The sequence below is a fragment of the Sporosarcina sp. P2 genome, assembly GCF_002743255.1.
Lineage (GTDB): Bacteria > Bacillota > Bacilli > Bacillales_A > Planococcaceae > Sporosarcina.
Genome location: NZ_PDYY01000011.1, coordinates 57,672 through 115,342 on the forward strand (window position 1 = coordinate 57,672; position 57,671 = coordinate 115,342).

Here is a 57,671-nt window from a genome sequence, read left to right on the forward strand (position 1 = left end):
CGAAAGGTGATTTCGGCAAAATGAATTTACTAATCGAAAATGAGCCAATGCCAAACAACCCTAAAACAAGCTATCTTGCGGCATTAAGTATAGTATCTACTTTACAAAATAAAGGAAATGCGATTACCATAGGAAGCTAATTAAAGAGAAGATATTTTATATGTATTAAGAAAAAAGAAGAAGTTCTATGTAAAGTCAACAGGTGACAACCTGTCGCATGGTAGAATAACTGTTTTAGTTGATTGCAACATTGAGCTAATTAAACGTATTTTTCTAGTTCAATTAAAGTGGCAAGTTAGTTGAATAAGGTCAATTAAAATTTAGAAAGCAGGAAAACGTTTTGATTTGGGGATGGGGAGAAATTCTTGCAGGATCTATAGCAATATTGACACTGGCATTTGGAATTCTTTACTCAAAGGAATACCATGAAAAGAATAGTAAAAAATCAAGTTCAGGGGATGGAACTATAATAGGTGAGCTACTTGCTGCTACCTTAACAAATAGTCCCTACTACGTTTTGAAAGCATTCTTTATTTTGATAGCAATCTTTATTTTGGTTTGTATTGTCATATCAAAAATGTAAAAAGCAGTTAGTGGAAGTATATTATATTGAATTTGGAAATTAGCGGGAGTGTTACTATTGAAAGCAAAAATGAATTTAAAGGTTTGTGAAAAAGGACATACTTATTACAAAAGTAGTGACTGCACAAGTTGCCCTACTTGTGATAAAAAGAATAAACCAAAAAGTGGATTCCTATCGAAATTAAGCTCACCTGCCAGAAATGCCTTAGTTCATAATGGTATTGATACTTTGCAAAAACTATCAAAATACACCGAAAAAGAAATTCTGAAAATTCATGGCATTGGACCCGCTTCCTTACCAATTATGAGAACTTTTTTAGAAGAAGAGGGTTTGTCATTTAAAGAATAATACTGTAATTTCTTATAAATTATACTTGGTTGGATAGATGATGCTGGATGTCAACGTTGAATTGATCCATCATCCAGCGGGAGGACTCTATCTATGAATTCTAAATGGAATGAGAAACTTGGTTAAGTCATTGAAAACATATTAGTCATGGATCGCTAAGAGCATCTGTAACTAATGAGTTGTCGATGGAAGAGGACATATTTTCCACAATGCCTTTGCTGTACATCAATCTAAAGAAGGCTTTGAAGCATTTTATCAAAGAATTCAATGTGATAAATCTTACTAAAAATTAACACCCCTTAAGCTAGACTTTTACAAAGAGTCTAGCTTAAGGGGTGTTTTTTATACAGCGTGTGGAGCGTTGTTATGATTTTAGATGTTTGCTGTGTTTATCGCTCCTAAAGAATAAGCTTGCCATCAGTAATAATCCATTAAGGAATTATGGATTGAGCGGTTAAAATCCTCCTATTACAGTCACACTGTTACATAAAGAAAACAATGACTGGTTATTATGAATTGAGGGGATGTCTATATGGATACTACTATAAAGAAGTTACATGAAATAAAAAAGGCATTGAATGCAAAGTTCTTTGAACGTGAAAACGAGGTAGAAGGGATCTTAATAGCTCTCCTATCCAAACAACATATGTTAATGATTGGGCCAGCTGGTACAGCGAAATCTGCACTATCAGTAGAACTAGCAAAAATCGTGAACGGCACGTCCTATTTTCAATGGTTACTGACAAGATTCAGTACCCCGGAGGAAGTATTTGGACCACTGTCGTTAAAAGATTTAGAAGAAGGCGTATATAAGCGCAATACGGCAACAAAAATGCCAGAAGCACATTTGGTATTTTTAGATGAAATCTTTAAAGCAAACTCTGCTATATTAAACAGTTTATTGACCTTAATCAACGAAAGACTATTTTATAATGATGGACAACCTATCAAAGCACCCTTAATGTCAATCATTGGCGCTTCCAACGAATATCCCGAGGAAGGCGAAGGTCTAGAAGCTTTATTTGACCGCTTCCTATTACGATTTGAAATTAATTTCATTGCAGATGAATCGAACTTTGTATCCATGATGAAAGATGAAGGCGAACATGTCGAAATTCCGACTATGCATTTGGATGAGTTAGTGCAACTTCAAAGTATGACCAATAAAGTGCATATTTCAGATGAAGTATATGATACATTGTCTACAATTCGAAGAGAACTCCAGGACGAAGGAATACAGCCGTCGGATCGTCGATTCAAACAATCTTTAAGTATCTTGCAAGCGAGAGCTTTGATCAATCAAAGAGAATCTGTACAGCCGGATGATATGGTGATTCTTCAGAATGCTCTCTGGGAGACTTTGGATCAAAAAGAGACGGTTTGCCGTATTGTCCGTAGACATTCACAGGATAGTTTAGCACAAAGACTTTCAGCAATTGAAAATGAAGCGAATGAGATCTATGATTGCGCGGTACGTGACCAGTCAACAGAAGCAGGTATGGAAGCGGTCCAGAAAATTTCTGCTTTATCAACCGAATTAAATAATTTAAAAGAGCAATATGGAAGCCGTATTACTGAAGTGGATCATTTACAAAAACAAATTACTATCTTGAAAAATGAAGTAGAAAGCAGCCGAATGGATACTGCTTACTACGGTGAAATGAACGAAAGGAAAGTTGTAAATGGTGAGCGGCGTGGTGTCTTCTTCAGAAAGTAAAAGGAGTGATATTCTATGAAAAGAAGTAAAATAATTAGAGATCATCGCTCCGTACTGAATACAGACGCATTTGATAAAAGACGCTTTAAAGAACTGTTCGGGATGTCAGACGGTTTGCAAAAGGTCAGGGAAGAAGGACAATTACCTACTACAGAAGCGTTGCTTGGCGATGTTTGGGCATCGTTATATAAAATGAAACCACGAATTTCACCTGAGCTAATGGATCCAGCACTGAAAACGAATAAGACCATTATGGAAAAGCTAATGAAAGATGAAAAGTTTGAGGAATATAGAAATTTTACTCGATTGGACGATCTGGCTGCAACTGTCTGTACCGTAAAGTTGGTTGAGAAAATCAATCTATGGCTCGCAGAAGCAAAAGCTATGGATGAAGAATTACTAAAGAAAATGGAAGCTGTAGAAGCGCTACAAGATGACGTGCCGATTGAACATTCGGATCGACAACAGGACGTAGAAGACGGATCTGTCCAAGAACTGGCCGATGCTACTGATAAGTTAAATGATCAGCTGGAATTTACACTCGAAACAAATGGCGAACGATTTTTGCAAGCAATCGATGAAGCGGTTGAAGAATCGATTAAAGTAAAAGACAGCCTGATATCTCTGATAGGCGGGTGCAGTGCCGGTAAAGGGGACGCAGAGTTAAAAAAAGTGCCGTTACGTGAACAACTGGCAGTAGCGGATCAACTAGCGATGGATCCAAAAATGCAGGAAATTGCAGAGTGGGCTGGTCGTTTTCAAGAAGTGGCGCGGGAAAAGCAGAAGACGACCTATGTGGAGGCGATAGAGAGACGTGGCGTAACTATTGGAAATGAAATAGAACGTCTCTTGCCGATGGAATTAGGACTATATTCAAATGAGTCGATGAGAAAAGATTTTCTGCGGCGTTTTGCGGAAGGAAATACTATGCAGTTTGAACAGAAGAAGCGAGAAAATCTTGGCAAAGGTCCAATTGTTTTTTGTCTTGACCAATCGGGAAGTATGAAGTTGCTTGATACTCAGTCAAAAGGGTTCATCTTGGCACTTCTATCCATCGCCAAGAAACAACGCCGGGATTTATGCGTTCTATTATTTTCTACAACCATTCAAAAAGAAGTATTCACTAAAGGTAAGATTACGTCAAATGAAATTGCACGACTGGCCAGAACATTTTTGGGCGGGGGAACAGATTTTACACTATCACTGCAAGGCGCCCTTGAAGTAATAGATGACAGTACATTTAAACATGCAGATGTCATTTTTGTTAGTGATGGAGAAGACGAGATTAGCGAAAGTTTTCTAACGGAATTCAATGATAAGAAAAAACAAAAGGAGTTCAAAGTACTTACATTAGCAATAGGAAAAGATACAGCCGTCGCAGAATCATTCTCAGACCGTGTCTTTCATATCACCGATTTTGATGACAAAAGAAGCTTTATCGCTTTTGAAATCTAATTGATGCAAGTCCTAAAACCCTTCAGTATGCGGAGGGTCTTTTTTGTTTATCATAATATTAAATTTTTGGGGTATTCTAATCAAAACATACAAGCTAGTTGAGGTGATTGGAATGCTAATTGAAAGATCGTCTTCTTGGAAAGAAGGATTTATTCAACGACTTGAAAACCATGAACCATGGAATAATGCGGTGCTGTATAACATGAGCTATGAGATCACGAAAAACAACTTAATTACTGATTTTACTGGATTGCAATCACTTGCTTATTTACCTAATGTAAAACCGTTACCTCATCAAATAAAAGCGGCTGAACGAGTGATTGAACAGATGAACGGTAAAGCGATTTTGGCGGACGAAGTCGGGCTTGGTAAAACCATTGAAGCAGGTCTGATTATCAAGGAATATTTGCTGCGAGGTCTCGTGAAAAAAGTGCTGATACTAGTACCAGCTTCTCTAGTTAATCAATGGGTGGAAGAGCTATATACGAAATTCCACATCCCTGCGCTGTTGTACAAAAAGAATTATGAGCTCGATTATGTAGATGTAGTCGTCATGAGTATGGACACAGCCAAACGCAGTCCGCATAAGGAGAAAATTTTTGCGCAAGATTATGATTTGATTATTGTAGATGAAGCGCATAAATTAAAAAATCATCAGACGATCAGTTATGAATTTGTACAAAGTTTGAAGAAGAAATTTTGTTTATTGCTTACAGCAACACCGATCCAAAATGATACGTTTGAATTGTTTTATCTAGTGACGTTACTTAAACAAGGCCATTTAGGAAACTATGAGGAGTTTTCCTCAGTATTTTCTGCTAAAAACCGTGATGAAGAGCGAGATAGTTATTTAAAAGAGCTAGTCAGCCAAGTCATGGTACGTAATAGGCGGCAGGACACGGGTGTGGAATGGTCCACACGAAAGATTCATACAGTTCCTATTACATTCACGGACAATGAAAGACAGGCCTATATCGCTATATCCAATCTGAAACAAATATCTCCGCTGTTTTCCGATGCATTTTCCACGATGACTTTACAAAGGGAAATGTGTAGTAGCCCCGACGCCACAATGGTTACATTGAAGAAGAAACTCCAGGAATGTAAGCAGGTGGAAGAAATCTCCTATGTGGAAGACGTCATCAATCAATTGGAAAAATTGCCGATTCATTCTAAAGCTAAAAAGGCGGCCGAATTGATTGCACAAGCGAACGAAAAAGTGATTATTTTCACTGAATATCGTATGACGCAATTATATTTGAGTGACTATCTGTATGCGAATGGGATTTCGAATGTTATTTTCAACGGTAAGTTAAGCAAAAGCAGCCGGGAGTGGATTAAGCATTTATTTAAGCAGCAAGCGCAAGTATTAATCGCGACAGAGTCTGGAGCAGAGGGGATTAACCTGCAATTTTGCCATCACGTCATCAATTATGATCTTCCTTGGAATCCAATGAAATTGGAACAGCGGATTGGTCGGGTACATCGACTAGGACAAGAACACGATGTACAGATTTATAATTTGGCTGTAAAAGAAACGATTGATGACCATGTGGTGAAAGTGCTACAAGGAAAAATTGAGACGTTCGAACAAGTTGTAGGCGAACTAGATGATATTTTGGAAATGAAAGAACAGTCTGTGTGAAGGAGGAGAATGTATGCATTCGACAGAAATCCATACGTATCTTCACAGATTCTTCACGGAAAATAACTGTGAAATACTTCATGAAAATGAACATTATCTAACTGTGCAACTAACCATCGATATGGATAAACGAATTATGAACCGCCCTTTTTATTGGAGGTATATTGAAAGCGTCAATGAAATACCGAATCCGGCACAGCTCACGCTAATTACAAACATGCAGCAGTTGCAAAACGGGATGAAAGGAGAAGTAATTCATCTAGGATCTCCGCGGCTACATCAATTATTTCGATTGACCAAAGAGATGGGGCAGTATGTGAAAATGTACGAGCGCATAGCAGACACTAACGAACGGCGGATTTTAACTCCGTGGGTGGGTGTAAATTATAAAGTGTCATTCACCAGCCATCAAACGAAGGAAATACTGTATTCAGTAGGCATCAATTTGATGACGGGTACTGTCGTAAAAGAGTTCCAGGAGACTATTGGTATGCGAGATTTGTCCGAGCAATCGTCTGAACAAGTATTTCACTTACCTTATATCATCACGCCTATTCGCGCACTTGATCGATTGGATACTGTGATCACTCAAGTAATTGAAGGGGAAGATCTAACGTGGGTGGAGGAAGCGGAAAAGAGATGGAGGAAAGACCAAGCAGTATTAGATTATTTCTATGAGGGGCAGGAACCGAAACCTGAGTGCTATGAGATGGAGAAGCAAGCGATGGAAGAGCGTTTTAAACCGCGCATTACGGTAGATGTGGTGAATGGTGGGATATTTTATTTGAAATAAGAAATGCGCTGTTGAAAGTGTAAATAACTTTCAACAGCGCGTTATTCTGTTTATTCATAAATAAGGGATGTAAACAATCACCAAAATCACGATCCAAACAAGATCCACAAAGTGCCAGTAGTAAGAGAAAATCTTTTGCTTCTCTAAAAACAAGGTATATGGAATCTTTCTTTTGAAATGAATAAGTATGATCGTGAGCCAACCGCAACCGAATGCCACATGGGCTGCGTGGAGACCAACTAATACATAAAAAGCACCCATAAAAACGTTAGTTCTTGTGGTATAGCCTGCCTGAATATAAGACGCAAACTCATTGATTTCAACCCCAAGGAAAGCGAGGCCTAACAAAAGTGTGATGAGCAACCAAATGATTGTAGCTTTCCCATTGTCCTTCTTTAAATAACGATCCGCCATGAAAATCGTTCCACTACTCGAAAGTAAGAAGACTGAAGCCAATACAACAGTTTTCCAATTGAAAATATCGGAAGGTTGTGGGCCACTTGAAGCAGGGGTATAAATGAAATAGGTGATAAACAATACCATGAACATGATTGCTTCCACTCCTAGATAGATAAGGAAGCCTAACTGTTTATCTTTAAATAAAGCTGTCTCTGCATTATTCATTTTACATCCCCCCTTCCGTAAACCGATTCCCGTTCATCATTGAATGAGCGGACGATGAATAGAACGAATATGGTAGCGCCACTAATGGCGGCAATCCAATAAGATTGATAGATCAAACCGAATCCTGTTACGAATATCGCCAAAGCCATTAGGAATGGTAATAACGTATCTTTCGCAATCGGAGCGTGACGAGGATTTTCTGCTACTTTCATGTTTTCGTTATGTTTCTTTGCATACCAATAAGCATCTGTTCTTTCAACCAACGGCATAGGTGTGAAGGAGTCTTCAGGCGATGGAGAGGCGACACTCCACTCTAGGGTCCTACCATTCCATGGATCGTTTCCTGCCGGCTGGGCGTGGCGAGTGGTTCTTACGATATTGATTATGAAAACGATGATGCTGATCCCCATCAGGAATGCACCAACCGTACTTGTAAAGTTTAAAGCGGTGATACCTTCATCTGAACCATATGTGTAGACCCGACGAGGCATTCCTTGTAAACCCGTGATGTGCATTGGCAAGAATGTCATGTGATAACCTGCGAGGAATAACCAAAAATGCCATTTCCCTAATGTTTCGTTCAGCTTGAAGCCGGTGATTTTGGGATACCAATAATATAGCCCTGCAAAAATCCCTAAGATTGTAGAAGCCAAAATGACGTAATGAAAATGTGCTACAACGAAATGCGTGTCATGGAATTGAAAATCCGCTGCGGTCAGTGAGAGCATTACGCCTGTCACTCCACCCATAACGAACGATGGAATAAAACCAATGGCAAATAGCATGGGAACAGTAAACACAATTTTTCCACCACGCATAGTAAATAGCCAGTTGAATACTTTCAGACCTGTAGGAATCGCAATGACCATTGTAGTCACAGCGAAAAACGTATTGATGATTGGCCCGAGACCGACAGTAAACATATGGTGTACCCAGACCATGAATCCTAACACACCAATCATCAGTAAAGAGACAACCATTGCTGGATAACCAAATACTTTCTTTCTTGAGAAGGTCGAGATAATATCCGAGAACAGTCCGAATGCCGGCAATGCCAGAATATAAACTTCGGGGTGTCCGAAGAACCAAAATAAATGTTGCCAGTAGACAGGATCACCATCTTCGCCTGAGAAGAATGTCGTCCCGAAAAGTCGGTCGAACATTAGTAAATACAGTGCAATTGCAAGTACTGTAAATGCGATCAAGATCAAGAAAGAAGTGATTAAAGCAGCCCAAGGAAATAAAGGCATGCGCATTAATTTCATGCCGGGCGCACGGTTCCTAATGATAGTGACAATCATATTCAGCGCGGTTAATAAAGTACCGAAGCCTGCAATCTGGATACCAAAAACATAGAAGTTGGTGGCGGCTCCTGGTGTATACTGAACTGTTGAATAAGGTGCATAGCCTGTCCAGCCAACAGCAGGTGAGCTGTCGAGGAAAAAGGCTGAACCGAACATAACGCCACCTGCGACAAACAGCCATAGGGACAATGCATTCAAGAATGGAAATGCTAGATCACGTGCCCCGATTTGTAATGGTACGGCTATGTTCATTAATCCGAGCAATAAAGGCATTGCTGCGAAAAAGATCATCATAGTACCGTGTGACGTGAAGGTTTCATTATATTTCTCTAACTGATAGACCATAAAGTTATTATTCGGTAAGGCTAGTTGCATTCTGATGAGTAAGGCGTCAAGACCTGCCCTCAGGAAAAATAGAAAACCGAATATCATATACAATGTACCGATTTTCCGATGATTGGTTGTTCGTATGTACTCCCAAATGACGGGATACTTATGTTTTCTGACTACATAAATGATAGCAGTAGAAAGCAAGATAATGAGCAGGCTCCAAGCGATGACCAGATCGATCGTCAGAAAGATCGTTTTTCCGAAAAGTGGGATGTGCATAATAGTTTTCACTCCTAACAGTATGCGTAAATGGCAACATCGGGATGCTACCATTTACTTAATTATTAATATAGTTTTCATATTCTTCTTTGGAAACAACCTTAACAGTAAATGTCATATTTGCGTGCTGAATACCACAATACTCGGCGCATTTACCTTTGTAGACACCTTTTTCAGGCTCTTTAATCTCATAGACAATAGGCTTGTTAGGGATTAAATCAACTTTTCCTGCAAGTTCCGGTACCCAGAATGAGTGAATCACATCTTCTGTGGACAGATGGAGAATGATTGATTCACCTTCAGGTAATATGAGTAAGTTTTCTTCTGTTTTATCCGTATCATAAGTGAATGTCCATTGAAATTGTTTGGCGGAAACATGAATATGTACACCTTCATGGCGGGATTCAGCTTCAGCCACTGGGGATTGATGATATGAAATCCAGAGAGCAGGAATAGCTAATATGACGAGTAGTATAATGGGAATGATTGTCCAAGCTAGTTGAAGATGTCTTTTTTGCTTATCATTCAAATAGTGAGTGGGATCATGTTCCCGTTCTTTCTTATAACGATATGTAATGATGATCTTGACGAGTAAAAAAAATACAACTGCAAGCACTAGAAACATAATACCGAAACCGAGCCAAATTAGAAAAGCCTGATCTTTACCTGTAGTACTTTTAGGATTTAGTACAGTGATATTTGAACAGCCGGAAAGTAGTAGAAGCGGAAACAATAAACGGATTTTTTTCACTCACATAACTTCCTTCCTATATGTAATACTATTTACTTAAATGCCCTTCCCTGTCTACTTGGAATAAAACATAGAATTACTAAATTTATAAAGAGAAAAGGATATTTCATGGAAAATAAGGCTTAATAGAAGGCTTGGTGATACATAACTAAAGAAAAATATTTATATTTTGAATAAAGTTGTTATATCAAATGTAGAAACGGGTACGTGATTACTAGAGCATGTAATATAAGGGGGGATATATTGGTGTATATACGCAAATCAGTCGGCACAATGCTATTATTGTTACTGATAATCTTAAGTGCATGTGGCCAAGACAAAGGATATAGCGAAGCAGATATCCGCGAAAACTTACAAAACCTAGACCCTGATGATCCAAAAACTACAAAAATCGAACGAGGGAAAGAACTTTTTGATAATACGAATGCATTACTTCCTGAAAACGTGGGTAATAGTCTGTCTTGTATCAGCTGTCATGGAGATGGCGGACTGTCAGCAAATTCACCGATGGTCGGAGTGACTTTGAAATATCCGCAAGAGCATCATGGAAAATGGACGACGATTGAAGATCGTGTCAATGGGTGTTTTATCCGCAGTATGAATGGAGCGGAACTTGAGCAAGGCAGTGAGGAAATGAAGGCGATGGTTGAATATTTGACGTTCATCTCAAAAGATGTAAAGACGGATGAGGATATTACATGGAGAATGAATAACAATAAAGATTCAATTCCTGAACCAGATGTCGAAAACGGTCAGCAACTGTTTACAGCTAAAAACTGTATTTCTTGTCATGCAGGAGATGGTTCAGGTACAAGTGACCATACAGGTCCGGCACTTTGGGGGGATGGTTCATTTAATGAAGCAGCAGGTATTAACCGTATCAATAAAGCAACAGGTTACATTCAAAACAATATGCCTAAAGGTCAGGCAGGTACGCTGACTGATCAAGAGGCTGCCGATTTAGCTGCGTTTGTGTTATCACATGATCGCCCCGAAGGTGATCCTAAAAAGGTTGGAGATTACCATAAAGATCCCGAGCGTGATTATATTACAAAGGAACGTCGTCAAAAGATTCGAAACGGTGAATTTGATTGGACGGAACTTGATGTCGTTGAAAAGAATTAATCAGAGTTTACTAGTAGCCCAGTTGAACAGATGTAGTATCTGTTCAACTGGGTTATTTTCATTATGTGTGAATATAAGATAAACTAATAGCACATAAGAAACTATATGATTGCTTCACAATCTCTGCCATGACGGAAAGGTAGCACGTCCAATATAATGAAGATAGGTAATACAAATCCGTACGTTTAATGGGTTTTGCCGAACCTGTATAAAAACTGGATGAGCTTCTTATCACGAGCGATCAGCCGATTATGTCTGAGAACGTGGAAATAAAATTTCTATAGCTCCGTTTCATATTACACTTGCCAATCCTCAACATATTAAGAATGTTCCTGGACGAAAAACAGATATGAAAGACGCCGAATGGATTGCCCAGTTGGGTCGTTGTGGTCTCATTCAGGCTTCGTATATTCCCGACTTCAAAGTGATGGAATTGCGATTACTGACGAGGCGCAGACAGTCCTACATGCAAAAACGAACGCAGGCCAAAAACGAACTACACAATGTGCTTCAACGATCCAATATTAAACTCACTGGCTACTTGTCGAATATTTTTTCAAAGACAGGACAAGCCTTACTCCGACTATTTATTGACCGCGATGGATGGGAAACTAAGTAGGATCAATCGTCGATTATTGGAAGATTCTTTCGAGGAATATCATTTTTATTCACGAAAGATCAAGCAGATAGAGGAAGACATTGAACGCTTTATTTTGGAGTACTTTCCGGAAGAGTACGCGCTGCTGATGGAAATCCCTGGTGTGAAACTACAGAGTGCCGCTGTTATTTTAGGAGAAATTGACCCAAATATAGAGGCCTTTCTAACAGTTGGACATTTAGCTCCTTGGGCAGGGGTTTCTCCAGGGTCTAATGAAAGCGCAGGGAAGAAAAAAGTTTACGCACCATCCAAGGGAATAAATATTTAAAAACAGCACTGTATGCAAGTGGTGGGATGGCCGGTCGATCGAAGGATCCAGCCTTTAGTTCACTCTATTATCGTATTTCCGCTCGGGGATCGAAGATGAAAGCCGTGGTCGCCTGCGGTCATAAATTATTGAGGGTTATTTATAAAGTATTATCGGAACGAATGCATTACAACAAAGAAAAAGCCCTAGGATTGCGGCAACAATCAAAGGACTTTCTCCCAAATTAAAAAATTTTCGCATGTCTATTATAACACAGATAGTGCTTTTTTGCTTTTTTCAACTTATTCTTTCAAATAAAAGTGTGGTGAGTTCATTGTTTACAATTATGCTAATAGAAGATGATCAGACATTATTCGAGGAAATAAAAGAACGTTTAACGCAGTGGTCTTACTCTGTGGCGGGAATCGAGGATTTTGGAAATGTACTGCAAGAATTCACAGAAATCAAACCGGACCTTGTCATCATCGATATCCAATTACCAAAGTTCGATGGATTTCATTGGTGTAGGATGATCCGAACGCATTCGAATGTCCCAATTATTTTCTTGTCTTCACGGGATCATCCAACTGATATGGTGATGTCGATGCAACTCGGGGCCGACGATTTCGTTCAAAAACCATTTCATTTTGATGTATTGATTGCAAAAATACAAGCAATCCTACGCCGTGTGTATAGCTATAGTGCCGATCAGACATTGGAAGTGAAAACGTGGTGTGATGCCGCTGTGGATTTTGTGAAAGGTACGCTCACCAATGAAAAAGGAACTATTGAGTTGACGAAAAATGAAATATACATCTTGAAAATATTAATAGAAAGAAAGAATGAAATTGTATCAAGGGAGGAAATCATTACGAGCCTTTGGGATGATGAACGATTTGTTAGCGATAATACGCTGACAGTCAACGTTAACCGTTTGCGTAAACGGATCGCGGAAATCGGCTTAGTAGATATGATAGAAACAAAAGTGGGGCAAGGGTATATGGCGAAGGAAGAACAATTATGATCCAAATATTTCTTAAAGAACGTGCTAGTTGGATACTGTTCTTCATCTTCTCTCAACTGCTCGTTATGGCAATGGGCTATTTGGACACGAGCATTCCATTTTTGTCTACTGTCTATATAACATTCATTTCCTGTTTATCTTTCGTTATATTTATGACCATACGTTATGAAAGAGAAACAAGGTTCTTTAAACACTTACATGCGTTAGAATCGTCTTTCGATCTAACTGCAATACCTGAAGCTAACAGTCCTTTCGAAGCCATTACTTCTGAAAGGATGTCCGAACAAATTCAAGTGTTTAAACACCAGTTGAATGGATTGCAAATTAGTTTGGAACAAGAGAAAGATGACATGTTGAATTGGATACATGAAGTAAAAACACCGCTGACCACGTTACAATTAATGATCGAACGTACGGATCCTACGCACCGATCACAGTTGATGTACGAGTGGCTTCGGATCCATCTACTACTTGACCAGCAACTACATCTAAAGCGCATCCCCTTCATCCAGAATGATTTATATATCGAAAAGACAGATCTGCAGAAGTTGCTATTTCAGGAGATAAAATCTTTAAGACAATGGTGTATGCAAAAGCGCATTGGTTTTGATATATCATTGGAAACTGAAGAAGTATTGACTGATGCTAAATGGCTTGGCTTCATGATCAGGCAATTGCTGACGAATGCGGTGAAATACAGTGAGGATTCGGACATCAGTATCCGAAGCACTAGTAAGGATGGAGTCACCACGCTATCGATCGAAGATGTTGGGCAGGGGATTGCATCAAAGGACTTGCCTCGCATATTCGATAAAGGCTTTACTGGAACAGCAAACCATCAACATCATGCTGCCACAGGAATGGGGCTGTACTTAGCAAAACAAGTAGCAGAATCCCTCCTTATTACGACTGAAGTAGAGTCAACAGTAGGGGAAGGTACGCGGTTCTCTTTGATCTTTGCGAAAGAAAATGAATTGATCCGTATAGCGCGTATGTAGGGGCATGTGACATAATCGTCACATGCTTTTTCTAATTGTCATATTAAAGGCAGGAGAAAAATCTATACATTGATTAAGATAGAATGAACAAGGAGTGATAGACATGGTGATTTTACAAGCAACAAAAATCTATAAAACATACGGCAATAAATTCAATAAACAAGAAGTATTGAGTGCGCTAGATCTCAAAGTACAAAAAGGTGAATTCGTCAGCATCATGGGGGCATCAGGCTCGGGGAAAACGACTCTATTGAACGTGCTTTCATCTATTGATCGTGTTAGCCAGGGAACGATCAGTATAGAAGGGCAGAATCTCAACGACATGAAAGAAAAGCAAATGGCGGAATTTCGAAAACGTCATCTGGGCTTCATCTTTCAAGACTATAACCTACTCGATACGTTAACAGTAAAAGAAAACATACTACTTCCACTATCCGTGCAAAAAGTGTCTAGAAAATTAGCCAATGAAAAGTTTCATGCAGTGGCGGAGGAATTGGGTATTTCGGAAATCGCTACTAAATATCCAAATGAAATATCAGGGGGACAAAAGCAAAGGACATCTGCCGCACGAGCATTCATCCATGATCCGAGCATCATTTTTGCGGATGAACCGACAGGCGCTCTTGACTCAAAAGCGGCATCCGATTTGTTGAATAAACTAAGTGATCTTAATACGAAGCGAAATGCCTCTATCGTCATGGTCACCCATGATCCTCTCGCCGCAAGTTTTAGTGAGCGTGTCGTGTTCATCAAAGACGGACAAATTTATACGCAACTGAATAAAGGAGACCAAACACGTAATGAATTTTTTAATGACATAATCAAAACGCAAGGTGTGCTGGGTGGTGTGCAACATGACGCTTAATCAGCTAATCTTTCGGAATATCAAGAAAAACCTCAAGCATTATTATGTGTATATCTTTGCACTGATTTTTAGCGTAGGCTTATACTTTTCATTCGTGACTTTGCAGTTCGATCCAGCATTGGACGATGCAACAGAAGGGAGGAAAGGTGCTGCAGCTATTAAATCAGGTTCAGTTTTTCTGATTGTTATTGTGTCTGTATTCTTGCTATATGCTAACAATCTATTCATTAAACGACGCAGTAAGGAGATTGGATTATTCCAATTGATCGGGATGACGAAAGGAACTGTTTTCCGTATTTTAAGTGTGGAGAATTTCGTTTTATATGTCGGTTCTCTCAATGTAGGGATATTCTTAGGGTTTTCGATGTCACGATTACTCATGCTGATTCTATTTAGGGTCACTGGTGTAACGGATGTTGCGACTTTGCGTTTCTCTTCGGAGGCATTACTTCAGACGCTGATCGTATTTGCAGCAATCTTTGTATTAATTTTGATCATGAATGCACTATTCATTAAACGTCAAAGTATATTGTCGTTGTTCCGTGTGACTAACGTGACACAACAGCGGGTGAAAAAGATGACAGTATTCCAGGCGATCATCGGTGTGTTCGGTATTATCCTCATTGTATTCGGCTATTATTTATCATCCCGATTATTTAGTAGTGTATTTCTTGGAAATCAGCTATTTCTGGTGATGATCGTCATACTAGCTTCTGTGATTGTAGGCACCTATTCATTTTATAAAGGATCTGTCAGCTTTATCTTTAACTTGATTCGTAAACGCAAAGGGGGATATCTGAACGTTAACGACGTGCTATCACTCTCTTCGATTATGTTTCGAATGAGATCCAATTCTCTTTTATTAATGATTATTACATCTTTATCTGCACTATCCATAGCATTACTTTCATTAAGTTATATATCGTATTACTCAGTAGAGAAGTCAGTGGAGCGAACTATTCCTGCCGACTTTACCATTCCTGATACTATGCGTGCAATGGAATTTACGCAGACACTTGACAGTGAAGACATAGCCTATTCAGAGTCAGCTATTGATCTATTGACTATACCTGTTGATTTGTCGAGAGTTATGTCTTTTACAGGTGAAGAAAGTCAAGATATGAGTTATACCGATACACAGATGATTGTCATTAGTGATGCAGTATTGTCGGAGATAGACGTAGCAGAAAAGGGAGTGCTCTTCGTCAACTCAGATAGTCTGACGGAAAAATTCTTAAAGTTTCAAAGGAATCAGCAAGTAGTATTCCAAGGCAAAGAGCATATATATAATCTGACACTGAAAGGGACGGAAAGAGTAGCAGTTCTTCCAACACGTGTAACTTATGGTTTTGTTGTTGCGGTAGTGGATGAACAAGTATTCCGGAAAATGAGTGTAGATAAAGATCCTTCCATTACACCCGAATTTACTGAGTATCATGGCGTGGATATCGAGAATGAAAATGATCTCGAAAAAGCGAATGAACTATTTAATGTGTTGGGAATAAACGAATGGGCAGGACATGAATCAAAGCTTGAGGAAAGAACGAAACAGATGCAAAGTGCTGGCATGATTATGTTCATCGTGGGATTCCTCGGCCTCGCGTTCCTTGTTACGTCAGGCTGTATCCTATACTTTAAGCAGATGGACGAAAGTGAAGATGAAAAGTCGAACTACACTATTCTTCGTAAATTAGGCTATACACAAATGGATTTACTAAAAGGGATTCAACGAAAGCAGTTATTTAACTTTGGTATTCCGTTAGTCGTCGGTCTCTTACACAGCTATTTTGCTGTAAAATCCGGCTGGTTTTTATTCGGTACTGAAATGCTGACACCAACGATTATCGTAATGTTAATCTACACAGCACTATATTCTATATTTGGTTTGCTTTCCGTGTTGAATTATAAGCGTGTGATTAAAGATTCTCTATAGCAGATAATTACCCCTGACGCGACAATGATCAGGGGTATTCTATAATGAATGAGTTACTACCTACTAATTCAGTTACTACGATTTGATATGCTTTATCTAAATTTGCCAATTAAAGAATGCCGAGTAGCGTTCCTCTGATGTAAGTAGACACCAACAAATACGACAAACTCAGAGGCTGGAATGGACAACCAAATACCATTCAAACCAAATAAACGGGGTAAAATCATCAAGAAAATCAACATAATGATAATTTCGCGAGAAGCAGTGATCCAAATTGCCATCCGTACATTGCCGATAGACTGATAATATGTCATCATCACAAAGTTCGTACCTGTGAATAAATAAGCGAAGAAAAATAGATTAATTCCTGTAGTAGCCAAATCTCTTACGGCTTGTGGGAAGTCCCCGAAGATCGATACGATAGGGCCTGCCGCGAATTGACCGACAAGGAAGAACACAGCACCCGCAATGACAACGGTGAGAGTGGCCTTTTTTACAGTTTCCCTCATCCTTGCCTGGTTGCCGGAGCCTTGATAATAACTGATAAGTGGCTGAATCGCACCACCCATTCCAAGGAACAGCATGAGCATGACGCTGTGTACATAGTTCAAAATAGAGAAGGCCGCAACACCTTCCGTGCCGGCCATCCGTTCAAACGCGATATTATGTGTAATGGTAAAGAAAGAGATCCCTAGCTCGGAAAGGAAGCTCGGAAATCCAACAAATAGAATGGCTAGAAACAGCTTTTTATTAAACTTCAAGCGAATCAGTTTCAAGTTATTGTTCTTTTTTAAGAAGTGGGTTGCGAGTACTAGCATTCCTATGAATGATGCAATAATGGTGGCGGATGCAGCACCGGCAACACCATAATCAAAAATAAATAAGAATACATAATTCAGGACGATGTTGACGACAGATGTCACAATTAGCCCAGTCATTGACAGATTCGGTGCTCCATCGTTGCGTACGAAAATGCTAAAGGTGTTTTCTACAGTAAAGATAAAGCCAAACAGTAGAATGACAAATAAATATTGTGAAACATAAGGGAAAGTAGTCGTATTGGCTCCAAGTGCGTAAGCTAACGGATCCCTAAAAATAAAAGCAGTTAAACCTACTATAATAGTGGATAAGAAAATGGAAAAAATAGCATGTGTGAAAATCGAACGAGCTTTCTGCACATCTTTGGCACCCATTGCCATTGAGTATTTCGTGGCGGCACCTATACCAATCCATAGGGAAATAGCAAAAAAAATCGTATAAACGGGAGCCGAAATTCCGACTCCCGCTAATGCTTCTGCACCTAATCGATTACCGACCATGATGCCGTCCGCTACAATATTGATTGCCATCAACAACATACCGATAGTTGACGGTACTAAGTAACGCAAAAAGATACGTCCTACTGGCTCCGTATCCAATTGATTTAACTTGGGTGAAAAGCTCATTGCAAAGGACTCCTTTGAAGGTCAAGTTCCATGATGAGACAAGGGAATTCACCCAAATCATCAATTTGTCCATTTAACTTAAATCCGAACTTTTCATATAAGTGTTGTGCGGCTATATTATCTGGATAAATACTTAAATAAATCTTGTCACATTGATATTTTTCTTCCATTCTGGTAAGTAGAAGTTTAAGGAATCTGCTGGCATAGCCTTTTCCTTGGTAATGCTGATCGATCATAAAGCGATCAAGCCATACATTGCCAGTATCTGCCTCACGTCCATGCATTGCATAACCGACTAAATCTTCTCCATCATATAATCCAATGGACTTCCATTCCGGTTCGAATTGTGATTGTGCTAGTGAAAATGAATTGCTTTCAATAAAGTTCTTTTGGTTTTCGTGTACGGATAAATAGGCAACATCTTGCCAATTTTCATTCGTTACCTCACTTGCGTGGAGGCTCATAATTCCATCTCGCTTTCAATTTTGTGTAAAACGGTAAAACTATTTTTGTTTTATCAGTTTATTTATTCATTGCTTTATAATAAACCCAAACAACAGAATATCCACTATGGAATCCAGTGCTTCGGTTACAGTCATACGATTTTCATAGAAAAACTTTCGATCAAGCGTGGAGTTTGTTGCATCTATGATCAACTTCATCAGTAACTCTACGTTTTGATCTGCAATGATTCCTTCATAAATTCCTTGTTCAATCAATTCGCGAAGTTCATCCCATTCATTAAGTGCTGCGTGGACGCGTTCCCATTGTTCGGGATGCGTTTTTTTCATCTGATCAAGGATTTGCCAGTTATAAAAATCATTGTATTTCGGAATGACTGTAATGACTTTCTTAATCTTATCTACAAGAGGTAGTTCTTGGTCGTTCATAATCCTATCGGTTTTTTCGTCGAACTCCTGTAATGTTGAGTCTATAATAGCATCTAAAATTTCCGTTTTGGAAGAAAAGTGTTCATACAAAGTCCTTTTGCTAATACCCAGCCTTTTGGCTAAATCGTCCATTGTGAACTTCATACTTTTCTCATGAACTTCTTCGAGGAAAGCCTTCATAATACGTGCTTTCATTTATCGTACTCCTATCCTTATATACAGAGTGAAAACTAGAAAAACATATATAGTTTTCATCGTTCTTCTACTAGTATAAATACTTTTTATATAAAAAGCAAAGCCTATTGCCTTAAATAGTATTATTTAAATAAATAGGCTTATAAATGTCTTACCCGAAAGGCTCTTCTTTCCCAATTTTATCTAAGCTAGTTAGACGACTTCCAGTAATGATTTTACCTAAAAAGAAATTGTCTATCCATTAGTGGAGAGTCTGAAACATCCAATGGTCGTTAATTCCAAGCGGTACATGGAAGGTATAAGTGACGGAGAAATACCGTTCATACAAGCTGCAAGGGAAGCACTTGAGGCGGAATAGGAAGAAAGAGGGCTGTTATAGAAAAAGCCGAAAATGGGCGCACTTAAGCAGGATGTTCGTTCAGTCCATAGAATAGCACTACCTTACAGTTGGACCGCGGATGAAACTGCACGCTACTACGTAAAATGGCTTTCTACGTTCTTGAATCCTTGGGTGAAAACCGATTTAGATGACGAGTTGAATTGTCGAATCGGTTTCATTGGTAATCGTACATTGCTTGAATTACGTTATTCTGCAGAGCGCAGTACAAAGAATCGCTCGCTATACTATATTACAGGTGGTCTATTGATGGATTCTAATTCCAATGAACCTGGCAGAATGGAGTTTCGGAAGATTCCAGGATCGAATGAAGTAATCATTGCGATTCATGATTATTTACCTTCCATTCCATGGTTCGTCTATTATATAACGCAAGCCAATATGCACACTTTTGTTATGTCTAGTTTCCGTCGGCCTATGTACAAGTTAGGGGTTATTGAACGTGATCGATTAGGAATTGTCGCTTCCAATGTACGATAAAGAAAAACGGATTCCCAGTATTGCGCTGAGAAACCTTTTTTTCATTATGGTTTGTTATGAATGAGCTCCACTTGCACTATACATTCAGACAGTTCTTAAGTAGGCCTCTAAAGTATGGGGTCATACAGTACAGATAACGTTATTCTAAGAATAGCATAACCTTTTTTACATTACTGCAAAACGCACGGATGTTGTATAACGAAAAGCAGCCGAAATCTATTCGGCTGCAGGGATTATTAGGCATTTAGAGTTGCTTGCTTAGCTTCTACAAGCGGACCGCCTTCTTTTAAATACTTCTCTACACCTTCTGCTGCACGATATGCCAACGCGCCGATAGTTGAAGTGGGGTGATGACCTCCGAATTGAGGAAACGCTGAACCGCCGACAACGAATAGGTTGTCCATCTCCCACATTTGCAGGTAGTTATTCACCGCAGAGGTTTCAGGGTCTGCCCCCATGATGATGCCTCCCGCATAGTGACCGCCTGAATATATGTGGTCAAACTCTTCTGGAACCTCATCTTCGTCTATGATATCTGCACCCATTTCTTTCATGATTTCGCTACATTTTTCAATTCCGAATTTAGCAATGTTGCGGTCTTGATCTGTGTAACGATTCGTAATGCGCAGTAGGGGATCTCCGTATTCGTCTTTGTACGTTGGATCGAGATCCACGTAATTATGCCACCATGACATGACAGCAGGTGTATACCATACAACTAGCGAACGATTTGCGTAATGGATCGAGTTTTTCTTAAACTCAGGTCCCCATTTCGGTGTCCCTCTAGGAACATGGTTCGTCGAAATAGCACCATCCCCGTATTGGCGCATTTCGATGCCGCCACCGTTAATGAAATCCAAATTAGAGTGATCAAAGTTATCGCCGGCGAAGTCACTCATAGCACCACCAAGAGCACCTGCCCCCATATAGAGGTTAAACTTCTTCTTTTCAAAGTATCCTCTTGCTCCAAGGAATGTAATGTTAAATTGTCCATTAAAGTTCCGTCCAATTGTTCCTTTACGTGTTGTTGGATCATACTGTGTCCCAATCTCGGAAAGCATCAATAAGCGATTATTGGTAAAGGAAAATGCACCTAATACGACAACGTCTGCAGGTTGTTCATATTCAATTCCTGTACGTGTATCAGTAAATAGTACACCGGTCGCTTTTCCATCTTTATGCAGAACGCGACGTACTAAAGAGTTGGTCCGAATTTCGCAGTTTCCAGTTTTTCGGGCAGTTGGAATAACTGTAGCCAATGGATCCGATTTAGCCGTGAAGTCACAGCCGTACATCGTACAATAAGAGCAGAACATACAAGCATTTAATTTTTCACCATCGGGATTCGTATACGCCTGTGATAAATTTCCAGAAGCAACTTGATAAGGGTGATAACCCATTCTCTTTGTGGTTTCTTTAAATAACTTTACAGCTGGCGATGCTAGCATAGGAGGATTAGGATAATCATTAGAACGCTTATCTCCAAGTGGATCGGGTTCGCCTGAAGTACCGGCGGTTTTTTCCCACTTATCGTAATAAGGTTCCATTTCATCATACGTGATGCCCCAGTCTTGAATCGTCATACCTTCAGGAATTTTCTCTTTGCCGTAACGTTCAATGGTTTTAGAACGCAATTCAAAGTCGATCGGTCTCCATCGATATGTCGCACCCGCCCAGTGGACACTACCACCGCCTAAATCGGTACCAGCCATCATTTCTGCTCTTGTTCGAACAGGAAGGGCAGTATCTTCTATGTTCACGCGTGACGTAATGGTTTCAGGAGATAGATTTTGCATCATCTCGTAACGATTAGTATAGCGTAATTCATCTTTAACACCGATATAGTCCCGTCGGTCTTGTTTTTTGCCACGTTCAAGTGTTACTACTTGATAGCCGGCTTTAGCTAATTCAGCAGAGACTACTCCACCTGCCCAACCACTTCCTACTACGACAACATCTACTTTTTTTAATTTTTTCGCCATATGAGTTCCTCCCGTTATCAGTGACCTTGGTAATTACGTAAGCTTTCAGGTTTCATTACTATGAAATCTTCTTTTTCAATATCTGCTGTATAGCTCATACGTGGACCAGGAAATTCTTTCATTCTCCAACCTTCCATATCACGATTCCCTCCATAGACCGGGTCAGCATACGCACCTTCAATGGTTGTTTGCAGTAACAGATTAAAGAACGTCGTCGAAGCGACACCGTTCACTTTCCCTTTTCCTTCGTCGAACATCTGCAAAATCTCATCTTGCTGCTCCGGTTCTAAATTACGAAAGTTTGTTTCGAATTTCTCTTGTGCCGTTTGTTCCAATGCATGTACACCTTCCATGAAAATATCGCCTCTTGTCATGGGTGTCTGATACCTGAAGGCAGGTGTAGGTACTTGCGTTTCTGCATTTGGACCTTGGTCTTGAGTCGAATCTACTTGATTTTCATATGGATCTGTAGCACCTGTTTGCAAAAACGGTCCTTTCATATATTCTTTTGCGTTCATTCCCCATTCCCCGGCAAGTTGTCGATCGATAAAGTAGGGGACTCCTAGTTCAATAGCGCCTGGGCCTAAATCATCTTTGGGAAACAGCCTTTCAGTAGCAGCGGAAAGTATAAGAAAGTCTTCGGCATTACTAAAGAAGGTACGTGCCTCCAATAAGTGGTTATCTTCTTTTCCCGTGTTTGTTGGTGCGCCTGGTTTTTGGAGCTGGTTAGTCAATAATCCACCGAATAGTGATCCACCAACTAGACCACCAGCTAATAGACCGGTGTTTTTCATGAAATTCCTACGACTCATTCCTTTTTGTGTATCTTCAGGTTGTCTAGGTTCTGTCACGTTGCTCTCCTCCTTGTATATATGACTTTCATAATTTACCAATGCACCACTCCTTCTCATAGTGTGATGAATGGGGAAAAATTATACGTAGTGCCAAGATCTTACACAGTAAAAATGGGGAAAATTGAGTGAGTAATAACTCAGAATGAATATGTAAAATAAAAATCCCTCTATAAATCATCATATTTGAGTGATTATAGAGGGGACTATTCATACTATAGGTTATTAATCAGTAGTTTTATCTTCAGTCTCTGTGTCTGGTTCCGGTTCCATGTCTACTTCTGGCTCGTCCACATTCACATCATCATCTGGCGTTACGTCAGCGGGTTGATCTACTTCAACATCGTCATTTTCATCTATAACGGGATCATCATCTCCGCAAGCACTAAGAACACCCACAGAAAGAATGGCAGCTGTTCCTACTTTCAATAAATTACTTTTCTTAAGTTTATTCAAATTCATTAGTAATTTCCTCCTTTAGATGTTTAATAGACTTTCTTATGTTGTAAATATCCTATTTTTTGTTTTGTAAACCTGAAAATTCAGAAGTGGTACTTTAGTCATGATAATGACCATACAAAAAAAGATAAAATGTAGTGAAAAAAATGCATTCTCCAAAAGAATACGTGATTACAAGTGGAGAAAACTGAAGAAAGATGGTGAAAGTGCTATGATAGATATAGACATGCCTACTTCAAAAGTGATGGACAAAATCTGTTACGTAAATTGGCTTATTTGTAAAGGAGAGAATGTTTCATGAAAAAAGAAGAACAACAGAATTTATTCAAAGAAATTATGGGGAATTATCCCACTGGTGTTACAGTGGTGACTACAGTAACTGAAGACGGCACACCAGTTGGATTGACAGTAAACTCTTTCGCCTCTGTATCCTTGGATCCGATGCTTCTCTTATGGTCTATTGATCATAGAGTTTCTTCTATTAAAGCCTTCACAGAAGGCGGTAAATTTGCTGTGCACGTACTAGCAGGTGATCAACAAGAGCTTTGTAATACGTTTGCGAGTCGTGTAGAAGATCGTTTCTCTACATGTAAATGGGAAATGTCAGATAACGGATTACCAATTATCGAAGATGCATTCGGTGTATTCGAATGTAAAACGTTCCAAACGATTGAAGCGGGAGATCACACTATTCTTATAGGCGAAGTAATAGATTTGAAAATCGAGAAAAATAAAGATCCTATGTTATATCACCGTAGGGTATTTGGATCTGTGCCACCTGTTTTCTATCAACAAGATGACAAAGCTTGAATTTGGAGCATTTCATAACTACACAAAAGCCGTCTTCAAAAAGACGGCTTTTTTCATGCGTATTTTATTAATTATGTTTTTCGTGTTTTCACAAGTAGCTTAATCCTACCCTAGTTTATCTTCTGCAGTAATATCATTTGGCTCCTGTACTAAATAATATTTGCCTTTTGTATACATGGCGATGACTACTGTCAATACAGCAGCCAATATAGCAGCCATAAATGCAGCTGTAGACTGTAGGAATATCCCAAGATATCCAGACGCCGCGACAGATCCGAATGTGCTGGCTATAAGTAGCGAAGCAACACCAACGGGATTCCATTTGTACAAATACTCTTGTCTAGCAACATAATATGTCGGACCTATTTTCAGCCACATTTTGACGACTACTGCATCTGTCACAAGAATAGCAGCCCACGAAAATAAGAACACACCTTGGAATGTCATGACAGTATCTAAGTGATCCACGATTCCACCAAGCATTAATAAGATAGCACTTACAGCTGAGATCACTACCCAGAATCTGCGTCCGGGCGTGAAGCGGAAAACATTCTCGAAAAAATTTGATAGCGATAGAGAACTACTGTAGATATTGGTTACGTTAATACGCAACTGTGTCAACATCGTAAATAAAGCACCACCGATGCCTAACAACAGTACGATGTATACGCCTGGATCTTTTTCCAAGAATCGCACTCCGAACCAAATACCGAGTCCGCCCATTACTCCATAACAGAAAATCTGCGGAATGAAACCGATTGCAATTGAACCGAACTTTCTATCGGACGGCTTTAGGAAACGTGCATAGTCTGATGCGAGTAAAGCCGTTAACCCCATAATTCCATTGTGCATCCCGATACAGAACAATAATGCTGTTCCTCCAAACTGAACGCCATCAGGCATATAAGAGAACACAGGTCCTGTATAAACAGCCGGTTTGATGAACGATAATACAATGGCCGCGACCAGGAATACCATAAATATTGGCATGGACCATTTTTGAAGCTTGTCCAATTGCTCAATTCCGAACCAATTCAGTGGAATAACAAGCGTACCGAAAATGATAATTAAAATCCACTTGGGAAAATCAGGCATAAAAAAGTGTACAGCGGAAACGAGGATTAACCCTTCAAACGCACAATACATAATAAAGTTCGAAGCATAAATCAATGATGTTAGCGATGATCCGATATAGCCAAATCCGCCACCTCGTGATAATAGATTAACGTTCATGCCAGATTTAGCAGATAAATACGCAATGACTGTACCAAGCAAACCGGCGACGATAATAGCATAGATAGCCGAAACGATAGCGTTTGGTGCACCGAATTGCAAAGCCATGACACTACCCATTTGAAAATAAAAGATAGCAGTTGCGATTCCGAACGTGATGTTCGTAATGCTCAGCCAACTTTTATTTCGGTCTTCCAAAGGTACACGATCCAAGGAATAATCCTTTTCCGTTTCATCTTCTTCCATAGTCTTCAATATTCTTTCTTCTTCCGTAGTCATACACATCAGCTCCTTGTAATAAGTAGTCAACCCCTCCTGCCAGCCTAGCTAGCATGTTCTGATTCATGCAAAATGATGAATTTAATCCGTTCATTGAATTGACACGTTGCTAGTTTAACAAAAGTGTAATAAAAAAATCAAGTTTGAAATGTATTTGTAAAAATAACAATACAAAAGTCTGATTTTGCACATGATTATAGATTCATAGAAAAATGACTCGTAGAAAAAATCCTTAAAAATATTAATTTATAAATGAAAACGGTAATGCTATAAAATACCATTGGGATTTTAGTACATAGTTGTAAATTCTTTTTACTAACGTCGTGTTGCTTAGCTGATTCATCGGGCTACGCGGAACAGAAATGTATTAGTGGATCAAAGACGAGAGATCTTCTGTTAATTTATATGAAAAGGGTTTATCGTAACGTTCATGTTTCGTTATTTCAGTTGTTGGGCAGGCAATAGTAGGGAGTATCAATTAAAAACTACTTGGTCAGCGTATTGTATGGGTAAGTGTAAACGTATAGATTCCTCTCGTTCAACTAAAGAAATGAGTTCATTTTCTATAAAAGTGCGGCCATTATCATCAGTACTTTGAGGAAGAGTTGCAATGTAAATAAGGTAGCCTGTCTCGCTGGGGAATTGCTCTTTATAAGTATGCATGAATAGAATAAGGTTGAATATCTGTGTAGTAATCAAATCGTATGAAATACGACATACGTCGTGTGTAGATTAAGTCTCTACGTAGTAATATACCCTTCATGGTTTAAAAATAACCCAGATGGGAATAAAGAATTTCGTATCCATTACAGCCATACAACTTTCAGTAGAAGTACTCTAGGGATCATTTTAGGTCGCTTCAAAATGATTATAATTTAGTAAGACGGCTATTATTTGATCTGCTGAAAGTACTGGTAGCTGAGTATGTATCCTTAGTACAGTTCCTGTGAACAACGAGAAATAAAAAAGACGACTTCGGCACAATACCGAAGTCATCTGATAGAAGCGTAATTACTGCAAATTAGTTTTTAAAAGGTCCATTGAATAGAACATAGCACAGAAAATCCGAAAGTCTCTTGTTGACGCTTTAAAAATGCGTTTGAAAAACCTGTTTAGCAACCTCTTTCTAGATGGCTGCACTCCTCATACATATCCAACTATTTACGTATCATCCAGCTCTCTAACGAGTGAATAGCAATTCCACGGAACCCTTCAGCATGACTAAAGGATCGTTCAACTTCTTTTAACTGTTTTTCCATATATGCGTTATTTTTGCCGAAGAAAGTTAGATAATCGCCTTCAGAAGATTTACTAGTTTCTATGGCAACGCGCGCTTGCTTGCCTGTGACGCTAGCATAATTTATTTCGCTTTTTGCTAAACTGATCATTCCATTGTGTCCATCCGCCTTGTTACGGTAAGCCATGACATTTATACTATCGGACTGGTCGATCAGCCATTCTGAAAGTACACCTTCACCTATAACATTCGAATAGTTGATGGAATCAAACCAAAACGGTATATCGATTCCAAAATGTAATCCAAGGTTAGCGGATTTGTCAGCTGCGAATCGAATATTCTGCTGATAGCTCTGAACGGTCCCTTGTAAATTAGAATCCCATGTAGGCAAAATATACGGTTCAATATCCAAATGAATACCGGTAAACTGTTCAGTGTTTTCGGAAACCGATTGATACTTTTCTACCCATTGAAAGAAATTTTGAACAGATTGTTGGTCAGTTGCCCAATATGGCGCGCCATCCAGGGCGTGTACTTCTATATTTCGCTCGCTCGCTTTGCGAATAAAGCGTTGGTAAGCATCATTTGGTATATCTGCGTTAATTTGCAAATACAACGAGGATACATTTTTTTTATCTAAAAACTCGATGAGTGTACTAGACTGATTAAGTATTTGCGATGTATGCCACAACCATGTGGCTTTTGGTTGGTCAATGCGCATAGTTAACATTGGTTTTAACCAAATAAAGTTAGATAGAATCAATAGAATCGCTACCATCCAAATACTTCGGGATTTTTTAGACATAGTAGTCACCTTTCTCTACTTACGCAGATAGAATAGAATTTCATGATATTTTAGTACTATTAATTAATTATACACTAACATTACCTCAGTTTTCTAGTATATTTATACTGTTATTACGTACTGACAGATTGTTTGAAAGAATACTAGACAGTATAATAAGAATGGATTTGAAAAATTAACTAGTAATCAATATATGTAAAGGAGAGACATTTTAGTGAAAAAAATAGCCATAGCTATACTGTTGATTTTACTCGTGTTGTCTCCACGAATTTATTGGGCTTTCAAAGAAGAGAAAATACTGGATATAGCAGTGGTCGATAAATCGGTCGCGAAGGAAGATTATCGCGAGCATAACGGTTTATTTCATGTATTGGAAGGAAAGAAAATCGTGCGGCTTGACAAGGAACCTTATGATAAAAGTCTTGATTATTATGGGTTCGATCCGTATGACCAAGTCGCGATGGAGCCATTTCGCGAACGGCCACTTGATATGATCTATGTAGCGGATACGTATGGTGTATTCAGCGATGATCTTAAAGCTAAACCTGATGGTTCACGATCGGAACTATTGTATGGTGGTATGGAATTGATGGAGTGGAACGAACTAATGGCTAGCAAAGGTGAGGACACGACATTAATCGCAGAATTCAATAGTTTTGCATCACCAACTAGTGAAGAAATGAGTACGATCATGCAAAAGGAACTAGGGATTACTTGGACAGGATGGATTGGACGCTATTTTACTGATTTGTCGAATGCAGAAGTACCCCAATGGCTTATCGAAGGATATAAAGAGGAGAAGAATGGTGAATGGTTGTTTGCTGGTTCAGGTCTCGCGTTTGTTCATACATCTGGAAAAGTGGTGGTCTTAGATGGACAAGAAAATAAAAGTGCTGCCCATTTTAAGTTAACGAAAGATGGAAAAGAAAAATTCCCAAAAGTATATTCATCGAATTATATGTATTGGTTCGATGTAGTCGAACCGTATGAACAAACCAAAATATTGGCGACATATGAATTTAATTTGACGGAAAGAGGTCGTAGTGTATTACAAGAGGCCGATATTCCGGAAGTATTCCCTGCAGTGTTACATCAAGAACAGGCGAATACCTATTATTTTGCGGGAGACTATGCAGATTTTGATAAGAATCCCATTGTTAAATGGCAAGGGGTACATACCGTATACAAATACTTTGCTAAGGATGTTTCGGCTTTCTACTGGCTGACATATTTCCCGATGATGGAAGAGATCTTAGATGAAACCTATAAGAGAAAAAACAATCAAAATGGCAGTGATACCTTTACTGCAAAATGAGAGTAAGCTCACTAACATAGCGATGATAGATTTACTAACTATGCATAGTCTATTTGAAGAAAGATTAACAATAAGTTAGCTGAGGAAAGGTGTAATGAGTATGCAAATAAATAAAAATGAACTGAATATCTTGGATGCTTCTCTCTTTCGTCCACTCTTTCATTGGCAGATGGCCAACACCAAACGTTTCCGGCAAGTGTTCACCCTTGTCTTTGTCAGAAGCCCTGAAAGTCCCGAAATGAAGCAAATTCTTCTGGAGCAGATGCGTACTTCAGATTTATTATTCAGTTTCCCGATAGGTGAACCGGATGTCATTTTAATGGCGAATACCGGAGAAGAGGAAGCGGATGTCTTTATTGAAAGATTGCGCCGCACCGAATCCACTCGTTCTTACCGAGTGGGCGTTTCAGTAATTGAAATTCGTAACGGGGATGCGGCGTTTGAAGATGTGCTGCAAATTGGAAATGATTCAGTAAACCGTGCATTGCAATTACGAGGTGATACGCCTTATGTAAAAGATCGTTCTTTTAGAAAGTTAGAGCGACAATGTGTGCGGGTGAGTATTATAGAAGATGATCCCGTTGTCACGATGATTATACAGAAACTAGTGGAACGTATTTCAGTAAAACAACTGGACCTGGATATCCAAGTGTTCCGTGACGGACAATATTTCATTGAATCCAATTGGTACCAGTCTTCCCACACTCATTTAGTCATAATGAATGATATTCTTCCGAGAAAAAATGGATTGGAAGTATTATACACACTACGCGAATTGCCGAATATGCAGAAATATCACGTCTTTATGATGACCAAGAGAAAAAGTGAAGCGGAAATGATTTACGCTTATCAATACGGGGTCGATGAATACATAACGAAACCATTCAATCCGAAATTATTTGAATCACAAATAAAGAAAGTATTGAGACGAATTTATTATGGATAAGATATTACTTTCATTGCTACTAGTCATCGTAGTGTTGCTGATTATACTCTTCGCTCTGTTCTTTTTACTTGTGTTTTATAGAATGCAAGAAGTGAAAAAAAAAGAGGCGATTGGAAAGTATATCGAAGATCGTCAAGTCGACTGGTATGAATATTTATTCGGAGACGGATTGTCACTTGTAGCGCTTAAACCTCATAAGAATCTAGAACTCGAGGCGATTGATGAGTTGTTTTTTCGCATTAACTACCACTTTTCCTCAGATGAAATTAATGATAAGATAAATGCTTTTGCTTCGTTATATATGAGTGATTACTATAGTAAAAAGCTCACTAGTCGGAGTAGGGAACTGCGTATTAATACGCTCAATAAAATCAGCTTATTCAATTTACAGTTTATGCTAGACCCGGTTTCGTCGTTATTGGAAAAAAAGAAAAAGTATTCGAAAACAGAGTTATTATTGATTTATGAGATTACAGTAAAGTTTTCTCGTACTGATTTCGTAACTCACTTCGTGGCTCCGAAAGTTCCACTAGGTGAATTTGATTATAAAAAATTATTGATGGAGTTAGATGAAGAACAGATTAATTTACTAGCGGAAGATTTCAATGTTTTGCCTGAATTGCTTCAGCTGACGATGATCGAAATTATAGGTGTTCATCATTACCTTGATTGGCTTCCTTTATTGCATCAGTGTTTAGACAATCCGGCGCAAGAAATACGGATTAGAGCATTAAAAAGTATTGCTGAGCTGGAAGTAGTGAATTCGCTTGAGTTATATGAATCATTCTCCCATTCAACCATCTGGGAAGAACGCCTGATGACAGCGAAGATTTTCCGTTTTGCACCGACGGAAGAAGCATTACCTATACTTGAACGTTTAATCAAAGATCCTAACTATCAAGTTCGTGCCCAAGCTGCTAAATCGATTAAATCTTTGAAAAATGGTCACCAAGCACTTTACTCTGTCATAACGATGTCTACAGATGAGTTCGCAATCGATGTAGCAGAAGAGATGTTCGGGAAGGAGTACTAAGATGAACGCACCTTTAATCACGTCTTCGTTTTTTGGGTTTGTTGGTTATATATTGCTCGTCTATATGCTGGCTGTTATTTTTTCGTATTCATCCATGTTAGTTATCGCTTTTATTCAGTTAGGAAAAGAACGGAAGTTGCAGAAAAAGTTATCGGATGAAGGAGCGGTAGATTTTATATATACGCAACCCGTAACGATAATTGTTCCTGCTTACAATGAGCAAGAAGGTGTGCTTGGGAATATTTATTCGTTGTTGGCATTGCAGTATCCCCAATTTGAAATATTAGTAATCAATGATGGGTCTATAGATAATACGGAAGATGTTGTAATTGAGCATTTCAATATGAAACCAATTCGGAAAGTAGTGAATCAACAACTAGAAACACAACCTATTGAAGCTATCTATCAATCCGATATGCACCCCAATTTACTGTTGATTACGAAAGTGAATGGTGGAAAAGCGGATGCCTTAAATGTGGGAATTAACGTGTCAAAATACCCGTATTTCTGTTCAATCGATGGTGATTCCATATTGGACAATACATCACTGCTGCGTGTAATGAAACCTATCATGGAATCTAATAAAGAAGTGATTGCGACAGGTGGCACTGTGCGGATCGCCAATGGCTATGAAATACAAATGGGGCAAGTCGTCAGGGAAGGTTTGCCGAGCTCAACTATCGTCACAATGCAAATTATAGAGTATATGCGTGCGTTTCTTATGGGGCGGATGGCGCTTAGTAAATACAATATGGTGTTAATCATATCGGGAGCATTCAGTGTCTTTTCAAAGAAATGGGTATTGCAAGTAGGCGGATATACCAAGAATACAGTTGGAGAGGATATGGAATTAGTAGTTAAGCTACATGAAGAAATATCAGATCGAAAAGAAGATAAAGAAATTGTGTTTACACCAGATCCTGTTTGTTGGACAGAAGCTCCTGATAACTTCAAAGATTTACGTACCCAGCGTCGACGTTGGCATCAGGGACTGGCCGAAAGCCTATGGTTACATAAGAAAATGGCGTTTAATCCCAAGTACGGTTCCGTAGGGCTACTATCGATACCCTATTTCTTGTTCATTGAATTGCTTGGACCGGTAATAGAATTGGCTGGCTATGCTTACATGGTCCTATCTCTATTTATGGGAGAAGCGTATATAGTTTTCGCTGGAATTCTTGGGTTATTATTCATCTTATATGGATCCCTGTTTTCGATGGCATCCATCTTATTGGAGGCGTGGAGCCGTAATACGTATCCCGCGGTGAAAGATCTATTTCGTCTAGTGTTGCTGTCATTAACCGAAGTGTTTTGGTATAGGCCATTGACTCTGATTTGGCGCACGGAGGGGATTAGTAGTGCACTGCGCAGAAAACGTGAATGGGGAAGTATTCAACGTAGAGGATTATCAGAAGATCGTGAATGAAAAATGCCTGTTATATCGTGACCGATATAACGGGCATTTTCTTAGTAAATAACGGGATGTTTTTCCATATTTTCAGCCATCCACTAAAGGTTTCAGTAACTAACTGTAGAAACGTTAACGATTGACCGCCATTATTCATGAATGTATGTTTGCAAACTTGGTCTGAATAGGATGACCAAAATGGTAGTGTCGAAAAATATGCTGTTAAAACTTGTATAATTTTAAATTAAAGTTTTCATCTTTTTACCTAACGCCGCGTCGCTTGGCAGATTCAGCATATGCTTTGGAACGAAAATGTAATATTGGGTCATCACTGCATTCTATTCCGTCTATAGTAACTGTTGGATCAAATATGAAGGACTCTGCGTTATCTGCACGAAGTGATTTCAGTGTCAGGATTCCTGCTTCAATTTTTACTCGATCGTCAGGCCAGGCGATAGTAGGATCATCAATTGCATCTTCTCGTTCAGCGAATTGAATAAGTAAGCGAAAACGTATAGACTGGTCTAGTTTAACTTTAAGAATGAGTTCATTTTCCATAGAGTTGTTGACATTCCCATCATCATTTTGCGGAAGAGGCTGCCATTCAAATCGGACAGCTTGTCTTTTCAAGTCCTCATTTATCAAATAATACGCATGGATAGAATAGTAATGAAGAGACTCGAAATTACGAAAAGGTTGTAGTCCTTTTAAAATGGAACCAAATACTTTGTGCTCTGTATCATGTATCAGTGCATCTATTCGTTGAGACCATGTATTGCTAGAATCGAATGCCTGTATCAGACGAATAAAGGCATCTGGAGTTTTACTGATGAAGATCGGTATATTGGCCATAGTCAAATTTGTGAATGTACCATCAAATAACTGAAAACGCACTGCCATTCCTTTAACCGGATTCAATTGTTCATTTGAGTTTCGGCTTGGAGAACTGTGAGAAAAACGTACAACAGCTGGAACTTCTGTTTGTTGTAGATGAGTAGCTGTTGTCCAAGGTACAGCTGCCCCAGTTGGCAGGAAAGTCGCATCAAATGCGACACCTATTGCGTGTGCACGCCGTAAATGATTTTCTGTATGCACCGCTGATTCAATAGAATCAATAGCTTCTTTAGCAGTTAAGGAACTTTGATTATTCATTTAAAATCACTCCTTTACGTACAACATACCCTTCATTAATTAAAACTAAGCGATTAAAAAATAGAAATTGGGGTATTAATAAAAGTATGACAACTTTAGGAGGAATAGTATATGAATCGTATGTTACTAACTGGAATATCTGTCATGGCACTCAGCCTCGCAGCATGTGGGACTGATACAACGAATGACGCTGTGGAAGAAAATTCAGGCACAACGCCGCCTGTGGAACAACCTTTAGAGCCTGCAACTGATGATACTAACAAAAACTCTGCCGACGAAGGTAACACAGACGCTGTACAGCAACCAGATTCTGCGACGGATAATATGAAAGCAGACATGGATAAACTTTCATTTAAAGAAATCCAAATAGAGGTTTCGTACAGTGGAGATAAAGAATATGAAGCGGATATTGAACAAGACGAAAACGAACCAATTGAAGCGAAAGTGGAAGATGAAGTAAATGGTGTATACTTGAAAAATCAAGAAGCATTTGATGACCTGTACCCTAAGGTTAAACAACTCGATTTGACGAAAGATAGCACAAAGCAGGAAGCGATTGATCAGGTGCTGAAAATCTTTGGCTTGGATGCAAATTACGAGAAGATTGAAGTTGAAATTAAATTTAATGATGGAAGTAAACTAGATGTGGAAGAACGTAAATAACTCCGAAAAGAGCCTTTCCTTAAGGAAGGGCTCTTTTAATGTGGAAAATAATAGACCTAAGGGGTTCTATCGGGATTAAAATTTATAAATAGTATACCAGAAGCGCAACAACCATCAAAAAGAAAGAAGGTATACTAGCGGCGAAAAACCATGCCGGACTCACCGATATCGTCTCAGATGGGGCCCGCATCGAATCTAGCGCTTCCCTCTGGCCTTTCAAAGCAAAGACCTTTCGTGTACTCTTCATGAAAAAGTCAAAAGAGCCTGTACGGATAATGAATACCACCGCACCGATAAATAGCAGAAACCCACTGACGAAAAAGGAGACATTAATATAGCCGAGTAGCGAAATTTCACCGTATACTGAATAAACGGAAATAACAATTACTAATTGAGATAGTAGAAATAAAATAATAGTACGTTTCATATGGAATCCTTCTTTTCATTTATAGAGTGAGTAACTACTTTCTATCATACTAGATATATATTAAAATGTGTAGAATCTTCCATAATGGTTCAAAATTACGACAATAGTGTTGTTAGCGTTTACATCTATACATTTTTCTTGTATAATGAAAAAGCTAGGACTACAAAAACATCAAAGGGGAGGTCAACAATTTGAAGAGAAGTAAGTGGCTTATATTAATGGCACTAACATTAGTCTTAAGTATGTTCTTAGCTGCATGTGGCGGTTCGAAAAACGAAGAGAAGCCAGCAGCAGACGGGGACGACAAGGATAAAGATGCAGCAACTGAAGAAAAAAAGCATGCCAAAGACGAAGATGGAGAGCCGGATGCAGAACAGGTTCTTTACTTGTCAGAACGCGCAGCTATTCCTTCTGTTGATTCTTCAATCGTAGAAGATCAAGTAGGCTTCAATGTATTAAACAATATCAATGAAGGTTTATATCGTTTAAACCAAGATAATATTGCAGAACCTGCAATGGCTGCTGAAGAAGCAAAGGTAAGTGAAGATGGATTGACGTATACATTCAAACTTCGCGATGCAATGTGGGCTGATGAAACACCTGTAACAGCAAACGATTTCGTTTATGCTTGGCAGCGTGCAATTGATCCCGCAACTGGTTCACCTTATGGACCATTCATGATGTCTGGCGTAGTGAAAAATGCGACAGCAATCTCTGAAGAAAAAATGGAAGTGTCTGAGCTTGGAGTTAAAGCTGTGGATGAAAAGACGTTTGAAGTAACACTGGAGCGTCCAGTACCATATTTCTTGTCACTTATGTCATTCGGAACTTTCTATCCCCTTAAAGAAGAATTCGTTGCTTCTAAAGCGGATGCATTTGCAACAAACTCTGATAACCTTCTTTCAAATGGACCATTCGTTTTAACTAAATGGGATGGAACTGGCGGTAGCTGGACTTATGTTAAGAACGAACACTACTGGGATGCAGAAAACGTAAAGCTTGATGAAATTCATGTAAACGTAGTAAAAGACCCTGCAACTGCAGTAAAACTTTACCAGGATGGAAAATTGGATCGGGCAGAAATGTCTGGTGATCTCGCTCAGCAATATCGCGATGATGAAGAAGCCGTGGTTCAACCAGAAACGTCTGTATTCTATTTCAAGTTTAATCAAGAGCGGGATGGTAAAGAAACACCACTTGCTAATGTGAATATCCGTAAAGCTATTGCTAAAGCTTTCGAAAAGGAAGACATGGCAGATGTAGTACTAGCTAACGGTTCATTAGCAGCAAACTTCTTAGTACCAACGAACTTTGCGTTTGATGAAAATGAAAAAGACTTCCGTGAGTTGAGCGGTGACCACTTGGAGTACAATGTGGAAGAAGCACAAGATTACTGGAAAAAAGGCCTTGAAGAACTAGGCGTTGAATCTCTTGATCTTGAAATTCTTGGCGGAGATACAGAAGCTTCCAAGAAAATGGACGAGTATTTCAAGTCTCAACTAGAAGGTAACCTGGAAGGTCTAAAAATTTCTTTGAAAGAAGTACCATTCTCTGTACGTTTGGATTTAGATGGTAACCAAGACTATGATATTCAAGTATCAGGTTGGGGACCAGACTTCCAAGATCCGATTTCATTCATGGATTTATTCGTAACAGATGGTACAAACAACTTAATGTCCTACTCTAATCCTGAGTACGATAAATTGATTGAAGATTCAAAAGGCGAATTGGCTCTTAAACCAGAAGAGCGTTATGAAGCATTCGCAAAAGCTGAGAAAATTCTACTTGATGAAGACGCTGCGATTGCACCAATTTATCAGCGTGGTTTGATTTTCTTGCATAAACCTTACTTTAAGGGCTTAGTGGATCATCCATTTGGAGCAGACTATAGCTATAAGTGGGCATACATTTCAGGTAAATAATTGTAATGTAGTAACGATTTGAGTTTAATAGAGGAGAGTATATGGGGTAGATATCCATATACTCTCTTTTTAGTAACGGTAAATAGTTTCAATATTTAATTTATTGTCGAAAAATGTCAAGTGGTTACTTGCATAATAAGTAAGATACTCTTTTGGAGGTGTAACGTACCGTGGTTAAGTATATTGGAAAACGCATCGTATATATGTTCATAACGCTGTTTTTAATTGCAACGGCCTCTTTTTTCCTTATGCAGACATTGCCAGGTTCACCGATCGCTTCTTACAACAAGTTGAATGATACACAAAAAGCAATTGTTGAAAAGAAGTATGGAATCGATAAGCCTAAGCCTGTGCAGTATGCAATCTATATGAAAAATTTAGCAAAAGGTGATTTGGGTACGTCGTTTGTATTTAAAGGGAAGAGTGTCAACGATTTATTGGCTACAAGATTGAAACCTTCTTTAATCTTGGGAGCGCAAGCGATGGTCTTCGGGACTATAGTTGGAATCCTGCTAGGTATGCTTGCCGCATTGAAGCATAATACATTTTGGGATTACGGAAGTACCTTTTTTGCGATACTCGGTATTTCCATTCCGTCCTTTGTATTTGCATCATTGCTACAATATTGGATTGCTTCTGAGTGGCATCTATTACCGGTCGGATTGTGGAATGACGGTTGGAAATCCAGTGTCCTGCCATCGCTTGCACTCGCTATGGGGCCACTTGCCCTATCCGCGCGCTTTATACGGACTGAGATGATAGAAGTACTGAATTCAGATTATATTATGTTGGCTAAAGCGAAAGGTGCCAATGGTTTCGAAATTGCTTTCAAACACGCATTCCGAAACGCATTAATTCCTTTGATTACAGTTCTCGGGCCATTGGCAGCTGGTTTGGTAACGGGTTCACTTGTTGTAGAACAAATTTTTGCTATTCCAGGAATAGGTGAACAGTTCGTATCGTCTATCATGACGAATGATCACGCTACGATCATGGGTACGACATTATTATTCTCGGCTTTCCTTATTGTAGTTATTTTTATTGTGGATATTTTATACGGGGTTATCGATCCACGTATTCGCGTGTCTGGAGGTAAGGGATAATGCGCAATGAAAATGAAGAAGAAAAATTAACACCAGAAGATTTTGAGCGAGTGACCATCGACGCGCATCATTCCGAACGGATAGAGAAACCGAGTTTGAGTTTCTGGCAAGATGCATGGTTGGGTCTCCGCAAAAATAAGGCAGCTATTGTCAGTATGGTCGTTCTTTTATTAGTTATACTCATGGCACTAATAGGTCCTTATTTAAATGGACATGCGGGTGATTCGCAAAACCTACGTCATGCAAACTTACCACCTAAAATTCCGGGTATTGAAGCAACAGGATTTTTTGATGGGGATGGTAAGCTAGCAGGGAAGACTGTCAATCTATACGAAATGAAAAAAGTCGATGAATATTATTGGTTCGGTACAGATGGACTTGGTCGTGACTTGTTTACAAGACTTTGGGAAGGTACTCGTGTTTCGCTATTCATCGCATTTGTAGCCGCAGCCATTGATATGGTTATAGGTGTTGCGTACGGAGGGATTTCTGGATACTTCGGTGGACGCACAGATGACATCATGCAACGCGTTGTCGAGATTTTGATCGGTATTCCTACACTTATTGTCGTTATTTTGATGATTATGATTATGGACCCTGGAATAACCGCCATCATTGTCGCGATCACCATAACGGGTTGGATAGGAATGTCACGTATTGTCCGTGCTCAGACATTGAAATATAAATCACGGGAATTCGTATTGGCATCACGTACGCTAGGCGCCAAAGATGGAAAAATTATTACGAAACACTTACTGCCGAACATGCTAGGGATCATCATCATCAATACGATGTTCACGATTCCAAATGCGATTTTCTTTGAAGCATTCTTGAGCTTCATCGGAATCGGACTCCAGCCACCAGCAGCTTCATTAGGTACATTGATTAACGACGGATACAAAGTGATGGAGAATCAGCCATACGTATTATTGTTCCCGGCCATTGTCATTAGTGTTCTTATGATTGCATTTAACTTGATAGGTGACGGACTGCGCGATGCACTAGATCCTAAAATGAAAGATTAAGAGGAGGAGAGCAAGTTGACAAAAATATTAGAAGTAAAAGACCTCGAGCTTTCCTTCCACACATTTGCTGGTGAAGTGAAAGCGATTCGTGGCGTTAACTTCGATTTACATAAAGGGGAAACGCTCGCTATCGTAGGTGAGTCTGGATCAGGTAAATCTGTTACGACGAAATCAATCATGCGGCTTCTTCCTGAATCAAGTGCGGAATATAAGAATGGTGAAATTCTATTTGAAGGAAGAGATTTAACGAAAATTCCTGAAAAAAATATGCAAAAGATTCGTGGAAAAGATATATCGATGATTTTCCAGGATCCGATGACTTCATTAAATCCAACTATGACCATTGGAAGACAAATCATGGAGCCGATCTTAAAACATCAGAAGCTGAATAAATCAGCTGCACGTAAACAGACGATTGAATTATTGAATCTGGTCGGTATACCGAATGCGGAAAATCGGTACAAGATGTACCCTCACCAATTTTCTGGTGGACAGCGTCAGCGAATCGTTATTGCGATTGCGCTTGCATGTAATCCGAAAGTATTGATTGCAGATGAGCCAACAACAGCACTGGATGTCACGATTCAAGCGCAGATTCTCGAGCTGATGAAAGACATTCAGAAGAAGACGGATACTTCTATCATATTTATCACGCATGACCTTGGTGTAGTAGCAAACGTTGCCGATCGAGTAGCTGTTATGTATGGTGGTCGAATCGTTGAAATTGGTACAGTAGATGAAATCTTCTATAATCCCCAACATCCTTATACATGGGGCTTACTAAGTTCAATGCCGTCTATGGATTTAGAAGATCAAAAGCTGTATGCGATTCCCGGCACACCTCCTGATTTATTAAATCCTCCAAAAGGTGATGCATTTGCGTTGCGAAGTGAATATGCAATGAAGATCGACATGGAGCGTCAGCCTCCCTTCTTCAAAGTGAGCGATACACATTACGCAGCGACATGGTTATTGCATTCTCAGGCACCACAGGTTGAACCGCCTGCCCTTATTATTGAGCGTATGAAAACATTTAAAGGTAGCCGGTACTATGTTGATCAGACGGGAGGTACTGTGTGATGTCAGATAATTTAATTGAAGTACGTAACCTTAAACAATATTTTAATGCAGGGAAATCTACTGAAGTCCGTGCGATAGATGATATTAGCTTCACTATAAAACGTGGAGAGACATTTGGTTTAGTAGGGGAGTCAGGTTGCGGTAAATCCACAACAGGGCGTACAATGATCCGATTATATGATGCGACAGCGGGTCAAGTTCTCTATAATGGTGTAGATGTACACGCACCAAAAAGTAAAAAGGAAAATCACGAACTGAATAGAAAGATGCAAATGATTTTCCAAGATCCATATGCTTCTTTGAATCCTCGGATGAAAGTTTTGGATATTATTGCAGAAGGACTAGATATACATGGTCTAGTAAAAGGTAAAACGGATAGAAAGCAACGGGTAATTGATTTGCTTGAGATTGTTGGCTTAAATCGTGAACATGCTGAGCGTTATCCGCATGAGTTCTCAGGCGGTCAGCGTCAGCGTATCGGAATTGCCCGTGCATTAGCTGTAGATCCTGAATTCATCATTGCGGATGAACCGATATCTGCACTAGACGTTTCAATCCAAGCACAAGTCGTCAACTTGTTGAAAGAATTGCAGGTAGAAAAAGGGCTGACATATTTATTTATTGCTCATGATCTATCGATGGTTAAATACATTTCCGATCGTATTGGCGTGATGTACTTCGGCAAACTGGTGGAGATGGCTCCAGCGGATGAATTATATCGAAATCCAATGCATGCTTACACAAAATCTTTGCTGTCAGCGATTCCACTACCGGACCCAATTTATGAACGTTCCCGTGTGCGCCACCCGTATAACCCGAAGGACCATCAATATGGACCTGACGAAAAAGTGGAATTTCGTGAAGTGGCTCCTGAACATTTTGTATTATGTTCAGAGAAAGAACTTGCTGAGATGCAAGCTACACATGTATAAAACAACATCCCTCTGATTTGCAAGTATCAGAGGGATGTTTCTTTTTATCATAGCAAAGCCAACGATGATTCAGATGATTTGTATGTTTTATGAAGTAATATGCTACTATTAAAATAATAAATATCATATGAATTGATAGGATGTGTTTAAAATAAAGAAATTAACGGCGGCGGTTCAAAGTCAATTGATGGAAGCGATCATTAATGGAAGTAGAGTTGGAGCTTTGGTAACGGATGATTCGAAAGATGATAATCCAATAATTTTTGCTAACAAAACATTCGAAACGATGACAGGGTATACTCAAGAAGAAGTACTTGGGCGTAATTGTAGATTTCTTCAAGGTAAGGATACAGATCCTAGTACAGTCTCGAAAATTAGAAAAGCGGTTTCAGAAAGAACACCTCTTACAATCGTATTGAAAAACTATAAAAAAGACGGTACGTTATTTTGGAATCGACTCAGTCTTCGTCCAACCGTTATTGATGGGGTGCCATATTGTATTGGTACACAGACAGACGTTTCTGTACAATACAGACAAATAGAAGAGCTACATACAAAGGATCATGAAATAGAACAACTCATGTTACCCATCATGAGAATTTACGATAATCTAGCGGCTGTTTCATTAATTGGTGAAATGACTGAAGAACGTTTTAATTTATTAATTACGAAGCTTAGTGACTACGTTCACTTAAATGAAGTAGATCATGTAATGATTGATATAACGGGTTTATATTGGCAACAAGGAACTTCGATTGATCGGTTGCTAGAAATCCAACAAGTATTAAAGCTTATGGGATGTCAGCTTTATATTACAGGCATCTCGCCAGATCTTGCACATAAATTAGCGTCAGCTAAAGATCCTCAGCAAATATTAAAAACCTTTTCAAGTATTCAGCAAGCCATTTACTATATTCAGCGATAGAGAAAAGACCTCTACCATAACGCAACGTTATGGCAGAGGTCTTTATCAGATACCGAGTTGTTCTTTTACTTCTTTAATCTGTTCAATATGGCGCAGTTCATGATAGCCGACAAATGGAATCCACTGCGTAAGACTCATTTCGCCAAAAACAGGATGGGGATAGGACTTTACTGCTAATTGATCTTCTGTTGCGTTTTCAGCTATATCATCTAAAGCCGAATGAGTAGCAGAAAGCTTGCTCTTCAAGTCATGGAGAGTAGAAAAATCTGAAGTTGGTTTCACGAAATCAGGCGCATCGACTTTTTTAGAACGATCCACAGTAAGTTGAATCGGCTTTTCTGTAGTGATGTTTTGATCGTCGTCAGCAAGCCTAGTCTGAATAGTTTTAGCAACGCTACCTTCCATTAAGTACAGATGTTGTACAATTTGTTTAATAGACCATTTGTTTTCAGTTGGTTTTTGATTAATTATTTCATCTGACAAGTCTTCTACTTGCGCTAAAAGTTCCTTACGTGCTAGATCATTAATTTCCATAATAGTCACCCCTTCTAATCATGGTACCACTCGTAACACGATAAATCTTTTATAAAAGCTTGAGGAGGAGATCTACTTATGAAAATAAATCAACCTAAAATACCCGAGCATTTAGCGTCGGGACAGTTACAAGACCTGCTTCACGAAGAGGATCCATTCTTGCATAACACAAGTATTGTCGATTCGCGAATTGATGGGCAAACAATTGAACGTGCGCAATTAACAAGTATGCTCATTAGGAATTCCAGCTTTCAAGGAGCAATTTTACCAGAGCTATTTGCTACAGATGTTCGATTTGAAAATTGTGATTTCTCTAGTGCGGACTTGACGGGTATTAGTATTCACCGTGTGAGTTTTTATAATTGCAAAATGTTGGGTGTTAACTTTACAAATGCGCGATTTACGGATGTGTTATTTGAGGAGTGTATATGTAATCTTTCTGCTTTTGCCCATACAAGGTGGGAGAGAGTGTGGTTTGATACCTGCCAAGTGAAAGATGCGGACTTTTTTGATTGTAAACTAAAAAAGACATACTTTATAGAGTGTAATCTGGATGCTGCAAGCTTTGATGAGACACCTCTAAAAGGAGTGGAGATCAACACTTCAGAATTCGAGAGCATGACAGTATCTATAAAAGATTTGGATGGTTGTGTCGTGTCCTCTATGCAGGCGATTCAATTTGCTGCCATGTTGGGATTAGATATTCGTGATGAATAGAGCGACGTAATTAGGTATTAAAAATACTCATGAAAAATAAGATATCATATACTAACCCTCTTCTAATTATGCTGAAAAGCTCCGGTGGTTTTTCCGACAGCTGTAAAGCCAGGGTATAGTGAATGTTCACGGAATAAATTGACGGCTATTAAAGGAGCTATGCTATGTTTGTACATCAAGTGACAGAGGATATTTCATTGAAACTGGTAGGACAGAAAGACGCAGAAGCATTATTCGCTCTTGTAGATGGATCAAGGGAATACTTACGTGAGTGGTTGCCGTGGGTTGATTCCATGACGGATGTGGATCAGTATGGTCCAATCATTAATGTGTGGTTACAACAATTCGCTGAAGAAGATGGATTCCAAGCAGGTATACTGTATAAAGGAGTCTTGGCAGGTTTTGCAGGATTCCATTCCGTTAACTATACAAATAGGCAAACAAGTATTGGCTATTGGCTGGCGCAAGATTATCAAGGAAAAGGTATTATGACTGCGGTAGTGTCTGATCTGGTAGACTTTGCATTTGAAGAGTATGATCTACACCGTGTAGAAATCCGATGTGCTACCGAGAATAAGAGAAGTCAGGCAGTTCCTGAGCGATTAGGATTTAAGAAAGAGGGAGTCATTCGTGACGGAGAGTTTTTATATAATCATTATCATGATTTAATCGTATACGGTATGTTAGAAGATGAGTGGGAAAAGTATAAAAAATCTTGATACGTTTCATACAGAGTCCTTCTAAAAGTGGACTCTGTTTTTTTATGGAATAATAACGAGTATAGTACAATGAACATAAAGGGGGGGAGCGCCATGATAACCACTACTGAAATAGATGAAGAGCTAACGAAGAACAGAGTGTTGGAGACCGCGACATTTGGAATGGGATGTTTTTGGGGACCTGAAGCGCGCTTTGGCAGCTTGTCAGGTGTCATTAGAACACGTGTAGGATACACAGGCGGAACTACGCCAGCGCCAACATACCAGACGATGGAAGATCATACTGAAACGATAGAAATTGATTATGACCCGACGAGTATTTCTTACGAGGAAATACTTCTACATTTTTGGCGTAATCATTATCCAAACCGTGATCAATACAAAGGACAACAATATGTTTCATCATTGCGCTATCACAACCTGCAACAAAAACAGATAATCGGTTTAGTCAAGAGAGAAATGGAGATAAAGCTTGGAGAACCAATTGAAACGGAAATCACCCCATTAGGCCATTTTACATTAGCTGAGAACCGCCATCAGAAATATTATTTGAAGCGTTATCCGAATGTATTGGAGCAGTTACATTCATTATATCCTACTGCAGAGTCGCTGATCCATTCTACATTTGCGGCAAGATTGAATGGATTCGTTAAAGGTTTTGGAACACGTGATCAAATTGTGACTGAAATAGAAAGCTGGCCATTACATGAAAATGCACGACAACAACTCGTTCAGCAGTTCTTGAAAATAAAGTGGTGAAATCACTAAAATTCCGAATCTTTTCTTCTTGTAACTTTATTCTGTGGTTGCTATGATATTCCAATATCAACTTAGAATGAGCGTAGGAGAGAGTAGATGAAAAAGGAAACCATCACGTTAGGTCTGCTACTGACCAATTTACTAATAGCATTTTTGGGAATTGGATTAGTTATACCAGTTATGCCAAGTTTAATGAATGAATTACATATATCGGGTACAGTGGTTGGCTATATGTTCGCGACTTTTGCGATGGCCCAACTGCTTGTTTCACCTTTTTCAGGAAGATGGGTAGATACAGTTGGTCGAAAAAAAATGATTGTCGTTGGGTTAATCATTTTTAGTTCTTCCGAATTCTTGTTCGGGATTGGACAGACCTTGCCGGTATTATTTGCATCCAGGATTCTAGGCGGGATTAGTGCGGCTTTCATTATGCCAGCTGTTACTGCCTTTATTGCAGATATTACAACAATGGAAACTCGTTCAAAGGCATTAGGCTTTATGTCCGCTGCCATATCTACGGGATTTATATTAGGTCCAGGGATTGGCGGATTTCTAGCGATGTATGGTACTCGAGTTCCTTTCTTCTTTGCGGGGGGACTCTCTCTGTTTGCAGCGATCTTTTCCTTTATTGCATTGCGTGAACCGGAACGTTATCGAGAATCGGTAGCGGAGGACGCAACTAAACCGGGATTAAAGCGGATCTTTGCGCGTCATTATTTCATTGTCTTTATTATTATATTGATTTTATCTTTTGGTTTAGCTTCATTTGAATCGATTTTCAGCTTGTTCGTTGATCATAAGTTTGGATTCACACCCAAAGACATTGCGATCATCATTACAGGAGGCGGGTTAGTCGGAGCAGTTGCACAAGTCGTATTATTCGACAAGCTTGCGAGAACGATAGGGGAGAAACGTCTAATCTTATTCTGTTTAGTTTTTTCGTCCGTTTTAGTTTTTCTGACAACGTTCGTTCAAAGTTATTTTTCCGTACTGGCCGTTACAATGATTATCTTTGTAGGGTTTGATTTGATACGACCAGCAGCAACCTCTTATTTGTCAAAAATTGCGGGAAATGAACAGGGCTTTGTCGGTGGCATGAACTCGATGTTTACGAGTATTGGAAATGTATTTGGTCCAATCATCGGTGGAGCCTTATTTGATATCGATGTAGATTATCCGTTCTATTTTGGTGCATTTGTATTATTACTTGGTGTAGTGTTGAATTATATCTGGATCAAAAGAACGCCATCTTTCAGACCTACTATTTAGGGGGGGATTGATTTGACCATTATTGGTTTTGTACGGCATGGTGTGACTGCTTGGAATAAAGAAGGGCGTGCACAAGGAAGTTCAAATATACCGTTGGATGAAGAAGGCATAGAGACTGCAAAAAAGTTGGCATTGCGCTTGGCAAATGAGGAATGGGACGTCATTTTTACTAGCCCTATGACACGCGCTAGACAGACAGCAAATTTACTTGCTAGGCAGTCGGGTATTGAAGTCGTGGAAGATGATCGACTGCGTGAGCGTAGTGGCGGGTTGATTGAAGGAACGACGGAATCAGAGCGACAGCAGAAGTGGGGACCACAGTGGAGGGAATTAGATTTACAGTTTGAAACGGCGGAAAGTGTTGTAGCGCGAGGTCTTGAATTTGTGAATGAACAGATCGAGAAGAATCGACATCAACGTTTGATCGTTGTGAGTCATGGGAGCTTTATCAAACGGATCATTGTGGCTTTAATGGAAGATGAAACATATACAGTCAAGATCGATAATACTTCATTGACTATAATAAATATAGAAGAGAAAAGTTGCTTGCTGTTAAATGATACAGCACACCTTGCGGGAGGAATAAATGGAAATCCAGTATGATTTAACGGAACAAGATGTGGTAGCCTTTAATTTGTATCATGTGAAAACTTCTAAAGTCGGTAAAAATTCATTGCAATGGCAGCGGTATATATCGCCGCTAATATTTTTACTGTTTGCATATTTTTTATCTGTTTTTACAGATATGGCGAAAGGTCCGTTATTTGCTACATTTGGAGTAACGGCTATTCTGTGGGTGATCTTTTATCCAAAGTATTTTTACTTTCATATTACACGGCAAGTGAGCAAGATGCTTAGGGGCGGTAAGAATGAAGGGCTTGTTGGAGAACACTCTATGAAGATGAATAAAACAGGTATAATAGATCAGACAGCTGTTGGTGAAACAAACGTACAATGGGCTGGCGTGAAACAACTGATAGAAGACACGGATTATTTCTACATATATACGAGTACGGTAAGCGCATATATCATTCCAAAGCGGGATGTATATTCGGTCGAAGGGCTAAAGAGTTATATCCAACAACGGATGATCACGGAAATAGAGTAAATAAAAAAATCAGAGGCTACTGAGACCCTGATTTTTATTTTCCTAAGTGACGATATTTCCAAAAAGAAATGAGTAATATAAAACCAGATTCAACCGCGATGAATCCGGCGAATAGACGTTTTGCATCTTCACTTGAAAGTTATGTTGATCTATATCATGTTGTACGAGATAGGTGTTGATCAATGCAGGTTGCTCTGAAAATGGCGGAGTTTTTGGTGCATAACTGCGGATCTGTCCAACACCGTTTAATACAGTGCATTGGAATTCTATTCTATTCGTAAATGGGTTCTTATCTTTACTCTTTTTCTTTGCCCATTTAATTAAATGAGCTCGTGTGAGAGCAAGTATATCTATTTCGGAAACTAGCAGAACGCTTCATAGGTAGCACTTCTTTCTGCAAAAAAGTATTTACTTTTTAGTTGGTTTCATTTCTTTCAATCCAATTCTCATAGCAGCTATAGCACATGTAACATTTAATATAATTGCGATCGCTAAAAACAGCCACTTTAATTTTTCAGGTAAATCGAGAAAGACCGCTAAAAATAAAAATGTGAAGCCGATGACAAGCATGGACAAATAGATAGCCAATTTCTTAGACACAAGTAGTCCACCTTTCCTAAATTCTACCCTTATTGTATCATGAAAAAACAGGTAATTAAAAACGTGTGTTTTTATTTCATGAATCTGGGGAATAATAAAGTTACTTAATCAGACAGGAGTGTGGAAAATGACAAAGAGTTATGCAGATACACCTAAAGATGATAAAGATAAGAGTTCAGCGAAATTAGCTAATGATGCAGCAAAAAAAGCTGAAGAACAAGTAGAAGAAATAAAGAAGGAAGCAAGAGAACAAGTAAAAAAAGAAAATAAGGAATGACAAAAAGCGATTATTTCCTCGGAAATAATCGCTTTTTCATCCAATTCATTTACTTTAGCAAATAATGTAACATACGCTCCTTATCATCAAAAAACTGCTTCATGATTTGGTAGTGACTTGTTTCTTCCAGCGGTGTTTCTTGCACACCTTCATCTGTGAATTCGAGGATTATTGCACCAGCAAAGGATAGTAGAATTGGGGAATGTGTTGCAATTATAAACTGTGAGTCTTCACTAACTAAATCGTGAATCCTGCTCAACATAGACAGTTGACGCATTGGTGATAAAGCTGCTTCGGGCCATCCAGTAAGTAAATGCCCATAACCTCCATCTAGTACTTCTAAATAAATATACTGTAGAAAAAGAATAACCGGCTATTATGAAAATATCAAATAGCATTTTTTTAGTTTTAGCACATGTATATTGAACTTTCGAGCAACTTCAAGGCATATGTGATCAGTAATTGATAAACTACGAGATAGACAACGAGAAATGAAAGGGGTTTACAAAGTGAATCAAGATAAAAAAATAGTGTTTTTTGATTTAGATGGAACATTAATGAACCATGACAAAACAATTTTAGAATCGACGAAACAATCTCTTAAGGCACTACGCGACAAAGGCATATACACTGTAATTTGTACTGGTAGAGCTCCACTTATGTTCAAATGGTTGCTAGAAGAACTTTCATTTGATTCCTATGTTTCCATGAACGGGCAGCATGTGGTACTGGAAGGGGAAGTAATTTACTCGAATCCTATGAAGCCAGAAGTTATACAACAACTTACCGAACTTGCGCATAAACAAGGACATGGATTGACATACTCCACGTTTGAATCGTTCGTGTCGAACGTCGAAGAACATCCTCTTGTTCAGGAAGGAACTGCACGTTTAAAAATACCGTACCCACCTGTAGATCCTAACGTATATTCTCATTCTGTTGTGAATCAAGTGCAAATTTACTCTACTCCAAAGGAAACTGAAAAGTATATGGAGTTATTCAAGGATTATTCCTTTATTAGGTGGGATGAAAACTCCGTAGATATGTTGCCTGAAGGGGCTTCTAAGGCCATCGGTATACAAAAAATGCTTGAACATATGGATATCCCTGTTGAAAACAGTTATGCATTTGGAGATGGTGCCAATGATATGCAAATGATCGAGACAGTAGGTATTGGGGTAGCAATGGAAAATGCTATACCCGAATTAAAAGAAGTAGCGGATCACGTGACTGCATCTTGTTCAGAAGATGGTATTATGAAAGGCTTGATCAGTTTAGGGTTGCTAGAGGAAAAAGATATTCCGTTGCTGCATGAAAGTATGAAGAGGTAATTCAAAAAGTGTGAAAAAACTTTCTTGACAGTTCTGTGAACGAAGAGTATATTAAGATGATATACAAAAAAATAATTGTTTGACTTTTCAAATTAATTATAGAGTAATTTGGTTCATATCTTGGAGGAGGCCATATTTACAATGAAACTAGAAAAGCAGTGTCGGGAATCAAGGGTCGTACGAACGAGCAGAGTATTTCCAAACGATGTAAACAACCATAATACATTGTTTGGCGGACGTTTAATGAGCGATATTGATCAAATTGCATCGATTTCAGCAGCTCGACACAGCAGAGCAGACTGTGTGACGGCATCTATGGATTCCGTAGACTTTCTGTATCCAATCCGTCCTTCCGATTCAGTCTGCTTTGAGTCATATGTGACTTGGACTGGAAAATCTTCCATGGAGATTTTCGTGAAAGTGATTGCGGAAGATTTGGCAACTGGTAATTGTAAAATTGCAGCCACCTCATTGTTAACATTTGTTGCATTGGATGAGAATAAAAAGCCATTGACTGTTCCGCGTGTCATTCCAGAAACCGAAGAAGAAAAATATTTACATGAAACTGCACCACAGCGCGCAGAGATCCGTAGAATGCGTAAACAGCAAAGCAAAGACTTAGCTTCAGTTTTAACGAATAACTATCCATGGCATGATCCTGTACAAGTGAATGCATAAAAATACTCAGTCAACCCGGTTTGACTGAGTATTTTTTAAAATCATGTATAATATGTAACTTAGTGTTCCATACTACTAATAGATAGGACGTTCTCTAATTACTTTTCTTGGAGGATACCTATCTTTTTATTGTCCAAAAATATATTCATCTATATAAAACGTCTTGCCATAACAAACAATAGTTAATTACAGCTATAATGAGAAGTATCATAGTAGAGTTAGGGGTTGGATTTGTTTATGGTTAAAATGATTACTGCAGAGGAATTATTCAGGAAGATACAAACTGAACAAGCACTTGTACTAGTAGATGTACGTGCTGAGGATAAATATAATCAATTCCATATCGAAGCTAACACGGTGGAGGATATAAACGTGCCGAAAACGGAAATCTTTATGTTAGATGATGAAGTGGAGAATGTGCTCCCACAGTTGCCGAAGAATAGAGAAATGATTATTACGTGTACAACAGGAAATTCTGCAACTAAATGTGCTAACATCCTTTCTAGTAGAGATTACGATGTTACGGTATTGGAAGGCGGAATTACTGCGTGGAAAGAATATATTAGTAAAGAGTCAATTGAGCGGGTATGGGAAGAATTCAAAAGTACACATCCCGATGCGCCTGAACAGTACGTAGCTTGGTCATTTGGTAATTCAAAACAAATGGCGGATGAACTTGCTTTATTGGTAGTAGAGGGAACTAAAACGGCGACTTCTTCTAACTACACGCTCTATGAATTAGAAAATGAACCGTTACCAATGGTAGGTCTTCACAATATTATTCTCGATGGCAATGGAATAGCGGTCGCAGTCGTAGAAAATATAGCAGTAAAAGTAGTGCCTTTCAATGAAGTGACGGAACAACATGCATATTTGGAAGGTGAAGGGGATCGTTCATTGCATTATTGGCAAGAAGTTCATGAAAAGTTTTTCACGAATGAATTAAAAGAAGTTAATCAAGATTTCCATCATGAAATTCCAGTAGTTTGTGAAACGTTTAAATTGGTGTATAAGAACTAAATCTGTCATGGAGAATGATTGGGCTAACAGTAAGTATAGATAATAGCATTCAATGATAGGAAAAGGAGATGTTAAAGCCGTATTCATTATGACTTTTAACATCTCCTCTTGTTTATGGAAATTGTTGTTGAATAGGTTCAACTCCTTCTTTTTCTTCTATCGTTACATCCTCTTTACTTTTATACACCCAGCTCTGAAGTAATGGCTGGAATCGCGGCATCATCTTGCCAAGGATTTTCCCGATAAAGTATGCGGCTAGAATGGTTCCAATCCCAATAGCTCCTAGCGATTGAAGAAATACTAAGCAAATGATACCCGCAAGTGCGACGTTTAGTAAATCACTGGATATTTTCGCTTTGCCAAATTTCATATTAAAATGTTCACTTACAACATAGGTTAGTACATCATAAGGCATTAAAGGCAATCCTGCTGAAAAATAGGCTAACAATCCAGCAGATATAATATATAAACTTATGAAAAGGAATAGATATTTACCTACTAATGTGTCAGGTGTAGGAAGTATCTGCACAATGGCTAATGTAACATCCATGAACAGACCAAATAGAAATACAATAATTAACTGAACAACAAATTCACGTAATCCGATATGTTTTTTATTCAATAGAATCTGTGCCAAAATGAATAAGATGTTTGCAAGTATTGTCGTGATCCCGATTGTCAAACCCGACGTAAGGGAGATCGCGTAAGCTAGTGATGAAACAGGAGAAACTCCAAGGTTAGCCTGGATAGAGAAACTAACGCCCAGAGATAATAAAAATAAACCTATTACATATAGGGTAAGTCGTTTGGAAATATTATTCATCTGGACGAAAACCTCTGCTTTCGATATGTGATTCAATTAATTTTATCACGTAAAGAGAGATATAAATAATATATAATAATGAAAGACGACATATTAAATAGTTTATAACGGAGTGAGAATCATGGATATTAAACAGTTGTATTATTTTAAGGAGATTGTAGACCAAGAAAGTATTTCGAAAGCAGCGCTCATACTACACATTGCTCAACCGCCACTCAGTCAACAATTAAAAAGGCTGGAGACTGAGCTTGGCACAACATTGATTCACCGCTATCGACAAAAATGGGAGCTGACAGAAACAGGGCACATCCTGTACCAATATGCAAAAAGGTTATTGCGTAGCATGGAAGATGTTAAGAAAGAAATTGAGGAAATTGAAAGTGGCAGTGCAGGCACATTACGTATTGGAGTTTCGTCTGCCTGCTTGAATTTGCTTGTCGACTACATCAGTATATATCGTAAACAGTTTCCGGATATCAAAATCAGCATTGAAAAAGGAAGTTCCGAGGAATTGTTAAAGAAGCTGGATCATAAAGAAATTGAAGTGGCTTTGTTATTACGACTAGAAAATAGTGCACATTGTGATGTATTAGAGTTAAAACAACAGGAATACGTGGTGGTAAGTCCGCGCAGCTGGGGAAATGTTTTTTCGTCCGAGGACGTTACATTTCATGATCTCGCCAAGCATCCTTTTATTATGCTTGCTGCCATGGAAGGACACTCTTACTATGAAAAGATCCTAAAAGCTTTTGAAGAAGCGCATACTACTCCTAATATTGTAATGGAAAGCAAAGATCTGACAACTGTTATCGCAATGGTTAGTAAAGGTTTAGGATTTTCTATTATTCCACGTGTAGCATATGCGGTACCAATGGACCAATTGAAGATTTATGAATTAAAGCAATTTGATTTTCGTGTTGAACCAGTCATGATTAAGACAAAGAATGAACAAGTTTCCAAAGCAACATCCCAATTTTGGGAGTTAGTAGATTCTGTACATATCAACATTCGCCATGACTCTCGATAACCCGTATGGCTTGATGGCAACTCTAATTGAAGATGTTGGAGGTACAGTGAGATGCTTAATGAAACTTTTACTAATACAAACTCTTCCAGTATTAAGCAAGCACGTACCGAAATGAAGTGAATAGGATAAATCAGCAAATACTGTCTTTCATGCTGTATCTGATTGTACCTTAATCTGCATAGAATCATACATGAAAAAGCCAATCACATTAGTGGTTGGCTTTTTCACGTATAGAATATTACTTCACTTGATCTTTAGCATCAACTTGTTGCACTTCTATCTTCTTAGGCTCATCATCGTCATCCATGATGTCTTTTGCCGATTTTTTGAATTCAGATAATGTTTTTCCTACTGCCGAACCAATTTCAGGTAATTTTCGGGGGCCAAACAAAATTAATATAATTACTAAAATAATGATTAAGCCAGGTACTCCAATTGCTGCTAAGTTCATAGGGAATCCTCCTTTCATAGCTTCAAAAAATGTAGTCCTCTGTATACCATAACCCATTTGGCATCTAATAAAACACTATTTGAAAATTTAATTGTGGAGGAGTATTCCTCCTCAGTTATGATTAAACTTCCATTCATTGGACAAACTAACAACTAACTTGTTCGATGAGAAAGAAGTGATGAGTATGGATGAAACAACCAGTCATACAGAACCACCTGCATACTTTACACGTTTGGCTAAACGATTGGAACCCACTTCGGATATAGTGAAAAAAACCTTAAAAAGTAAAGATCGAATCGTGCATTTGCTATATTTGAAAAGTGTAGTGGATATTATGCAACTACAAGAAATTGTCGTAAAACCTTTCTATGAGATGTCAGCAGATCAGAACTTTGCGGAGTATATTTTTTCATTACCTTATGAAACCAAGATGCCAACTGGAGATGAAGAGGTTCTTATAGAAATTACGAAGGGTAATGTTTTTGTCATGATTGACAAGCAAATAACGTTACTTGAGTTAAAAGTGGTAGCTGCCAATGCAGTGCAAGAAGCCATTATGGAACCTACAATTCACGGTCCTCAACTCGGACTTAGTGAGAGTATAGAGACGAATATTAATCTAATGCGGCAACGTTATCACAAGCCGTCCTTGATAATTGAACCAATCCAATTGGAAGATATATCAAATCGCGATATTGCATTAATTTACGATGGAGAAAAAGTAAAACCTCATCTACTGAAGAAAATAAGAGCTCGCATTCTCACATTGGATGTAGAGCTGGTTCAAGCAAGTGGAGACTTACAATATTACTTAAACAATAAAAAATACAGCTTGTTTCCAACGAGTCTTCTGACTGAGCGACCGGATCGAATTCTTCATAATATGGCGGGTGGAAAAGTCATTATCTTAGTAGATGGAAGCCCACACGCAATTATTGCTCCTACAACATTCTTTGATTTTATGCTATCGATGGAAGATGCATATTATTCCTTTTGGGTAGTAACGCTTATACGATTTCTTCGATATGCGGGATTGTTTACATGTATTATGCTGCCAGCTATATATGTTGGCGTCACATCGTATACACCGGAAGTCCTCAGATCTGAACTTGCGCTAACAGTGGCAGCGAGCAGGATTGGTGTTCCGTACCCATCATTTATTGAAGTGTTTTTCATGTTGATATTTATCGAACTACTGACAGAAGCTAGTATGCGGTTGCCCAATAGCATAAGCGCTACGGCTACAACAGTTGGAGGATTAATTCTTGGAACCGCGGCAGTAGAAGCTGCATTGACTTCGAACATCATGGTCATCGTCGTCTCACTTGTAGCGATTTCCACATTTGTTATCCCAATCAGTGAAATGAATTATGCTGTTCGAGTCTGCCGTTTTTTACTATTGGTATATACGACGTTGTTTGGTATTGCAGGTATGATGCTTGGAATGCTTGGACTGTTGTTGTATTTGGTAAACAAAGACAGTTTCGGAGAGCCGTATTTACGAATGTTTTGGAAGAATAGACGAGAAGAATTAGAGGCGGATGATTCATGAGCAGGTTTGTCTATTTTTTACTCATATCCAACATGATTGCCAATCTTATTGCTTCCAGTCCAAGAATCTTATTCGGAAAAAGTGAAGAAGGGGCGATTGTCACGATGATCATCGCACTGTTTTTTGGGGTATTTATCAACTGGGTATTAATCACTTTCTTTAAAGCATTTCCAGGGAAGAGTTTACCACACATTTTATCGCTATATTTATCGAAGTGGATAGCAATTCCTACATTATTTATCCTGGGAATTGTTTGGTATGTTTCAGGTATGCAGACACTGATTACATATATAGATATTCTTTTACGATTTATAACACCTGAAATGTCTGTTTATTTAATAATTGCGATGTTCATACCGGTGATTACTTTTGGAGTAATCATGCAAAGTCGAAATATATTATTTACACTTGAATTGGTGTTTGTTTTGTCGTTTCCTGTTGCTGCATATTACGTAGTCAAACTCTATTTTTCTGAACAGGTCAGTTGGAATCATGTGGCGATTGCGATGACTTTTATCGATAACCCACCGGATTATACAGTGTTTTCTACGGTGACGTATTTATTCGTTGGAGCTTTTGATATCATAATTTTCAACTCGCTCCTAAAGAAAAAAATGACTTTCGGTATTAAACAAGCACTAATAATATTTATTTTGGGAGCATTTGCGATTTTCACTACTTACTTTATACCAATTGGCGTTTTAGGATTTGATCAAGTGGAAAGTATCCTGTACCCATGGATTCTGACTAGTGACTCTATTCGAATGAAGTTCGGGGTAATTGAGCGCGTAATATTTATCTTTTTGCTACTATTGTTAGCGATTGCCTTTTTAAATATTACAATTCATTGGCATGTCGCTTGTAAATTATTTCAGAGTGCGTTTGGTATAGAACAATTGAAAATAAAGTTGCGTGAAAAAATCAGCCTTGGAATAGTGGTTGTAGTATTCTGGTCCATTGCAATCTATACAACATTAAAAGTAACCGAATACGATCTATTTCTCTATAGTAAGTATTACTTTAATTCAATACCCATTATATTAATTGGTCTGATGGTTCTTATGCTTGTAGTGAATAGGAGGGCGAAGGTTTGAAATTCCTCTCATTAAGTAAATGGTTTCTGATGGTTTTATGCATCAGTGGTATGTTAATACAATATGGCTGTGCTTTTAAAGATATAGATAAACGCCTTTTTGTGTCTGCGATTGGGATTGATCCTGCGGAAAATGTAGAAAATGGATATAAAGTAACAGTGAAGGTGGCTTTGCCCTTTGGCGCTATTAAAGATTCCGCTAAGCCGAGTTTTGCGTACCTTTCACGTGAAGGACATTCAATAGGCGAAGCGATTCGTATGCTGGAGACACATATAGACAAGGTGTTAGAACTTGGTCATATGAAAACAATTATTGTTCATGAAAAACTTCTGAGAAATGATATGCAAACTTTTATGGATTATTTTATTCGACGCGGTGATATCCAATTAATCTCATATGTTGCAGGGGCCAGACCTTCTGCCGAAACTATTCTAAAAGTCGAGCCCAAAACTGAAGCGCCAGCATCAGTTGCTTTAATCAACTTTTTTGGAGCAACAGCGAATGATAGTCCGTATGTCGTGACGACTTTTTTGTTTCAATTGCGAAGAGATATACTCGCAGATGGTATTAATCCTGTTCTACCATTAATTGAGACGAATGAAAAAGGTGATGAATTAATAGTAAATCATTCTGTAGTAGTTGATGGGAGAGAAGATCCCACTGTTTTGTCAACTATTGAAACGAAATACTTCAATTCATTATTGAAAAATTCAACAGGACTTACCTATCTAGTCAAAAAAGGAAGCCTCGAGTTATTATTGAACATTAGCCAAAGTAAAATGACCTATCAATTTGTATCGAGGGAAGGAAGCGAAGCGCCACGTGCGATAGATATGCATATTGTGATGAAAGGAATTATAGGTGAATCCAATAAAGATTTATCTATTGCCAAGTTGGATGAGTATAATCGATTGGCCTCAAAAGAAGTGAAACAAAAAATCCTGCACTTTCTAATTAAAATGCAAGAGGAGAATCTAGACCCATTTGGCTTTGGTTTACATTACCGTACTACACGGTTGTATACAGAAGATCTATTTACTGCGTGGCAAAAAGCATACCCCGATATAGAATTTAAAGTTACTGTGGAAGTCAAACTACAAGGAACAGGAACAATAGAATAATTAGTAGAACAACGTCATTACAGTATGGGATGACGTTGTTCTACTAGGTTTTATGAAGGTCTTTTTACCTTTTATGATTACGTCTCTCTTGGTTTTCTAGGTTAGCGGGTTGCCTGCATTTCTGATCGAAGGTAAACTCCTCACCAAACTCCGTACTATCTAGCCGCTGGAGTCGCTGATACTATACAGGTTGTTCTTGTTGTTTTCTTCTTAGGCTTACGATTCTTCATGTGTATACTCATCCTTCCTTATGATGATATGATTTCTCCCATAGTTAGAATGAGCACAACCACAGAACCTATTCATAATAAGAAAAAACTTCATCGAGCATATACACGCTCGGTGAAGTTATGTGATAATCAGTTTAAATGCAATGGCGGAGGGATAATCCAACCTTTTGATTTATTCAAGCTCAGCAACTTGGCACCAAATGCAACTTTCTCCATGTGACACTTTGCAAACATGGCTGCAACGTCTTCACGTAGACATTGACCCATAGCCATACTACAAGAAACGAGTCCTTGTCCAACATTAATAGAAATAGCGCCGCTGATTTCAGGGTCCATAAAGCGTGCGCCTGCAGGAATATCTTCAGCATTTGCTTTCGGTCTTTCCGGAAGTGCAGGTGGTGGTGTGATGCCATTTGCTTTCAGTACTTTACCGAACTCTTTATTTTCAGCCTTCATCATCTTAATTGCTTCTTCAAGTAGACGAATAAGATCCTCATCTTCTGCGTGATTGACGAAAGCCTCATAGCCACTGATCAGACCGTTATTTGCACCCATAAACGCCCAGATAGCAGTGATTTCACCGTAATGCATAGGTTGATCTTTTGGATTACCATCTAAAATACCCACAAAAACACTCTCCTCATCATTATTTTCACTTCAAGAGTAGTCTTTGCAAATATCGCTTATT

60 protein-coding genes (1 of these 60 only partly in view) are annotated in these 57,671 nt (G+C 38.8%); 41 read left to right on the top strand and 19 right to left on the bottom strand.

The genetic code is table 11. The features are described 5' to 3' along the window. The 7 genes from nadX to CSV67_RS12170 all read left to right on the top strand — a co-directional run. Positions 1-140: the final stretch of an aspartate dehydrogenase gene (gene nadX / locus CSV67_RS12140; RefSeq protein WP_099631858.1), read on the top strand. The gene continues 643 nt to the left of window position 1, outside the view; 140 of the gene's 783 nt are visible here — the last part of the coding sequence; the start codon falls outside the window, past its left edge; it ends in the stop codon at positions 138-140. Positions 141-340: 200 nt separating this feature from the next. Further along, positions 341-583: a hypothetical protein gene (locus CSV67_RS12145; protein WP_099631859.1), complete on the top strand. Its 243-nt coding sequence runs from the start codon at positions 341-343 to the stop codon at positions 581-583. A 69-nt stretch (positions 584-652) separates the two neighbouring features. Further along, positions 653-931: an RNA polymerase alpha subunit C-terminal domain-containing protein gene (locus CSV67_RS12150; protein WP_199173176.1), complete on the top strand. Its 279-nt coding sequence runs from the start codon at positions 653-655 to the stop codon at positions 929-931. 532 nt (positions 932-1,463) lie between these two features. Further along, positions 1,464-2,648 carry an AAA family ATPase gene (locus CSV67_RS12155; RefSeq protein ID WP_099631861.1) on the top strand — a complete coding sequence of 395 codons (1,185 nt, stop codon included), beginning with the start codon at positions 1,464-1,466 and terminating at the stop codon, positions 2,646-2,648. 15 nt (positions 2,649-2,663) lie between these two features. Continuing rightward, on the top strand, positions 2,664-4,103 hold the full coding sequence (locus CSV67_RS12160; RefSeq protein WP_099631862.1) for a vWA domain-containing protein: 1,440 nt from the start codon (positions 2,664-2,666) through the stop codon (positions 4,101-4,103). A 112-nt stretch (positions 4,104-4,215) separates the two neighbouring features. Then, the gene (locus CSV67_RS12165; protein ID WP_199173174.1) at positions 4,216-5,748 is read left to right on the top strand and encodes a DEAD/DEAH box helicase; all 1,533 of its coding nucleotides are present in this window, start codon (positions 4,216-4,218) and stop codon (positions 5,746-5,748) included. A 13-nt stretch (positions 5,749-5,761) separates the two neighbouring features. Further along, complete coding sequence (locus tag CSV67_RS12170; protein ID WP_099631863.1) at positions 5,762-6,541, top strand: YqhG family protein; 780 nt, start codon at positions 5,762-5,764, stop codon at positions 6,539-6,541. Between the two features lie 54 nt (positions 6,542-6,595). Here CSV67_RS12170 and CSV67_RS12175 read toward each other — a convergent pair whose 3' ends face one another. The 3 genes from CSV67_RS12175 to coxB are packed head-to-tail and all read right to left on the bottom strand — an operon-like array spanning position 6,596 to position 9,829. Then, on the bottom strand, positions 6,596-7,165 hold the full coding sequence (locus CSV67_RS12175) for a cytochrome c oxidase subunit 3 (protein WP_099631864.1): 570 nt from the start codon (positions 7,163-7,165) through the stop codon (positions 6,596-6,598). Beyond that, positions 7,162-9,078 carry a cytochrome c oxidase subunit I gene (locus CSV67_RS12180; protein ID WP_099631865.1) on the bottom strand — a complete coding sequence of 639 codons (1,917 nt, stop codon included), beginning with the start codon at positions 9,076-9,078 and terminating at the stop codon, positions 7,162-7,164. The genes CSV67_RS12175 and CSV67_RS12180 overlap by 4 nt, the downstream gene beginning before the upstream one ends. Positions 9,079-9,136: 58 nt before the next feature. Beyond that, positions 9,137-9,829 (bottom strand): cytochrome c oxidase subunit II, encoded by a 693-nt coding sequence (coxB, locus tag CSV67_RS12185; protein ID WP_099631866.1) that lies wholly within the window; start codon positions 9,827-9,829, stop codon positions 9,137-9,139. Between the two features lie 246 nt (positions 9,830-10,075). On the opposite strand from coxB, the gene CSV67_RS12190 reads away from it, so the two are divergent. The 7 genes from CSV67_RS12190 to CSV67_RS12220 all read left to right on the top strand — a co-directional run bounded on the left by CSV67_RS12190 (position 10,076) and on the right by CSV67_RS12220 (position 16,679). Beyond that, positions 10,076-10,954 (top strand): c-type cytochrome, encoded by an 879-nt coding sequence (locus CSV67_RS12190; RefSeq protein WP_233192608.1) that lies wholly within the window; start codon positions 10,076-10,078, stop codon positions 10,952-10,954. A 295-nt stretch (positions 10,955-11,249) separates the two neighbouring features. Further along, entirely contained in the window at positions 11,250-11,573 is a 324-nt protein-coding gene (locus CSV67_RS12195) for an IS110 family transposase (protein WP_255397362.1), read from the top strand. Further along, complete coding sequence (locus tag CSV67_RS12200; protein ID WP_158232935.1) at positions 11,554-11,880, top strand: transposase; 327 nt, start codon at positions 11,554-11,556, stop codon at positions 11,878-11,880. The genes CSV67_RS12195 and CSV67_RS12200 overlap by 20 nt, the downstream gene beginning before the upstream one ends. 313 nt (positions 11,881-12,193) lie before the next feature. Then, positions 12,194-12,883, top strand: coding sequence for a response regulator transcription factor (locus CSV67_RS12205; protein ID WP_099631868.1), 690 nt, complete (start codon positions 12,194-12,196; stop codon positions 12,881-12,883). Beyond that, positions 12,880-13,881, top strand: a complete 1,002-nt coding sequence (locus CSV67_RS12210) for a sensor histidine kinase (RefSeq protein ID WP_099631869.1) — start codon at positions 12,880-12,882, stop codon at positions 13,879-13,881. The genes CSV67_RS12205 and CSV67_RS12210 overlap by 4 nt, the downstream gene beginning before the upstream one ends. A 103-nt stretch (positions 13,882-13,984) precedes the next feature. After that, a complete protein-coding gene (locus CSV67_RS12215; RefSeq protein WP_099631870.1) occupies positions 13,985-14,746 on the top strand; it encodes an ABC transporter ATP-binding protein in 762 nt (253 codons plus the stop codon). Further along, the gene (locus tag CSV67_RS12220; protein WP_099631871.1) at positions 14,736-16,679 is read left to right on the top strand and encodes an FtsX-like permease family protein; all 1,944 of its coding nucleotides are present in this window, start codon (positions 14,736-14,738) and stop codon (positions 16,677-16,679) included. The genes CSV67_RS12215 and CSV67_RS12220 overlap by 11 nt, the downstream gene beginning before the upstream one ends. A 92-nt stretch (positions 16,680-16,771) precedes the next feature. Here the strand turns inward: CSV67_RS12220 and CSV67_RS12225 are convergent, their stop codons facing one another. The 3 genes from CSV67_RS12225 to CSV67_RS12235 all read right to left on the bottom strand — a co-directional run bounded on the left by CSV67_RS12225 (position 16,772) and on the right by CSV67_RS12235 (position 19,209). Next, positions 16,772-18,124, bottom strand: a complete 1,353-nt coding sequence (locus tag CSV67_RS12225; protein ID WP_099631872.1) for an MATE family efflux transporter — start codon at positions 18,122-18,124, stop codon at positions 16,772-16,774. Next, a complete protein-coding gene (locus tag CSV67_RS12230; protein WP_099631873.1) occupies positions 18,121-18,588 on the bottom strand; it encodes a GNAT family N-acetyltransferase in 468 nt (155 codons plus the stop codon). Before CSV67_RS12230 ends, CSV67_RS12225 begins: the two co-directional genes overlap by 4 nt. 66 nt (positions 18,589-18,654) lie before the next feature. Further along, complete coding sequence (locus CSV67_RS12235) at positions 18,655-19,209, bottom strand: TetR/AcrR family transcriptional regulator (protein ID WP_099631874.1); 555 nt, start codon at positions 19,207-19,209, stop codon at positions 18,655-18,657. 391 nt (positions 19,210-19,600) lie between these two features. Here CSV67_RS12235 and CSV67_RS12240 point away from each other — a divergent pair, with 391 nt between their 5' ends. After that, complete coding sequence (locus tag CSV67_RS12240; protein WP_099631875.1) at positions 19,601-20,086, top strand: hypothetical protein; 486 nt, start codon at positions 19,601-19,603, stop codon at positions 20,084-20,086. A 236-nt stretch (positions 20,087-20,322) separates the two neighbouring features. Here the strand turns inward: CSV67_RS12240 and CSV67_RS12245 are convergent, their stop codons facing one another. From CSV67_RS12245 to CSV67_RS12255, 3 genes are all read right to left on the bottom strand, one after another. Further along, positions 20,323-22,068 (bottom strand): GMC family oxidoreductase, encoded by a 1,746-nt coding sequence (locus CSV67_RS12245; protein ID WP_099631876.1) that lies wholly within the window; start codon positions 22,066-22,068, stop codon positions 20,323-20,325. A gap of 17 nt (positions 22,069-22,085) precedes the next feature. After that, positions 22,086-22,919, bottom strand: coding sequence for a gluconate 2-dehydrogenase subunit 3 family protein (locus CSV67_RS12250; protein ID WP_099631877.1), 834 nt, complete (start codon positions 22,917-22,919; stop codon positions 22,086-22,088). A 225-nt stretch (positions 22,920-23,144) separates the two neighbouring features. Then, complete coding sequence (locus tag CSV67_RS12255; protein WP_099631878.1) at positions 23,145-23,381, bottom strand: translocon-associated protein subunit alpha; 237 nt, start codon at positions 23,379-23,381, stop codon at positions 23,145-23,147. Between the two features lie 294 nt (positions 23,382-23,675). Between CSV67_RS12255 and CSV67_RS12265 the strand changes: the two genes are divergently transcribed. Beyond that, entirely contained in the window at positions 23,676-24,188 is a 513-nt protein-coding gene (locus CSV67_RS12265; RefSeq protein ID WP_099631880.1) for a flavin reductase family protein, read from the top strand. 105 nt (positions 24,189-24,293) lie between these two features. On the opposite strand, the gene CSV67_RS12270 is transcribed toward CSV67_RS12265, so the two are convergent. Next, positions 24,294-25,700 carry a purine-cytosine permease family protein gene (locus CSV67_RS12270; RefSeq protein WP_099631881.1) on the bottom strand — a complete coding sequence of 469 codons (1,407 nt, stop codon included), beginning with the start codon at positions 25,698-25,700 and terminating at the stop codon, positions 24,294-24,296. A 1,157-nt stretch (positions 25,701-26,857) separates the two neighbouring features. After that, on the bottom strand, positions 26,858-27,742 hold the full coding sequence (locus CSV67_RS12275; RefSeq protein WP_099631882.1) for an amidase: 885 nt from the start codon (positions 27,740-27,742) through the stop codon (positions 26,858-26,860). Between the two features lie 214 nt (positions 27,743-27,956). Between CSV67_RS12275 and CSV67_RS12280 the strand changes: the two genes are divergently transcribed. The 4 genes from CSV67_RS12280 (at position 27,957) to CSV67_RS12295 (ending at position 32,462) form a co-directional block, all read left to right on the top strand. Next, entirely contained in the window at positions 27,957-29,057 is a 1,101-nt protein-coding gene (locus CSV67_RS12280; protein ID WP_099631883.1) for a hypothetical protein, read from the top strand. Between the two features lie 100 nt (positions 29,058-29,157). Beyond that, positions 29,158-30,003 (top strand): response regulator, encoded by an 846-nt coding sequence (locus CSV67_RS12285; RefSeq protein ID WP_158232936.1) that lies wholly within the window; start codon positions 29,158-29,160, stop codon positions 30,001-30,003. Beyond that, positions 29,996-31,036 (top strand): HEAT repeat domain-containing protein, encoded by a 1,041-nt coding sequence (locus CSV67_RS12290; protein ID WP_099631885.1) that lies wholly within the window; start codon positions 29,996-29,998, stop codon positions 31,034-31,036. Before CSV67_RS12285 ends, CSV67_RS12290 begins: the two co-directional genes overlap by 8 nt. 1 nt (position 31,037) lies before the next feature. Beyond that, positions 31,038-32,462, top strand: a complete 1,425-nt coding sequence (locus CSV67_RS12295) for a glycosyltransferase family 2 protein (RefSeq protein ID WP_099631886.1) — start codon at positions 31,038-31,040, stop codon at positions 32,460-32,462. Positions 32,463-32,705: 243 nt separating this feature from the next. Here the strand turns inward: CSV67_RS12295 and CSV67_RS12300 are convergent, their stop codons facing one another. Beyond that, a complete protein-coding gene (locus CSV67_RS12300) occupies positions 32,706-33,596 on the bottom strand; it encodes a catalase (protein ID WP_099631887.1) in 891 nt (296 codons plus the stop codon). A gap of 111 nt (positions 33,597-33,707) precedes the next feature. Between CSV67_RS12300 and CSV67_RS12305 the strand changes: the two genes are divergently transcribed. Beyond that, complete coding sequence (locus CSV67_RS12305; protein ID WP_099631888.1) at positions 33,708-34,259, top strand: YusW family protein; 552 nt, start codon at positions 33,708-33,710, stop codon at positions 34,257-34,259. An 82-nt stretch (positions 34,260-34,341) separates the two neighbouring features. Here CSV67_RS12305 and CSV67_RS12310 read toward each other — a convergent pair whose 3' ends face one another. Next, positions 34,342-34,686: a DUF3899 domain-containing protein gene (locus tag CSV67_RS12310; RefSeq protein ID WP_099631889.1), complete on the bottom strand. Its 345-nt coding sequence runs from the start codon at positions 34,684-34,686 to the stop codon at positions 34,342-34,344. Positions 34,687-34,877: 191 nt separating this feature from the next. Between CSV67_RS12310 and CSV67_RS12315 the strand changes: the two genes are divergently transcribed. The 6 genes from CSV67_RS12315 (at position 34,878) to ytvA (ending at position 41,673) form a co-directional block, all read left to right on the top strand. After that, positions 34,878-36,608 carry a peptide ABC transporter substrate-binding protein gene (locus CSV67_RS12315; protein ID WP_099631890.1) on the top strand — a complete coding sequence of 577 codons (1,731 nt, stop codon included), beginning with the start codon at positions 34,878-34,880 and terminating at the stop codon, positions 36,606-36,608. 170 nt (positions 36,609-36,778) lie between these two features. Next, complete coding sequence (gene opp3b / locus CSV67_RS12320) at positions 36,779-37,711, top strand: oligopeptide ABC transporter permease (protein WP_099631891.1); 933 nt, start codon at positions 36,779-36,781, stop codon at positions 37,709-37,711. Further along, positions 37,711-38,736 carry an oligopeptide ABC transporter permease gene (gene opp3C / locus CSV67_RS12325; RefSeq protein ID WP_099631892.1) on the top strand — a complete coding sequence of 342 codons (1,026 nt, stop codon included), beginning with the start codon at positions 37,711-37,713 and terminating at the stop codon, positions 38,734-38,736. Before opp3b ends, opp3C begins: the two co-directional genes overlap by 1 nt. 15 nt (positions 38,737-38,751) lie before the next feature. After that, entirely contained in the window at positions 38,752-39,816 is a 1,065-nt protein-coding gene (locus CSV67_RS12330; protein ID WP_099631893.1) for an ABC transporter ATP-binding protein, read from the top strand. Then, complete coding sequence (locus tag CSV67_RS12335; protein WP_099631894.1) at positions 39,816-40,748, top strand: ABC transporter ATP-binding protein; 933 nt, start codon at positions 39,816-39,818, stop codon at positions 40,746-40,748. The genes CSV67_RS12330 and CSV67_RS12335 overlap by 1 nt, the downstream gene beginning before the upstream one ends. Positions 40,749-40,890: 142 nt before the next feature. Next, positions 40,891-41,673, top strand: coding sequence for a YtvA family blue-light photoreceptor (gene ytvA / locus CSV67_RS12340; RefSeq protein WP_099631895.1), 783 nt, complete (start codon positions 40,891-40,893; stop codon positions 41,671-41,673). A 45-nt stretch (positions 41,674-41,718) separates the two neighbouring features. Here ytvA and CSV67_RS12345 read toward each other — a convergent pair whose 3' ends face one another. Further along, positions 41,719-42,207 (bottom strand): DinB family protein, encoded by a 489-nt coding sequence (locus CSV67_RS12345; protein WP_099631896.1) that lies wholly within the window; start codon positions 42,205-42,207, stop codon positions 41,719-41,721. A 78-nt stretch (positions 42,208-42,285) separates the two neighbouring features. On the opposite strand from CSV67_RS12345, the gene CSV67_RS12350 reads away from it, so the two are divergent. The 6 genes from CSV67_RS12350 to CSV67_RS12375 all read left to right on the top strand — a co-directional run bounded on the left by CSV67_RS12350 (position 42,286) and on the right by CSV67_RS12375 (position 46,779). Continuing rightward, positions 42,286-42,924, top strand: coding sequence for a pentapeptide repeat-containing protein (locus tag CSV67_RS12350; RefSeq protein ID WP_099631897.1), 639 nt, complete (start codon positions 42,286-42,288; stop codon positions 42,922-42,924). A gap of 164 nt (positions 42,925-43,088) precedes the next feature. Further along, a complete protein-coding gene (locus CSV67_RS12355) occupies positions 43,089-43,643 on the top strand; it encodes a GNAT family N-acetyltransferase (protein WP_099631898.1) in 555 nt (184 codons plus the stop codon). Between the two features lie 93 nt (positions 43,644-43,736). Continuing rightward, positions 43,737-44,402 carry a peptide-methionine (S)-S-oxide reductase MsrA gene (gene msrA, locus CSV67_RS12360; protein WP_099631899.1) on the top strand — a complete coding sequence of 222 codons (666 nt, stop codon included), beginning with the start codon at positions 43,737-43,739 and terminating at the stop codon, positions 44,400-44,402. Between the two features lie 96 nt (positions 44,403-44,498). Then, positions 44,499-45,671, top strand: a complete 1,173-nt coding sequence (locus tag CSV67_RS12365; RefSeq protein ID WP_099631900.1) for an MFS transporter — start codon at positions 44,499-44,501, stop codon at positions 45,669-45,671. Positions 45,672-45,683: 12 nt separating this feature from the next. Beyond that, the gene (locus CSV67_RS12370) at positions 45,684-46,274 is read left to right on the top strand and encodes a histidine phosphatase family protein (RefSeq protein WP_099631901.1); all 591 of its coding nucleotides are present in this window, start codon (positions 45,684-45,686) and stop codon (positions 46,272-46,274) included. Beyond that, positions 46,258-46,779, top strand: a complete 522-nt coding sequence (locus CSV67_RS12375) for a YcxB family protein (RefSeq protein WP_099631902.1) — start codon at positions 46,258-46,260, stop codon at positions 46,777-46,779. Before CSV67_RS12370 ends, CSV67_RS12375 begins: the two co-directional genes overlap by 17 nt. A 408-nt stretch (positions 46,780-47,187) precedes the next feature. Here CSV67_RS12375 and CSV67_RS12380 read toward each other — a convergent pair whose 3' ends face one another. Continuing rightward, the gene (locus CSV67_RS12380; protein ID WP_099631903.1) at positions 47,188-47,379 is read right to left on the bottom strand and encodes a hypothetical protein; all 192 of its coding nucleotides are present in this window, start codon (positions 47,377-47,379) and stop codon (positions 47,188-47,190) included. A gap of 127 nt (positions 47,380-47,506) precedes the next feature. Between CSV67_RS12380 and CSV67_RS16690 the strand changes: the two genes are divergently transcribed. Beyond that, positions 47,507-47,656, top strand: coding sequence for a hypothetical protein (locus CSV67_RS16690; RefSeq protein WP_158231669.1), 150 nt, complete (start codon positions 47,507-47,509; stop codon positions 47,654-47,656). Positions 47,657-47,705: 49 nt separating this feature from the next. Here the strand turns inward: CSV67_RS16690 and CSV67_RS12385 are convergent, their stop codons facing one another. Continuing rightward, positions 47,706-47,918, bottom strand: coding sequence for a hypothetical protein (locus tag CSV67_RS12385; protein WP_369803178.1), 213 nt, complete (start codon positions 47,916-47,918; stop codon positions 47,706-47,708). 247 nt (positions 47,919-48,165) lie between these two features. Here CSV67_RS12385 and CSV67_RS12390 point away from each other — a divergent pair, with 247 nt between their 5' ends. The 3 genes from CSV67_RS12390 (at position 48,166) to CSV67_RS17130 (ending at position 50,685) form a co-directional block, all read left to right on the top strand. Further along, positions 48,166-48,987 (top strand): Cof-type HAD-IIB family hydrolase, encoded by an 822-nt coding sequence (locus CSV67_RS12390; protein ID WP_233192610.1) that lies wholly within the window; start codon positions 48,166-48,168, stop codon positions 48,985-48,987. Between the two features lie 141 nt (positions 48,988-49,128). Next, entirely contained in the window at positions 49,129-49,665 is a 537-nt protein-coding gene (locus CSV67_RS12395; RefSeq protein ID WP_099631905.1) for an acyl-CoA thioesterase, read from the top strand. Between the two features lie 237 nt (positions 49,666-49,902). After that, positions 49,903-50,685: an ASCH domain-containing protein gene (locus CSV67_RS17130; protein ID WP_369803179.1), complete on the top strand. Its 783-nt coding sequence runs from the start codon at positions 49,903-49,905 to the stop codon at positions 50,683-50,685. A gap of 112 nt (positions 50,686-50,797) precedes the next feature. On the opposite strand, the gene CSV67_RS12405 is transcribed toward CSV67_RS17130, so the two are convergent. After that, positions 50,798-51,508, bottom strand: a complete 711-nt coding sequence (locus tag CSV67_RS12405) for a YczE/YyaS/YitT family protein (RefSeq protein ID WP_099631906.1) — start codon at positions 51,506-51,508, stop codon at positions 50,798-50,800. 121 nt (positions 51,509-51,629) lie between these two features. Here CSV67_RS12405 and CSV67_RS12410 point away from each other — a divergent pair, with 121 nt between their 5' ends. After that, positions 51,630-52,535, top strand: a complete 906-nt coding sequence (locus tag CSV67_RS12410; RefSeq protein ID WP_099631907.1) for a LysR family transcriptional regulator — start codon at positions 51,630-51,632, stop codon at positions 52,533-52,535. A 238-nt stretch (positions 52,536-52,773) separates the two neighbouring features. Here the strand turns inward: CSV67_RS12410 and tatA are convergent, their stop codons facing one another. Beyond that, positions 52,774-52,986 carry a twin-arginine translocase TatA/TatE family subunit gene (gene tatA / locus CSV67_RS12415; protein WP_099631908.1) on the bottom strand — a complete coding sequence of 71 codons (213 nt, stop codon included), beginning with the start codon at positions 52,984-52,986 and terminating at the stop codon, positions 52,774-52,776. A 184-nt stretch (positions 52,987-53,170) separates the two neighbouring features. Here tatA and CSV67_RS12420 point away from each other — a divergent pair, with 184 nt between their 5' ends. From CSV67_RS12420 to CSV67_RS12430, 3 genes are read left to right on the top strand one after another with little or no spacing between them, the layout of a single operon-like run. After that, complete coding sequence (locus CSV67_RS12420; RefSeq protein WP_099631936.1) at positions 53,171-54,538, top strand: spore germination protein; 1,368 nt, start codon at positions 53,171-53,173, stop codon at positions 54,536-54,538. Further along, a complete protein-coding gene (locus CSV67_RS12425; protein ID WP_099631909.1) occupies positions 54,535-55,632 on the top strand; it encodes a GerAB/ArcD/ProY family transporter in 1,098 nt (365 codons plus the stop codon). Before CSV67_RS12420 ends, CSV67_RS12425 begins: the two co-directional genes overlap by 4 nt. Continuing rightward, the gene (locus CSV67_RS12430) at positions 55,629-56,753 is read left to right on the top strand and encodes a Ger(x)C family spore germination protein (protein ID WP_099631910.1); all 1,125 of its coding nucleotides are present in this window, start codon (positions 55,629-55,631) and stop codon (positions 56,751-56,753) included. Before CSV67_RS12425 ends, CSV67_RS12430 begins: the two co-directional genes overlap by 4 nt. Positions 56,754-57,112: 359 nt before the next feature. Here the strand turns inward: CSV67_RS12430 and CSV67_RS12435 are convergent, their stop codons facing one another. Then, positions 57,113-57,610, bottom strand: coding sequence for a DUF3231 family protein (locus CSV67_RS12435; RefSeq protein WP_099631911.1), 498 nt, complete (start codon positions 57,608-57,610; stop codon positions 57,113-57,115). Positions 57,611-57,671 lie beyond the last annotated feature (61 nt).

Bases quoted from the DNA above. Each gene is read 5' to 3' on its own strand.
- CSV67_RS12150 (WP_199173176.1), top strand. From the start codon at position 653: ATGAATTTAAAGGTTTGTGAAAAAGGACATACTTATTACAAAAGTAGT.
- CSV67_RS12155 (WP_099631861.1), top strand. From the start codon at position 1,464: ATGGATACTACTATAAAGAAGTTACATGAAATAAAAAAGGCATTGAAT.
- CSV67_RS12160 (WP_099631862.1), top strand. From the start codon at position 2,664: ATGAAAAGAAGTAAAATAATTAGAGATCATCGCTCCGTACTGAATACA.
- CSV67_RS12165 (WP_199173174.1), top strand. From the start codon at position 4,216: ATGCTAATTGAAAGATCGTCTTCTTGGAAAGAAGGATTTATTCAACGA.
- CSV67_RS12170 (WP_099631863.1), top strand. From the start codon at position 5,762: ATGCATTCGACAGAAATCCATACGTATCTTCACAGATTCTTCACGGAA.
- CSV67_RS12175 (WP_099631864.1), bottom strand. From the start codon at position 7,165: ATGAATAATGCAGAGACAGCTTTATTTAAAGATAAACAGTTAGGCTTC.
- CSV67_RS12180 (WP_099631865.1), bottom strand. From the start codon at position 9,078: ATGCACATCCCACTTTTCGGAAAAACGATCTTTCTGACGATCGATCTG.
- CSV67_RS12200 (WP_158232935.1), top strand. From the start codon at position 11,554: ATGGATGGGAAACTAAGTAGGATCAATCGTCGATTATTGGAAGATTCT.
- CSV67_RS12210 (WP_099631869.1), top strand. From the start codon at position 12,880: ATGATCCAAATATTTCTTAAAGAACGTGCTAGTTGGATACTGTTCTTC.
- CSV67_RS12215 (WP_099631870.1), top strand. From the start codon at position 13,985: ATGGTGATTTTACAAGCAACAAAAATCTATAAAACATACGGCAATAAA.
- CSV67_RS12220 (WP_099631871.1), top strand. From the start codon at position 14,736: ATGACGCTTAATCAGCTAATCTTTCGGAATATCAAGAAAAACCTCAAG.
- CSV67_RS12225 (WP_099631872.1), bottom strand. From the start codon at position 18,124: ATGAGCTTTTCACCCAAGTTAAATCAATTGGATACGGAGCCAGTAGGA.
- CSV67_RS12230 (WP_099631873.1), bottom strand. From the start codon at position 18,588: ATGAGCCTCCACGCAAGTGAGGTAACGAATGAAAATTGGCAAGATGTT.
- CSV67_RS12235 (WP_099631874.1), bottom strand. From the start codon at position 19,209: ATGAAAGCACGTATTATGAAGGCTTTCCTCGAAGAAGTTCATGAGAAA.
- CSV67_RS12240 (WP_099631875.1), top strand. From the start codon at position 19,601: ATGGGCGCACTTAAGCAGGATGTTCGTTCAGTCCATAGAATAGCACTA.
- CSV67_RS12245 (WP_099631876.1), bottom strand. From the start codon at position 22,068: ATGGCGAAAAAATTAAAAAAAGTAGATGTTGTCGTAGTAGGAAGTGGT.
- CSV67_RS12255 (WP_099631878.1), bottom strand. From the start codon at position 23,381: ATGAATTTGAATAAACTTAAGAAAAGTAATTTATTGAAAGTAGGAACA.
- CSV67_RS12265 (WP_099631880.1), top strand. From the start codon at position 23,676: ATGAAAAAAGAAGAACAACAGAATTTATTCAAAGAAATTATGGGGAAT.
- CSV67_RS12270 (WP_099631881.1), bottom strand. From the start codon at position 25,700: ATGACTACGGAAGAAGAAAGAATATTGAAGACTATGGAAGAAGATGAA.
- CSV67_RS12275 (WP_099631882.1), bottom strand. From the start codon at position 27,742: ATGTCTAAAAAATCCCGAAGTATTTGGATGGTAGCGATTCTATTGATT.
- CSV67_RS12285 (WP_158232936.1), top strand. From the start codon at position 29,158: ATGCAAATAAATAAAAATGAACTGAATATCTTGGATGCTTCTCTCTTT.
- CSV67_RS12290 (WP_099631885.1), top strand. From the start codon at position 29,996: ATGGATAAGATATTACTTTCATTGCTACTAGTCATCGTAGTGTTGCTG.
- CSV67_RS12295 (WP_099631886.1), top strand. From the start codon at position 31,038: ATGAACGCACCTTTAATCACGTCTTCGTTTTTTGGGTTTGTTGGTTAT.
- CSV67_RS12300 (WP_099631887.1), bottom strand. From the start codon at position 33,596: ATGAATAATCAAAGTTCCTTAACTGCTAAAGAAGCTATTGATTCTATT.
- CSV67_RS12305 (WP_099631888.1), top strand. From the start codon at position 33,708: ATGAATCGTATGTTACTAACTGGAATATCTGTCATGGCACTCAGCCTC.
- CSV67_RS12310 (WP_099631889.1), bottom strand. From the start codon at position 34,686: ATGAAACGTACTATTATTTTATTTCTACTATCTCAATTAGTAATTGTT.
- opp3C (WP_099631892.1), top strand. From the start codon at position 37,711: ATGCGCAATGAAAATGAAGAAGAAAAATTAACACCAGAAGATTTTGAG.
- CSV67_RS12335 (WP_099631894.1), top strand. From the start codon at position 39,816: ATGTCAGATAATTTAATTGAAGTACGTAACCTTAAACAATATTTTAAT.
- CSV67_RS12345 (WP_099631896.1), bottom strand. From the start codon at position 42,207: ATGGAAATTAATGATCTAGCACGTAAGGAACTTTTAGCGCAAGTAGAA.
- CSV67_RS12350 (WP_099631897.1), top strand. From the start codon at position 42,286: ATGAAAATAAATCAACCTAAAATACCCGAGCATTTAGCGTCGGGACAG.
- CSV67_RS12355 (WP_099631898.1), top strand. From the start codon at position 43,089: ATGTTTGTACATCAAGTGACAGAGGATATTTCATTGAAACTGGTAGGA.
- msrA (WP_099631899.1), top strand. From the start codon at position 43,737: ATGATAACCACTACTGAAATAGATGAAGAGCTAACGAAGAACAGAGTG.
- CSV67_RS12365 (WP_099631900.1), top strand. From the start codon at position 44,499: ATGAAAAAGGAAACCATCACGTTAGGTCTGCTACTGACCAATTTACTA.
- CSV67_RS12375 (WP_099631902.1), top strand. From the start codon at position 46,258: ATGGAAATCCAGTATGATTTAACGGAACAAGATGTGGTAGCCTTTAAT.
- CSV67_RS16690 (WP_158231669.1), top strand. From the start codon at position 47,507: ATGACAAAGAGTTATGCAGATACACCTAAAGATGATAAAGATAAGAGT.
- CSV67_RS12385 (WP_369803178.1), bottom strand. From the start codon at position 47,918: ATGTTGAGCAGGATTCACGATTTAGTTAGTGAAGACTCACAGTTTATA.
- CSV67_RS12395 (WP_099631905.1), top strand. From the start codon at position 49,129: ATGAAACTAGAAAAGCAGTGTCGGGAATCAAGGGTCGTACGAACGAGC.
- CSV67_RS17130 (WP_369803179.1), top strand. From the start codon at position 49,903: ATGGTTAAAATGATTACTGCAGAGGAATTATTCAGGAAGATACAAACT.
- CSV67_RS12405 (WP_099631906.1), bottom strand. From the start codon at position 51,508: ATGAATAATATTTCCAAACGACTTACCCTATATGTAATAGGTTTATTT.
- CSV67_RS12410 (WP_099631907.1), top strand. From the start codon at position 51,630: ATGGATATTAAACAGTTGTATTATTTTAAGGAGATTGTAGACCAAGAA.
- tatA (WP_099631908.1), bottom strand. From the start codon at position 52,986: ATGAACTTAGCAGCAATTGGAGTACCTGGCTTAATCATTATTTTAGTA.
- CSV67_RS12420 (WP_099631936.1), top strand. From the start codon at position 53,171: ATGGATGAAACAACCAGTCATACAGAACCACCTGCATACTTTACACGT.
- CSV67_RS12425 (WP_099631909.1), top strand. From the start codon at position 54,535: ATGAGCAGGTTTGTCTATTTTTTACTCATATCCAACATGATTGCCAAT.